The following is a 57,671-nucleotide window of genomic DNA, read 5'->3' as shown; positions in this document are numbered from 1 at the left end:
AGCAACCGTGTAGCTTAACCATAAAGGATACGAGCGCAGAACAGTCCCCAACTGACCGAAGGCTGCCCAAATGCGAACCCCTCGTTGAGGGGAGGGAGCTTTAGGCAGGAAAAAAAGAACGATCAGGAAGGTGATTGCGTACAAAACACCTAGCATTCGAAATACCATATTCCATCCTATTTGTTCGCTGATGATAATACTAAATACCTGTCCAGCAATACCTGCCACTAGAAAACCAGTGCTGATAAAGCCGATAGCCGTTACCCGTTTTTCGGTTGGAAACATATCTACGGCGTATGCGAGAGCAACAGGGGAAAAGGTGGCTGCCGCCAAACCCTGAAGCAAGCGCAACACAACTAATACAGAATACTGATTGGTTAAGCTGAGGGATAACGAAAGGATCGTCAATGCGAGCAGTCCGGCAACGATAACCTGCTTGCGTCCAAAGCGATCAGACAATCCTCCATAAATAAGACATCCCGCCGCAAATCCTAAGGAAAAGATACTTCCCGGCAGAGCTGCTTCAGCAAGCGTTTTTCCAAATACTTTAGCAAAGAGAGGGACCAAAGGGATCGTTACATACAGGCTGGTCATCACGGCAACCGCTGACCAGCATAGGATTACAATCATCCATGCATAAGGGAGAGCAACATTTTCCTTCTGTATAACGCTATCATTAGTTCGTAATTTACTCATCAAGGGAACACTCCTTAATCATCAAATAAGTAACTCATTAAATATAAACAATTAAATATATTAGATAACCTAATTATATGTTTAAAAAAATTTATCTGCCCACCCCCAGTTTGTCTTCCATATGATGATGGATTTTTTCTATAATCCGCGAAAAAACGACCTGCTCCTCAGGCTCCAAAATACTCGCTAGAGAAGCACAGGAAGACCAAAATACAGGAAGCACTTGCTGTACAAGATGAGATCCCCCTTCTGTAATGCGCACATGAATTTTGCGTCGATCTGAGGAATTATGTTCTCTGATAATCCAGCCTCGTTGCTCTGTCCAGTCTAGGAGAGATGTAACAGATGCACGACGAATTCCCAGACGGTCGGCAATCATTGAAGGGCTCATCTGAGCCTGGGATTGGTGTAGTGTCAACAGCAACAATAAATCTAGCTTACTCTCTGTCAGGCCATAAGCAGCTAGATCCAAATCTATTGCGTCGAGCGTATTATCACCCGTCCATAGCAAGAAGAGGCCAATACGGGCGAGTTGTCGATTCGTTTCTGCAAGAGCAGTTTGATCCATTAGCTCCAGATAAGGTTCTGGACCCAGACGGGGAAGAGGTTGCTGGACGGTGTCCCGCATACTTTGTTTTGGTGGCATACATTCACTCTTTTCATATAATTAGGTTATCTAACTATATATCAATATAGCGTATTGAAATGCATAAAACAATATCTAAAAATAAATACGGCTACATTCAATGCAGAAGCAGGGTTAAAACTCGACAGAATGAACCAAACTGTGAATAGGTTACCAAAATGCGCCAATAGATAAGTGAAGGAGGCGTTCCTATGTTCCGCAAGCAGGAAAGAACGCTCATTATTGTATGTATAGTAATTGCGGCCATTATGCTATATGCCGTAATTAAAAGCATAGCTCGCTTGACTCCTTAGTTGGTAATCCAGAGTGATCCGCGATGTTTAAAATGTGAAATGAAGGAGTGAAACCCATTTGTCTTCACTGGACCCTGTATTACTAAGCCGGATGCTGACCGGAATTACCCTGTTTGTTCATATCGTATTTGCATCTATCGGCGTCGGCGTACCCTTAATGATTGCACTAGCAGAATGGCGCGGGCTGCGAACTGGTGATCCGCATTATACCCTGCTGGCCCGACGGTGGGCGCGAGGGTTTGTCATTACCGTTGCCGTGGGTGTCGTTACAGGTACCGCCATTGGTTTGCAGCTCAGCTTGCTTTGGCCCACCTTTATGCGGGTGGCTGGACAAGCGATTGCACTGCCTCTGTTTTTGGAGACGTTTGCTTTTTTCATCGAAGCTATATTCCTGGGCATCTATTTGTATACTTGGGATCGGTTTAAAAGCAAATATTTTCACCTGATGCTGCTCATCCCGGTAGCGATTGCCTCATCTGCATCAGCGGTTTTTATTACGACTGTGAACTCGTTCATGAACCAACCTCAAGGCTTTACACTCAAAAATGGAGTCATGACAAATATTCATCCCATCGAGGCCATGCTAAATCCGGCTACGCCGACCAAAGTTTCTCATGTACTGGCTTCCTCGTATACATTGAGCGCTGGGGTGCTGATGGGACTGGCTGCTTACAGTATGCTGCGGGGACGTAATCACGCTTATTTTAAAAAGGCGCTGAAGCTCACTGCCACCTGTACCATTGTGTTTGCCATCAGTACAGTGATGATTGGAGATGCATCCGGTAAATTTCTGGCCAAATATCAGCCGGAGAAGCTGGCCGCCGCCGAATGGCATTTTGATACGATGACGCACGCGCCCTTCGTATATGGCGGATACATGGATAAGAACGGTGAAATCAAATATGCCCTGAAAGTGCCTTATGCACTTAGTGTGTTGGCCGGGAACCTGCCCAGTACGGAGGTCAAGGGATTAAATGATTATCCCGTAGATGAGCGTCCGCCCCTGTCTATCCATTATATGTTTGACCTCAAAATCACCACAGGGGTGCTGATTCTCGTCATTCCGCTGTTGTATCTGATCCGCAAGCGTTTGCCAGGTCGCAAACCATACCCCAGATGGCTGCTGTTGGCGCTCATTCTGGTGGGGCCGATGGCGATGGTAGCTATTGAGCTCGGATGGATGTTCGCGGAGGTCGGTAGACAGCCGTGGATTTTACGCGGATATATGAAGGTGTCCGAAGCAGCAACCACTTCTACGAGTGTTGGGTGGATGCTGGTGTTGTTTGTTATTTTGTATCTGGTGTTGTGCTTCTCGGCCATTAAGGTACTCAGCAAGCTATTTCGCAATAAGGATGCGGTGGAAGAGATAAGACAGCTCGGCCTGGAAGGGGCTGATGGTAAGTGAGCTATGAAATTGTAGGCATCGCCATTTTGTGGACGTTCCTGTTCGGATATTTGCTTATAGCATCTATTGATTTTGGTGCAGGGTTTTTCAGCTTTTACAGTGTGTTAACAGGCCACCAGAACAAAATCCACAATATTATTCAACGGTATCTATCCCCGGTGTGGGAGGTAACAAACGTATTTCTCATCTTTTTTGTGGTGGGATTAAACGGGTTCTTCCCGGATGCGGCATATTACTATGGTACGGCGTTACTCGTTCCCGGCAGTATTGCGATTGTACTTCTCGCCATCCGGGGAGTGTATTATGCATACAATACGTATGGGCATTCCGGCACCAATAATATCGTCTACATGGCGTTGTACGGTGCGACAGGGTTACTGATTCCGGCGGCACTGTCGACGGTCCTCGCTATATCGGAAGGCGGCATTATTGTGGAGAACAGTACAGGTGTGCACCTGCAATGGGGGCAGCTATTAAGCAATCCCTACACGTGGGCGGTTATTTTTCTGGCGTTGGTAAGCGTACTGTATATCTCGGCGATGTTTTTGGCCTATTATGCCAAAAGGGCAGGAGACAAGGTCGCTTTTGAAATCGTACGAGGATATGCACTGCTTTGGAGCGGTCCAACGATTGTTGCGAGTCTGCTCGCATTTTTTCAGATTAACAAACAAAATCCAGATCATTTTACCAATATGCTGAACATAGCCTGGATGTTTGTCGCATCCTTCATATGCTTTGCGGGAGCAGTTTATCTGGTATGGCAGCGGCGGCATCTAGGGGTTTCGTTCATATTGGTGATGCTGCAATTTGCATTTGCCTGGTATGGCTACGGCCGCTCGCATCTCCCGTATGTTCTGTATCCCTACATTAATGTCTACGACAGCTTTACAAATTCTACGATGGCGTATGCGTTGATTACGGCGTTTGTTGCGGGTCTGCTGGTGCTGATCCCTTCGCTGATCCTGATATTAAGATTGTTTCTGTTCGATGCAAAATATGTGCGCGGACATGAAGGGAAGAAAGGATGAGTTAGAGTGGCTGCTTTCGAGCATTTTACGATTATGTATGAGTCACCTATCATTATCGTCGTGGCGATTGTGTTTTTGTTTATTTATTCGGCACGCTTTAAAAATCCACAAGACTGACAACAACAGGTGGAACAGGCCTTCCTGATTGATCCGGGAGGTCTGTTTTTGCTGTATTATCGCAGAATTTCCTTTACAGACGTGATTGAATTATACTTTACATAGATCAGGATATTGCATCATTTTATGTTCACACTCGAATGACAATATATAGTTAAATTGAACCGCTGCGTTTTTTGGAGAACGGGTTCATCAGGGAGGGAGCTGCATCATGCCCAAAGTTCGTTTTAACAATATGGATCATGTAAATACCGATAAAACCATCAAGCAATTCAGACAATGGCGGCAAGAGCGACGCAGCAAAATAAAGGATTATACGTTCGTTGTGCCAAACCATCCCCCGGAGCTGGAGTTTCTGCATAGCAATCGGGAGATGGCGACAGCCACCTGGGTGGGGCATTCCACCTTTTTCATCCAGTATCTTGGGCTGAATATCGTCACCGATCCGGTGTGGGCAGAGCGTATGGCTTTTGATAAAAGGTTGGCCCCGCCCGGCATTCGCATCCAGGATGTACCACCACTAGACATCATTCTGCTGTCTCATTCACACTATGATCATTTACATTTAGAATCCTTACGGAAATTATATCGTGCAAATACGCTGATGCTTGTACCCACAGGGTTAAAGGCGAAAATGATCCGCAAAGGTTTTCGTAACTGTCATGAGCTGCAATGGTGGGAGCATTTTACGGTAGGAGGGGTACGATTTACATTTGTTCCAGCCCAGCATTGGACACGACGCACGCCGTTTGATACGAACACTTCGCATTGGGGTGGATACGTTCTGCAAAGTGAACAGCAGGTGATTGGCTCTGCCACGTCCGTCACGGAATCTCATCCTCATTCGAATACAGATTCAGAGCATACACCGACGTTGTATTTTGTGGGAGACACTGGATATTTTCGTGGGTTTAAGGAGATTGGCGAGCGCTTTGCCATTGACCTGACCTTTATGCCGATTGGCGCGTATGAACCGGAATGGTTCATGACCTCGCAGCACGTGACACCGGAGGAGGCATTGCAAGGGTTTGTAGATTGCGGCGCAGATCAGATGATTCCGATGCACTACGGAGCCTTCAAACTAGCGGATGATACGCCAAGAGAGGCGCTGGATCGTCTCGAAGCGGAGCGTGAGCGTATGGGTATTGCAAAGGAACGCATTCATGTTCTAGGGCACGGAGAGACGCTGAAAATTGGACGTCGCTGCTCAACTACAATCTGAGAGATTCGACATCATCCTTATATAAGAGGATTTTGCAAAATCCTGATAAACAAAGCGGCTCGGCGGACAATTAACTTTGCCTGCCGAGCCGCCTTTTTTGGTTTTTAGCTATAATGCAGGGTTAAACGGCTTTGGAATCACTTGCCAAAGAGGAATCGCTGTTGGCGATGGGATGACGAACGATTTTAACTTCATAGAACGTGATTTTATTTTCAATAATATAGTCCGGAATTTGACGATGGCTATGGGATTCGCGGAAAGCTTCGCTTTTCGTCCAGCCTTGGAAGTTCTCTTTTTCTTTCCATCGTGTACTGATCGTTACTTCCTCATAATCCTCCGTGTTTTCAGTCAGCAGCACTTCCAGACCGAGAAAGCCTTCCATTTTTTCAACTTTTCCTTCTTTGTTAAATCTTTCGATGAGTAGATGTGCATTGCCCGGTGTGATTTTAGATGTATTTGTTACGATAACCATATTAAATTCCTCCTGAATGATGTGGTATGGTCGGTATAATAACCGGATAGCCATCCTCAAATTTGATGGTAGCGTTCATTTCATAAATGTCGCGAAGAAAAGCAGACGTCAAAATCTCATGGGGTTCGCCGACAACGGCGATTCGTCCCTTTTTAAGCGCAATCATATGATGACAATAGGCCGCAGCTTGCTGCAAATCATGTAGTACCATAACAATCGTCAAGCCGGACTCGTGATTGATACGCCGCAGCATATCCATAACTTCAAATTGGTGGGCGATATCCAGAAAAGTGGTCGGTTCATCGAGCAAAAGAATACCCGTTTGTTGGGCCAAGGCCATTGCAATTCGCGCTTTTTGTTGTTCACCTCCCGATAGAGTATGGAACATCCGATCCGCATAGGGCTGGATACCCGTGATCTTCATGACATGGTCCACGATTTGCTGGTCCTGTCCGGTATAGCGTACCTTCAAGCCCTTGGCATGAGGAGATCTTCCGTAAGCGACCAGCTCGCGGACCGTCAATAACGGCAGCATATCCTTCATTTGCGGTAGCATTGTAATCGTCTGGGCAAAATCACGCCGCTTGTATTCCTGCACGGGCTTGCCCAATACGGAAACCTGACCCTGATCCTGCTTGAGCAACCGGGTCATAATCCGCAAAAGCGTGGATTTGCCTGAACCGTTCGGCCCGACGATCGCGGTGAGCTGACCAGCAGGCAAGGTGATATTCACATCGACCAGCTTGAAATACCCACGTTGTAAGGAGATATGCTCACCCTGAATGGCTGTCATCCGAAATTCCCCCGTTTCTTGAGTAAGATTAAGAAGAACGGTGCCCCAATGACGGCCAGCAAAATACCTACAGGCAGTTCAATCGGGTCAAACCAGGATCGCGCCACCGTATCTGCGAGAACAACCAGCGTTCCGCCGCCCACAATGGAAAGGGGAAGGAGGAAACGATAATCTTCCCCGATTAGCAGCCGTATGACATGGGGAACGACCAGTCCTACAAAGCCGATCAACCCGGCTACACTGACTGCTGTACCGGCCAGCAGGGCAGAAAGCAGGATAATGAGCATACGTTGAAGCTCTACTCGCTGGCCCAGCAGCTGTGCTGAATCGTCGCCCAGTAGCAGTAAATTAGCAGGTTTAATCGCAAAGAAAGAGGCGATTAATCCAATGATGGCGTAAGGCGCCATGAACTCCAGATGATGCCAGCTTCTTCCGTTTAATCCGCCGGATAGCCAAGGAAGAACGGCCTGTACGCGGTCGCTGAACATGACCATTACGCCGTTGGTGAGTGCGCCCAGCAGCGCATTGATCGCAACGCCAGCCAGCACAATTTTGACAGGCGACGCCCCTCGGTCCCAAGCCAGCAGATAAATGACGATTGCGCTCAGAAAGGCTCCCAAAAAGGCGGTTATCGGAAGAAGGTAACTGAGCTGGGGAAGCATCACCATCGTAATGACGGCGGCAAGTCCACCTCCAGCCGATACACCAATAATGCCAGGGTCAGCCAATGGATTTTTCATGACACCTTGAAGAAGTGCTCCGGAAGCTGCAAGACAAGCTCCTACCAGTAAACCTACTAATACTCTGGGTAGCCGGAGATCCATCAGGATCGTGCGATATGTAGATTCATCATTATGTAGCAAAACATGATTGATTTCTTGAAGTGGAATCGACACCGAACCGTAGGCCAGACCGTACACAGAGACGGCCAGCAGTAGAATCGGAAGGGTAATCCAGGCGATGGTGCGTCTTCTGGCGCGCTGTAGTTTGTTCATTGCCATCGCCTATTTCGCCGGATACAGCTTTTGATGCATCAAATCCAGCGCTTTAGTGACCCGTGTGCCCGGATTCGTACCGAACAGATCTGAAGGTAAAACCTCGACCTGATTGTTTTTGACTGCTCGGATTCCGTTCCAAGCTGCATTTTCCTGCATTTCCTTTATAAATGCAGCTTTAACATCTTCTGTATTGCCATGAGTCATGATGAAGATGTAGTCAGGGTCAGCCTGTATGATGCGTTCTGTGTTCAGCTGCGCATATTGTGGGAAATTTTGCAGGCCCGGAAAATCAGCGGCGATGTTAGAGCCACCCGCAGCTTCCAGAATGTTTCCACTCAGTGAATTCGGTAGTGCCGCCATGTACGTAGCCGGGGCTCCGTAGACGAGCAATACCTTCGGTTTGGAGGCAGAAGCGGTTTCCTTTTGTAGCTTGGTTACTTGTTGGTCAATTTGCTGGTTCAGCTTTACGGCCCCGGCTTGCTTTTGTAGTAATTGTCCGAACAGTGTAATTTGTGTCTGGATATCCTGAACTGAATTGGCACTAGTCAGCAGCAGCTGTGAACCTACTCCTTCAATGGCTGGAATGTCTTTTTCATTCATAGGATAATTGCCTAGCACGACATCCGGTTTGAGCATCGTAATTTTCTCCAAATCTACTTCATGAGTGGAGCCTATTTGCTGAACGTTCTCAGCAGCAGGTACGACGACAGGTCCATTGGAGTTGGGTCTTCCTACGGCTGTCCCGCCCAATGCGTATATAATATCCAGATCGCCATTGCTGAGCGCAACGATATGTTGAGGAACCTTTTGAAACGCCAACGTCCGTTTTGAAAAATCAGTAACTTGGATGGCTGCACTGCTTGTCGTGCCAGAAGTGGCAGATACGGAGGCACTGGTTGGTTTATGATCTGTGGTCGGGGCACCATTACTACATCCGGTAACTGCCAATAAAAGCACTGCGGACGACCACAACATATAAGATTTCATGTTATTCCTCCTGCAATTTTCGAGTTAAACAATAATGATAATCATTTTCAATTATATATAAGAGAATGATAATGAATATCACTGGGCAATGTCAATTGAAAAAACAAAATTTTTAAATAAATTTTGAACTAAAAATAAAAGGGATATATTCGAATTAAAGAAGAAGGAACTACAAATTTTTCTTAAAAAATAGCATATATCAAGGGATTGCGTACACGCAAATACATATTGACATTTTCGAAAAGTGTAAGATATATTGGTGATGGGTTTACTTTATTTTGCGAAATTATGGAATAGAGAGGTGGGGAGACAAGCTCGAAAAGAGCTATTTTTTTAAATTACCAATTGAGAATGATAATCAATTAGTTTATTCTCGTGGGGAGGGACTGCTGTCAAAATGAAGAAGGGGTATTCTGCAATTATTGCTGTGTTTCTGCTGGTGAGTGTGCTGAGCTTTTGGCCAACTTCGTCATCTGTAGGAGCCGCTGCGGCTTCTCCAAAATTGGCGGATGGTACATACACGCTCAAATACAATATCCTCAAGGCAGAAAATGATTCGGTGTCCATGGCTAATGATTATTTTGAAAAACCAGCTAAGTTGTATGTGAAAAAAGGTCAAATGACCATGCAAATTAAGCTGAATCATAGCGAATGGACAACTGGGTTTAAAGTAGATTACAAAGGCAAAATCATCGATACCAAGGTCATCCATAAGGATGCCAAAACCGATACCCGCACCGTACAATTTCCAATTACGAGTGTGAACAGCCCGTTAATTTCTAAAATCCATGTTACTGTCCCTGCGTATAACTACGATCATGACTATACGATCCGCTTCGCTTTTGATTCCAAAAGTGTCAAAAAAGTAGCAGCCGTCCAGTCAGCAAAATCAACTAAATCTTCCAAGAAGTAAATTCAAGCCATCTCTATCGTTCATAAAATCAACACAAATTCAAGCATAAAAAATGGAGGAGTGTGTGTAGATATGAATATGGTAATGAATCGCTTTGAGCAATTTTCTTTTAAGAAGGTATTCGTAGCATTGATCATGACAGCGCTTGTTTTTGCACTTGTTGCTCCATTCTCAGCTAAAGCGGCAGCAGCCGACGGCACGTACAACGTAGACTACACCGTTCTGAAGGATCAAACCAATGAGACTTCTCGATTGGATAGCTACCTGACGAAGCCTGCTCAGGTTACGGTAGCTAACGGCAAAAATGTCGTTCGTCTGACTGTGAAAAGCAGCAATCTGATTACAACGTTCAAAGTAGAGCAAAATGGCGTACTGCAAGATGCGACTGTAGTGAGCACAGATACTGCTAGCAACACTCGTGTAGTGGAATTCGAGGTTGCTGATCTGAATGCAAAAGTGAATGCTTACGCTGAAATCACAATCCCAGTAATCGGCTACACAGGCAAGTATGATGTACAACTGCAATTCGACGAAATATAATCCAAAAATAAAACGTAAAGGAGATTAAGAACATGAACATGATTATGAATCGTATGGAAAAATTGTCTTTGAAAAAAGTAATGCTTACTGTACTGATGGCAGCGCTTGTTTTTGTGGTACTGGCTCCATTTTCTGCCAATAAGGCGAATGCGGCTTTGCCTAATGGAACGTATCAATTGCCTTATACCGTTTATAAAGATGGAACCACTCAGCCATCTTACATGGATACAAATGGTTATGTGAAAAAACCAGCCACACTGATTGTTACGAATGGTCAATATAAAGTGAGAGTAGCTATTACCAAGAGTGCATGGGTTACTGAATTCAAAACTCAACAAAACGGTCAGTATGTGAATGCGACTGTGGTAAGCACATCAGGGGATACAAGAATAGTCGAATTCCCTGTAACTAGCCCGTCTCAAAAATTGAACGTTAAACTGCATGTAAGTGTGCCTGCAGAATACACTGGTGGTATTCCGTACGATCACGACTATGTTGTTCAATTCCAATTCGACGACAGCGATATCTAAGGCTTCTTTTTGAAAATATAATTTTGAATTGAATACTCATTTGGAGCTTACTTTCAATGCCCCAAATGAGTATATTTTAAGTAGGGGGATACATCACCTTGAAAAGCCGATTTAACAAATACATTACGACATTCGCTGCTATTCTAATGTTGTTTTCTTTATTTTCACCATACGTAGGAGCAACCCCTGAAGTTGATTCCACTTCCCAAAATTTGCCCGATTCAAGCACTACAGTCACTAGTGCTACTTATGCTACTTATGAGATGCCGGTAGAAGTACCTAGCACATATGCTGAGCCTACCAATGCTGTAACTACCACAGATGCGACCTATGCAGATGGAGAATACCTGATTGATTACAAACCTTTAAGAAAGACAGTCAGCGGTAACACCAGAGATTCGAGTTTCAAAACAAACTATACCTATCCTGGAGATTTGATCATTAAGGATGGAAAATACCATTTTTCATTTAAGTTTGCGGAAACTCAAGGGCTATCGAAATTTTTAGTAGAACAAAACGGGGAAACAGTTCCCGCAAAAATAGAGGTGGATTCTGGGAAAGCTTCCGGGACTGTAAGCTTCGATGTTTATGATTTTCATCAAAATGTAAATACGGAGTTTGGATTTAATAGCAGTTCTCCGTGGTATGTAGATACCGATCCAGATCGTTCAGTGAAGGAATGGATTGAGTTTGATCCTTCCAGCTTGAGACTTAAAAACTCAACGGAGAATCCAACGGTTCCACCTGTAACACCACCGGTGACGCCTCCTAATGCAGGAGAAAAACTTTCTGATTTGGACTTTACCCTTTTGAAAGATGGAACCAATGAAAAGTCTATGATGGATGGGTATACGGAGAAACCAGGCTCACTAATTGAGCGTGGAGGTAAACAATATGCCCAGTTCACATTAAAGAACAGCAAACAGATTGATGGTTTTAAGGTAGAGCAAAATGGGGTGTTAACCGACACTTCTGTTGTAAGTGAAGATCAAACTGCGAATACACGAGTGATCGAGTTTGAAGTGAAAGAACTGCCTGCCAAGCTCAACGCATGGGTGAGCATCAACTGGCCTGAGCTGGGCTACGTGCATACTTATAATGTAGATCTTCAGATGTCTTCTGCACCCGCCCCATCAGATTTGGCGGATGGAACGTATTCTATTAATTTTAATACCCTGCACGCCACAAAAGATCAGCCATCAGCCATGGCACAGTATCTGTTGTCTCCGGCAACTTTGACGGTAGCGAAGGGACAAAAAGAAGTTTCCTTCACCATTAAAGACAGCACTACAGTGACGGAATTCAAAACTGAACAAAATGGAACGTTGACGGATGCAGATATTGTAAGTGTGGACAAGACCGCCAATACACGTATTGTGAAATTCAAAGTAGCGGATTTGGACGCGATTTTGAATGCGCAGGTACATGTGAGCACGACCTATCCAGGTGGGGTTTATGAGATGGACCATAAACTTCGTCTTCAGTTCGATAAAAACAGTATCTCGGGAACGGACAACGGTTCAACTCCAGTAACGTCAAATCTGGACTTCACGCTGTTAAAAGACGGTTCAAGTGAAAAGTCTATGATGGATGGATATACAGAAAAACCGGGTACTCTGGTTGAACGTAAAGGCAAGAAATATGTACAGTTCACTTTGAAAAACAGCAAACAAATTGACGGCTTTAAAGTAGAACAAAATGGAGTATTGACCAACACGACCGTAGTAAGTGAAGATCAAACGGCGAATACACGTGTTATCGAATTTGAGGTTAAGGAAGTGCCTGCCAAACTGAATGCATGGGTAAGCATCAACTGGCCTGAGCTGAACTATGTAGAAACCTATGATGTCGATCTTCAATTAGGAGCGGTAACAACCCCGGTTGATCCTGGGACGCCAGGCACACCAGGCACGCCCGGAAAGAATTTAGCTGATGGAACGTATTCAATCAACTTCGATGCGCTGCACGCAATCAAAGATCAAAAATCGGCCATGGCGCAATATTTATTGTCTCCGGCCACACTGACGGTATCAAAAGGCAAGTATGAAGCCTCCTTTACCATCAAAGACAGCACCACCGTGACAGAGTTTAAAACAGAACAAAGCGGGACACTTACGGATGCAGATATCGTTAGTGAGGACAGGAATGCTAATACACGTGTTGTGAAATTCAAAGTGGCGGATTTGGACGCTATTCTGAATGCACAGGTACATGTGAGCACGACCTATCCAGGTGGGGTTTATGAGATGGATCATAAGCTTCGTCTGCAATTTGACCGCAGCAGCATTACAGCTAAAGGACCGGATAACGGAACCACAACCCCAGTTGAAAATGGCAGATACAGCATTGATTTCTCCGTACTCAAAAACGGAAGCAATGAAATATCTGTGATGGATGGATATATGCAAAAGCCAGCCACACTGTTAAAACAGTCTGGTAAAAATATCATTCAGATCAAAATGGACAAGAGCAGCTGGATCAAAACGTTCAAAGTAAATGGTGCAGAGGCTCAGGTTGTCGATCAATCGAGCTCCGCAAATACAAGAACAGTACAATTTGAAGTGCCAAATCTGTCGGATAAAGTGACAGTGAACACGCATGTCATCGTACCTGGATTGGATTTGAGTGGCATCCCATATGATCACGTGTATGATGTGCAGTTCCAATTCGAGCCTGCTACCATTCGAAGCTTTGTTGAGCCTACCTCTTCAGGGGCGGCTGATCCCATGATTAAACTGGATTTTGACAAGCTTGCCAATGGTAAATATGCTTTGAAATTCAGTATTGTTTTGTCAGATGGCTCAACAGCAGCAGATTCACAGGCTCAACGCTTCATCACTGACGAACCGGCGCAATTGGTCGTGGAAGGCGACAAACGGTTTGTAGGTCTGAAGCTGCAAAACAGCAATGAAGTGAAGGCGCTGCGTATTTGGGACAACGCAAGCGGGGACTACCGAGATGCAGAAGTGACCCAGGAAGATGCAGCAAGCAATACGAAGCACGTTCGTTTTAGCGTAAGTGACTTTAAGAACAATGTAAAAGGCCAACTGGTTGTCTACGAAGCTCCTAAAGTGGCAAGTAGCGCTCCGATGGTTTTCAAGGCGGAGGATCGAGTAGAAAAGGTATATGATTTTGAATTTAAATTCGATACCAGTAATGTATCTTATCACAACGAAACCAAAGCAGACGAAGTAGAACAGGGGAAAAATAACTTGGCCGATGGAGAGTACACTGCGAACTTCCGTGTGCTGGCGAACGGAACGGATAAGGATTCTCTAGTAGCTCCTTTTGTACAGAGTCTAGCGAAGTTGATTGTGAAAAACGGTAAGGTTCAGGCTCATGTAACCGTTACGAACAACCAGGCTTTGAAGCTATTCCAAACGGATTTTGAAGGCCGTTATGCCAATCCGACGATTATGGGTTCGGACACTAAAGGTGACACGCACACGATTGCGTTCGAAGTACCTGATCTGGATAAGAAGTTAAGTGTGTACACACAGGTATATCTGCCTGAGAAATACATTCTAAATGAGAAATTCGGCGGACAGATTCAATTTGACCGTGCATCGCTTAAAGGTGAGGGAGTCAATACAGCTACAACCGTAACCCCTACTGAACCGATAGTAGCTTCTACGGACAAGGCAGCAGAAACAACTGCATCTGTAGCTGAAACCAAACCAGTAGTTGAGCAACCGGTTCAAATGGCTTCCGAGAAGCAATACACGATTAATTACAACGTATTTAAAGACAAAACGAGTGAAGCTTCCGTTATGGACGGTTATCTCGACAAGCCAGCCACACTGATTGAAAAGGGAGGCAAGCGCTATATCCAAGTAACTTTGAAAAATAGCTCTTGGATGCCAACTTTACAAGTGGAGCAAAACGGTACCCTGAAAGATGTAGAAGTGATCTCGACATCCGGCGATACACGTGTCGTTCAATTCGAGGTAGGGGACTTGTCCCAGAAAATCAGTGCTTACACACACGTTATTGTGCCTGGCTTGGTTCTTGGCGGAGTGCCGTATGATCACTGGTATACAGTTCAGTTCCAATTTGATGAAGCAAGCCTGAAAGCGAAGTAGCCTCAGGTTGTGACCTCAATGAAGCCCGAATAACAGCAAAGTTTGTATGCAAGCAAGTCTTGGTGCCTCGGCGTCAAGACTTGTCAGCATTTACATACCCGAGGAATTTGCAAAAATCCAATAAGCGACTTCTAGTGAACAATATGTAGATCAAACAGTCTAGTTCGTCTATATATTGCACTTTGGAGCGACTGGAGTCGAATTTTGCTAAATCCTGATACCCGAAAAGTTAGGGTTCCTAATGCAGTTCTATATTTTGAATTGAGGTGACTGGATTTTCATGAAACGATATATAGCATGGGCTCAAGGAAGATCGTTTTGTTTGTATATGTTAATCGGCATCGTGATCTTGTTGCTGGCCGGATGTTCGGGAGGAGGACAGGCTGGACAGAATCAGAGCGATGGTTCGAAATCAGCGGCAACATCTGATGCAACCGGAAAGTCGTCTGACGGTAAAGCTCAAGCTCCTCGTATTGTGGCGACTACGGTAGCCATTGCGGAAATCACGGATGCGCTGGGCCTGGATTTGGCAGGTAAGCCGACAAGCACGAAAGTGCTGCCTGACCGTTACAAGGATGTGCCTGATGTGGGTAATCCGATGAGTCCCGACATGGAAAAAGTGATGTCACTGAAGCCGACGGATGTACTGTCGGTGACGACACTGAAATATGATCTGGAGCCTAAATTTAAAGATTTGAACATCAATGCCGAATTTTTGAATTTTGAAAGTCTCGCGAATATGCAAAAAGAAATTCAAAAGCTGGGAGACACGTTTGGCAAAGCCGAAAAGGCTAAAGAGATTAATGGAGCGTTGGATGCCAAAGTAACTGAGATTCAACAAAAGATCAAAGGGAAGAAATCTCCTAAAGTATTGATTTTGCTGGGAGTACCGGGAAGCTATCTGGTGGCTACCGAGCATTCCTATATTGGGGATCTGGTTAAAATTGCAGGCGGAACAAATGTGGTTCAGGGCGAGAAGGTGGAGTTCATTGCCCACAATACCGAAGCCTTGCAGCAATCCAACCCTGATATCATTTTGCGCGCTGCACACGGGATGCCGGATGAAGTAGTGAAAATGTTCGATGAAGAGTTCAAAACCAACGATATCTGGAAGCATTTCAACGCTGTGAAAAATGGGCATGTCTATGATCTGCCTGAACCGTTGTTTGGCACAACAGGGAATCTAGCGGCAAACTCGGCGCTAGATGAGCTGATGAAAATGCTGTATCCTTCGAATTAAAGGAGGCTGATGACATGTCCAAAAAAGGTTGGAGTCTTATTGTTGTAATGGTCTTGCTCGTCGGCGTCATGTTATATTCAGCGATGACAGGTAGTCTCAAGGTGGATTTGAGTCAGTTGGTCACCGGATTGTGGACAGGTACAGATGATCAGGTGAATGTGGTCAAGGACCTGAGACTACCGAGAATTATCGTAGCCGTTATGGCAGGTGCAGCACTTGCAGTGGCGGGTGTCTTGCTGCAAGCTGTTATGAAAAACCCGCTGGCAGATGCCGGAGTTATCGGCATTTCTTCGGGAGCAGCATTGATCTCGCTGATTGCGGTGACGGTCTTTCCAATGCTTTATTTCTGGATGCCGTTCTTTTCATTTATTGGCGGTGCGATAGCTTGTTTAATGGTTTATGGATTTTCATGGAGATCCGGCTTGCATCCGATTCGTCTCATTCTGATCGGGGTAGCTGTGAATGCCATTTTTTCTGGTTTAGGTCAGTCATTTAATTATCGAGGCAGTTATGCGGTCACCAGCATTAACCAGGTTACTACTTCAACCTTGTCTATGAAAAAATGGATAGATGTCGAGGTTATTGTGACCTATGGCGGGATTGGACTAATTTTGGCCATGCTCGTGTTCTCTTGGTGCAATTTCTTGTCCCTTCAAGATAAAACAGCTAAAAATCTGGGATTCAATGTAACGCGCGCACGACTTTTGATTTCTGTGATTGCAGTGCTGCTTGCAGCAACGGCTACAGCCATCGCAGGAGTGATTGCCTTTATCGGCCTGCTCGTTCCGCATTGTGCCCGCTACCTAGTTGGCTCGGATCATAAGTGGTTGATTCCATTTTCAGCCTTATGCGGTGGCTTGTTGCTGCTGCTCGCGGATACTCTGGGGCGGACGGTGCTTGCTCCCAATGAAATCCCGGCTTCTATTATTATGGCCGTCATTGGCGGGCCGTTCCTGATATTCCTGATCAGAAAGGCGGATCGCACCTATGGACATTAAGGATATAACCTTCTCATATGATCGGAAAACAGATCGTCTGCACGCTATTCATGCTGTTATTGAGTCGGGACGGATTACGACCATTATTGGTCCCAACGGATGCGGCAAATCGACGCTGCTCAGCGTGATGTCCAACAATGCTGTTCCCCGCTTGGGCCAGGTGATTCTGGACGGCAAAGAAATAGCCCACTACAAGCCCAAGGAGCTGGCCCGTCAATTGGCGGTAGTCCATCAGCAGAACGAGGCACCTTCCGACCTGACTGTAGAAAAGCTCGTAAGCTTCGGCAGGTTGCCGCATAAGAACATGTTCACAGCGAGGCGTGACGAGGATGAGGAGGCGATTGAGTGGGCGATAGCCTGTACTAACCTGAACGAACGTAGAACTCGCACGTTGGATCAACTCTCAGGAGGAGAACGGCAGCGTGTATGGATTGCAATGGCCTTGGCACAGCGGACGCCCATTTTATTTTTGGATGAGCCGACCACCTATTTGGATATGTACTACCAGCTTGAAATTTTAGAGCTCATTCGGCAGTTAAACCAGGAACATGGACTGACAATCGTGATGGTGCTGCATGATATCAATCATGCTATTCGGTATAGCGATGTAATGATTGCCATGAAGGAAGGGCGTATTATAGCGAACGGCCCACCTACAGAGGTCGTTACATCTGAACTGATCCAGGCAGTTTATGATGTGGAGGTCGTAATCAAACAGGATGATGAAGCGGGCATGTATCTCATTCCGATAGGAGTCGGGGCTTCCTGACATTTACAAGCATACGGAACATTATTGCTGCGACTGAATAACGCGTTTGTCCTCACGGCATTTCAACGAATTTAAAACATGAAAATGGCTCTGGTCCATGTGTTTTGTCAGGTGACAACCGTGGAGACAGAAGCATTTTTTATTTTATTTATAAGATATTGGATGAGATTCAGGGACGGTTATGCTTATACTACGGTTCGAATCCGATCTTTTGTGTGTTATACTATTGCCGTCGGTAATTTTGTGTTTAGCACTTTACTAATGATAAGGATGGTATGCTTATATGATCAGTACAAGCGGCGTAACGCTTCGTTATGGGAAACGCCCACTTTTTGAAGACGTAAATATCAAATTTACTCCTGGGAACTGCTACGGCCTGATTGGGGCGAATGGCGCGGGCAAATCCACTTTTTTGAAAATTCTTTCCGGTGAAATCGAAGCCAATTCAGGCGAGGTTCACATGACACCGGGCGAACGGATGGCAGTGCTCAAGCAGAACCATTATGAATACGATGAATTCCCGGTTCTGGAAACCGTTATTATGGGTCATACGCGTCTGTATGAAATCATGAAGGAAAAAGATGCGCTGTATGCCAAAACAGAATTTACTGAAGCAGACGGCCTGCGTGCCGGTGAATTGGAAGGCGAATTTGCGGAGCTGAACGGTTGGGATGCTGAGCCGGATGCAGCTTCCTTGCTGATCGGTCTTGGTATTCCTCGCGACCTGCATGACAAGAACATGTCTGAGCTGAGTGGTAATGACAAGGTACGTGTTCTCCTGGCTCAAGCGTTGTTTGGTCGTCCGAACAATTTGCTGCTTGATGAGCCTACCAACCATTTGGACCTCGAATCCATTCAATGGCTGGAAAATTTCTTGATGGACTATGAAGGCACCGTCATCGTCGTATCCCATGATCGTCACTTCCTGAACAAGGTATGTACGCATATTGCGGATATCGATTTTGGCAAAATCCAGATGTACGTCGGCAACTACGACTTCTGGTATGAGTCCAGCCAGCTTGCGCTTGCCTTGACGCGTGATGCCAACAAGAAAAAGGAAGAGAAGATCAAGGAACTGCAAGCCTTTATTCAGCGCTTTTCCGCGAATGCTTCCAAGTCCAAACAAGCTACTTCACGTAAAAAACAACTGGATAAAATTACGCTGGACGACATCCGTCCATCGAACCGTAAATATCCTTTCCTGAACTTCAAACCTGAACGCGAAGCAGGCAAACAACTCTTGACAGTAGACCGCCTCAGTAAAACCGTTGAAGGCGAGCAAGTGCTGAATGAGTTCAGTCTGGTTGTGAACAAAGGCGATAAAATCGCGTTTGTTGGGCCGAACGGTTTGCCTAAATCGACGCTCTTCCAAGTATTGATGAACGAGATCGAAGCAGACAGCGGAGAATTTTCTTGGGGGATTACAACTAGCCAAGCTTATTTCCCGAAAGATAATTCCACCTATTTTGAAGGTGTGGACATGAATCTTGTGGAATGGCTCCGTCAATATTCCAAGGATCAGGACGAAACGTTCCTGCGTGGCTTCTTGGGACGTATGCTTTTCTCTGGTGAAGAAGCACTTAAGAAAGCAAGTGTACTGTCCGGGGGCGAAAAGGTTCGCTGTATGCTGGCGAAAATGATGCTGAACGGTGCCAATGTGCTGTTGCTGGAAGAACCGACCAACCACTTGGATTTGGAGTCCATTACAGCGCTGAACAATGGTCTGATTGATTTTGACGGTACTATATTGTTCACATCTCATGACCATCAGTTTATTCAAACGATTGCGAACCGCATTGTGGAAATTACACCAAACGGCGTAATCGACCGTACGATGAGCTATGATGAATACTTGGAAAATGAAGAAATCGCGAAATTGCGTGAACGTATGTATCCGGTAGAAATCGGCTAAAATTCCAACCGGCTATCTTCAACAACTAGATAAACGAAAGAGGAGCTCCTTTAGGCCATTGAGATGGCAGGGAGACTCCTCTTTTTCGTTTTTGTGCCATGCCCATAGCTTACTTGGCTCTGGCCGTGAGGTAAGATAGACCTCGCCAGACCTTTGGTACCCTATAAAGGCTATGAGGTGGCTTATGATCCGCCTGTACGACGGCGTTGGTTGTTCGGCTTCTTCGTATTTTGGCTTTTAAGTGTTTTGGTGGAACCGCCTTGAAAGCCGCCCTGCTGTGAAGCGCCGGACTGCTGTTTTTTTTGTGCCAGCTTTTCCCGAATGGCATCTGCGAGATTAACTTTACGTGGTTCATTGGCATCGCTCATGAATAAATTCCTCCTGTTGCCGCCAGATTCATGTCAATCATGTTGGATTGAAGAAAAACGCGGCTGTGTCCTCATTTTATACGTTTTTAAAAGAAGGGACAAGGGCAACAATGATAACACCCATCTGGGGTGGGGCGGGAGAGAAAACGTCTGTTTTTTGTGTGAAGGAAAAAATGTTTTGTGTAACCTACAGGAATGGGGCCTGGCAATACTTTTTCGTTGTTCCTACAGCGATGCAGAGCGGAAAGACTGTTTCTCTAGACCCACACAAAGTTCGTCTGCTATCCTGAAAATAACAGTTACCCAAAGGTGAATTGTTATTTTCAGGATAGCTACGCTGCTTGTTTGAAAAGTTAATGTTGAGGGTTCAAGGCAGCGATGCTGCTATTTTTATTTTTGGGCCCGGTGAGGTCGTTCTGCTGGGAACTATATATTTGAAGGAGTGTCCTACGTTGTGGTAAATGTCTATGATGAAATCCGAAAAGGTGAGCGTGGGGCGTGGGTAAGCATTGCTGCTTATCTCTTGCTGTCCGCCTTTAAGCTGATTAGCGGGTATATATTTGCTTCTAGCGCATTGCGGGCGGATGGCTTCAATAATGTTACCGATATTGTAGTGTCGGTTGCTGTACTGGTTGGACTGAGAATTTCCCAAAAGCCACCGGACTCTGACCATGCCTATGGACATTTTCGGGCAGAAACGATCGCGGCGCTGCTGGCGTCCTTTATTATGGCTGTCGTCGGTTTGCAGGTGCTTATTGATGGGATCGGCAGCATTTTCAAGGGCGGAAAGCAAATACCGGATATCACCTCCGCGGGTGTAGCTGTGATTTGTGCCGTGATTATGCTGGGAGTGTACTTGTACAATAACAGGCTGGCACGGCAAATTAACAATAGGGCTTTGCTGGCAGCGGCCAAGGATAATCTATCGGATGCACTTGTCAGTGTTGGGGCAGCAGTTGGCATTATCGGCGCACAGTTCGGGCTACCCTGGCTGGATACTGTAGCTGCGATCGCGGTAGGATGTATCATTTGCAAAACAGCGTGGGATATTTTTAAGGATTCCACACACAGCTTGACCGATGGATTTGATGAGCAAGAACTGTCTGACTTACGAAGTACGATTGCCCGTATACCTGGAGTAGAGGGGATTCGGGACGTTAAGGCACGTGTACACGGCAATCATGCACTAGTGGATGTGGTCATTGAGGTGAATCCGCAACTCAGCCTGATTGAAGGGCATCGGATCAGCGACCGGATTGAGGAGCGCCTACAAGAGGTTCATAATACGATGCATGTCCATGTCCATGTAGAACCCAAATTATAGATTAATTATTAAATAGTTAGTATTAAAAGTGACTTTAGACCTATATGTAAAAGGCGTATACGCTTCCTTTTGTGACGTTTGGATTATATCTCTCTTCCTGCTGCTTTTACTATAATGAAGGCATGTCCGGCTATATTCGTCGGAATTGGATATGCTCTTCAAATTCGTAAAAACAGCCAGGAGGTGCAACATTGAGAAGACGCGTGATGGGAATGCTCATGACGTCAGCCGCGCTGTTGACAGCAATTCATGTGGCGCCGGGTCAGGTTGACGCAGCGGCATCAACAGCATCCACGGGACAGAAGGCGGTTATTCAGGCGGCTGTAAAGCTTAGATCCGGTCCTTCGACTACAGGGGATGTAGTCAGCTTTATGAAGCAGGGAGAGGCCGTAACGGTATTGGAGAAAACCAACAGCTATTGGTATAAGATCAAGACTTCTGATGGAGTAACCGGATACACTAGCAGCTCCGACAAGTACATAAAAGTTGGCGCTACCAGCGTCGCTGCTGCTGTCACCCCGTCTACCACTCGTAAATCGGAAGCCACAGAGTCAGTTAAAAATGTTTCAGCTAAAGAGGCTGTGGCCTCAGTGAATAGTTCTGCCGGTCAAACGAAAGCTACGATTCAAACGTCCGTTCGTTTGCGGGCGGAGGCATCCACTTCTTCCGAGGTTTTGGGTTATTTGAATGCAGGGGATGTCGTTACGATTACCGATCCAAGTAATGCCTATTGGTTCAAGGTTACCAATGCTGGTGGTACGGTGGGTTACGTCAGCTCGTCTCCACAGTATATTCGTATTGGTGAGGGCGTTGTTGTGCAGCAGCCTGTGTCTGCTCCGGTGACAACCACTCCTGATACTACTGCAATACCTGTGACAGCATCTCCTGCGTCAACTATGAACATATTTTCCGGTGATGCAACGGCTGCAATAGAGCAGGTTATTAACACGGGGATGACTTATCTCGGAACTCCATATGAATATGGTTCGGATCGTAGCAGTACGGCTACTTTTGATTGCTCGGCATTTACCCGTCAAATTTTCCGTCAGGCTGTAGGTATCCAGCTTCCGGCAGATTCTCGTTCACAGGGTGAGTGGATCAAGCAAAACAGTCAGCCGAATACGGACATGACTACGCTGAAGCGTGGCGATTTGCTCTTCTTTACAAATTATAATGCATCTTCCGGGGCGTACACGTCCTTGGATAACTCCTCCCAAACGATTACACACGTAGCTGTATATTTGGGAGACAACAAGCTTCTCCATACGTTTTCTGTAGCGGGTGGCGGTGTAAAAGTTACGGATTTCAGCAAGCCTTGGCAGGACCGTTTCCTGTTTGGGGGCAGCGTGATTCAATAAAAACGCCGCTAACTGTTAAAAAGCTGCATCAAAAAAGGATGTTCCACAGCCCTGTTGACCAGGGTGGGAACATCCTTTTTTTATAGACATTTAGAATATTGCTTTTGTGCAGCTAGCATCCGATAACTATGAAACCCGTTTTCTTCTGGTGAAGAGTGAAATGACGAACAACACCAGAAATATCACAAATAATATTTTAGCGATTGTAGCAGCTACGGACACGACGATACCAAAAAAACCTAAGATACCGGCGATCACAGCAAAAATTAAGAATAAAGCGGACCATTTTAGCATGTTCTGTATCCTCCTTTAATTGTATATAATGTGGCATACTCACGCCCCGATAGAGCATGGTTGCAGATGATGGAGACTTCTATAGAATATTCGTGTCTGTGCCATCGTTATACGTTGTTTTAAACGGTGTGAGAGTCCGTGAATCATAACGTTTGGAGCGGAGAAGAAGCCAGCCTGGACGTTGTTTCGTGTCTGAATCTAAAGGGTAACTATGCAGTAATCATAAACATCATCGTGAAAGACGAAAGAGAGGTTACGCTATGTTAACACAGGTCAGCATTTTTATTATTGCTATCGCATTTGCAGTTCTCGTTATTTTCCTCATTAAAACGTTGAAAGCAGCACAAGGCTCTTTGGATAAGGTGACTCAAACCTTGCAGGATGTACAAAAAACGATTGATGAACTGAGTTATGAAGTAAAACAAACGGTTCGACATGCGAATGACATCACCGCAGATGTTGATCATAAATTGAAGCAAGTGGAGCCAGTGATGGAATCGGTTAGAAATTTGGGGGAGGTACTCAGCGAAGTGACGTTGGCTGCCAAGCAGGCTTCAACAGCGTTAATGACACGGTTTCAGAAATCGCATAGCGCTGCGAGTAATACTTCCAGAACGGATAACGCGATCAAGGCAACGACATCGAATAGACCTTTGACCGCAACGGAGCGGACGGTTCAGAGCTACAATGCGACTTATGAGGAGCCTGCGGCCAAGCCAGGTAAAAACTGGTTGGGTTATGTAGACATCGCTGCTGGGGTGTGGCAGAAAATGCGTCAGTAGCATAGTGGCTGAACCGTAAACTACAGGAAATTCATTGAAAGGGTGAGATTTATGATGAAGACGTTATTACTAGCTGCTGGTTTGCTCACTCCCTTTTCCGGACAGGATACGGTTCAGCAAACCGTTTCCCCGCAAATAGCGGGACATGTGGTTAGGACTGTGCAGACGATACCCGCTCCACATGCTGTACCAGCAGATTTTCATACCTTAAATGGCATATCTTTGGATGATACACGTGCTGATGTATTGAAAAAGCTGGGCAAGCCACAGCGAGTCAAAAAGGATAAGTTGCTGCTTTCTACAGAATACCAATATCCAGATGTTGTGGTAGGTATGCGTGAGGACGTCGTTTCTTATGTGCATGTAGATCCTGCTGCCGGTCGAATCAAGGTGAATGATAAGTGGCTGCCGCTGCAACGGAAAACGCTCGATCAGGCGCTGGGTGGCTCGCAATTCACGGCGGAAGACGGAGAGGTATATGTACGCGGACAACGTGCAATCAAAGTGTTTATGGATGAGACGTCTGATAAACCTAAGTATGTTGAGTTTTTTGATGAAACGGAATGGTAATTGATTTTTTTTTAAGGCATGACATAACATGGAAGTTTCAAATGGATATGTGAAGTGTAATAGTCAGAGAAGTCAATCCTTAAAGGAGCGTGAGAAACATGAATCAGACCAATCATAAATCTTATGCCAAAGTGGTAGATAACGGTGTACAAGCCGTTGAAGCAGTAAATGAGTTGCGTAACACAGGCTATCGTTATGAGGATGTGTTCGTGCTCGCTCATGATCAGGATCGGACAGATCGTATTGCCGATACGGTGGATGCCAAGGAAATCGGGATTAAGGAAGAGGGCGTTTTCGATTCATTAGCCAACTTGTTCCGTTCCCGCGGCGATGAGCTTCGCGCTAAAATTACTTCCTTGGGATTTACAGATACGGAAGCTGACTTTTATGAAAAAGAACTGGATCAGGGGAAAGTGCTGGTCATTGCTAAAAAAGCGTGATATCGCTGTTCACTATAAGAGCAGCGTGACATTAGATTCGAAAAAGAGGAAGTTGACCGCAGCACAAGTGTTTCGCGGGTCCTCCAAAAACATAGATAAGGAATGGGGTTCAGCCTCATTCCTTATCTATGTTTTTGGAATGCCTTCTTACGGAAACACTACTACTAATCAACAAGGGTGTTGCCGTTTAAGTAGGTATAGTATAATACATGAGTTACAGATAAGGAGAAGCCAATGAGAATTCTAATTGTTGACGATAACCCGACGAATATCATTATTATTCGTGAGATACTAAAAAAAGAAAATTATCGGGATGTGATCTCTGCTAACTCGGCCGCAGAAATGTTAGAGCATCTGGGAATAGGCGATCGTACCATTAGTCTCAGGCCCCGTCCTTCAGATATTGATCTGGTGCTGCTGGATATGATGATGCCTGAAATGGACGGCATTGAAGCTTGCAGTATTGTGCAGGAATATGAGCATTTAAAAGATATCCCGATTATTATGGTAACGGCTGTAGGTGATTCTAAAAAATTGGCTGAAGCTCTGGATGTGGGAGCCGTCGATTACGTCACGAAGCCGATCAACAAGGTAGAGCTAATGGCGCGAATCCGATCTGCCTTGCGTCTCAAATTGGAGAAGGACTGGCATAAGGATCGGGATCAGCGAATTCAGGATGAGTTGAAGCTGGCCGCGATGGTGCAGCAAGCGGTACTTAGTCCTGCCATTCAGGACCCGGTGCTGCAAGTAAATGCGCTCTATCAGCCTTCCTTTGAACTGGCAGGGGATTTATATTCTTGGTATCCGTTAGGGGAGGGGCGATATGCCATCACTTTGCTGGATATGATGGGACATGGCATTTCTTCTTCGCTGTTCTGCATGTTCATTGCATCTGTACTTAAGGACACGGTGACCACGTATGTGGAGCCTGAGAAGGTCATACAAGAGCTGAATCGTCGTTTTAATCAACTGGATCTGGGCAAACAGCTGGTACAGTATTATTTTACGGCGATTTATATGGTGATTGATACCCGTGCACGGCGAATTGACTATGTAAATGCGGGACATCCTCCCGGTTTGCTGTTCAACCAGGATGGTAGCATTACCAAATTTGACCGTGCATGCAGCCCGGTTGGTTTATTTGATAAGATTGATGCAGAAATGCACACGATTCATTATGAAGGAACAGGGCATATCGCTTTGTATACGGATGGCTTGCTGGAGGCGGTGGAAGGTGAATATGAGGAGCAGTTGGAGTATCTGACTGAGTGTCTGCGTAAATATGAGCAATGGAATGAAGAAGCGATGCTGGATGCTTTTTTTCGTAAAGAGGCGCCACAAGATCGTGATGATGATAAATGCCTGATCTGGATTTCGTTGAAAGAGGGAGAGAGCTTGCATGAAAATCAGAAATAAACTGCTGATTGGCTTTGGATCGCTTATGGCGATCCTCCTTGTGCTGACACTAATCAGCTATGACCGGATGGGGAGCCTGAATGAGCAGTTGAATCAGGTTTATCAGGATCGATATATGAAAGTCCGGAAAACAACAGCTATTCGCGGGCAGGTGAACGATATGGCCAAAGTGATGGCCAATCTGATCTTGAATCCAGGTTCCTCCGTTAGTGAGGCCAAACGCGAGCTGGACGATATTTCGGCTACTGGAACGAAAGTGCTGGCTAGTCTGCAAACGAATTCCGGCACCAGTGAAGAGCAACAGCAGGTTGATCGGGTAGCCGTCGCGTGGAATGAATTTTTAAGTTACGAACAAAGACTGGTCTCTTTGTTGGGGCAAGATCGTATTGATGAGGCTAACGCTTTCCGCAATAGTACTGGTTTGCCTGCCCAAGAGGAGGCGATGGATAGTATTAATGCCCTTGCCGTTTTTCAGGATCGGGAAATTGATAGCGACATGAAGCAAGCCAATTTGGCGTATGAAGAATCTGTGCAGATTACCACAATTCTGATGGCCGCCGGCCTGATCATGGGCTTACTGGTTATTTTGTGGGTGCTCCCAAGTATTGCCAAAGGTCTAAATGTCGTGAATCTCATGATTAATGGTTTTGGCAAGGGAAAGTACAGGGCCATCAGCCGAATGAGTGTTGCCTCCAAAGATGAAATCGGTGAGGTCGCTCGTGTATTTCAACAAATGGCCGGAGACTTGGAAGAAAAGCGGAAATTTGAACATTCCGTCCTTCAAACGCAGAAGGACCAAACTTGGCTTAATGCCAATACTGCTCGAGTGACTGAGTTGTTCCGTGGCGTAAATTCACTGGAGCAGGTTGCTCAGATGTTCATTAGTGAGTTTACGCCCATCTTGGGAGGCAGTTATGGAGCCATCTATTTGCAAGGAAAAGATGTAGAAGACAACCGATTTAAGTTATACGGCTCCTATGCAAAGGTGACTGGCGAAAATTCGATTAGAGACGTTATCCAGGTAGGCGAAGGGTTGCTCGGACAATGTGTTTTGGATCGTAAGCCGATCTTGATTACAGAGGCTCCTGACGGATATTTGTCCATAGGCTCTGCCTTAGGAGAAAGTAAGCCAGTGGGAATTATGATTTTCCCTATTTTGTTCGAAGATGAGTGCATCGGTGCTATAGAAATAGCGTCACTGGATCGCTTCAGTGATCTGGAAACGAAGCTGTTTGCTCAATTAGTAGAGAGCATGGGGATTATTCTGAACAATATCAAGGGACGGATGCGTGTAGAGCAATTGCTGCGCGAGTCCCAGGCACTTACTGAGGAATTGCAATGCCAGTCCGAGGAGCTACAAACTCAGCAAGAGGAACTCAAGCGCTCCAACGAAAATTTGGAGGAGCAAACAGAGGAACTCAAGCGTTCAGAGGAATTGTTACAGCGTCAACAAGAAGAATTGGAGCATTTTAATACTGAACTGATTGCCAAAACCAGAGCGCTAGAAGAACAGGTACGAGAAGTGGAAGAAAAGAACGACGAGATTGAACATGCACGAGCTCAGTTGGAACAACAGGCCATGCAGCTAGGAATCACAAGCAAATACAAATCCGAGTTTTTGGCCAATATGTCTCATGAGCTGCGTACTCCGCTAAATAGCTTGCTCATTCTTTCTCAGCTCTTGTCTGAGAACAAGGAGGGCAATCTCAAGCCGAAGCAGGTGGAATATGCACAAACCATTTATATGTCAGGCGCGGATTTGCTGAAAATGATTGATGAAATTCTGGATTTATCCAAAGTGGACGCTGGAAAAATGGATATTAACCATGAAGCGGTCCACTTGAAGGAACTGGAACTGTTTGTGGAGCAGAATTTTGCTCCGGTCGCAGCCCAACGTGGGCTTCAACTGCATACCGAGATCGAAGAGAACTTGCCAGATGCCATTATCAGTGACGGTTATCGTCTCAAACAAATTTTACGTAATTTGTTGTCCAATGCATTCAAGTTCACCACGGAAGGATCTATTCGTTTCAGTGTATCTCGGGCAAATGGAGAACAGCTTCCGGGTCTGCTAAATCCACGAAGATCCTATCTGGCTCTATCTGTGCATGATACGGGCATTGGGATTGCTTCCGATAAAACGGATCTGATCTTCGAAGCCTTCCAGCAGGTAGACGGTACAACCAGCCGGAAATATGGGGGGACAGGACTAGGTCTGTCAATCAGCCGCGAGCTTTCCAGATTGTTGGGCGGTGTGATTACGGTGGAATCCGAGCAGGGACAGGGCAGTTGCTTCACACTGTATTTGCCGGAACAAACGCCTACGGCTGAGGATATGGATTCTCATTCGAGAGAGGAATTTAACGGTACGGATGTGAATTCGAATTTTGAGAATGTTGCAGCCTCGGCAGAAACGGACCTTCCCATGATTATGCCTGCTAAACAGTTGCCATTATATCAGATACCTTCGAAAAACAAAGCGGAGGACATTATACATCCAGGGGACGACCGAAACGAGATTACCTCGCAGGATAAAGTGCTGCTGATTATTGAGGATGATATTAATTTTGCTAATATTTTGTACGATATGGCTCGTAGCCGGGGCTTTAAGGCACTGATCGCTCTCCAAGGAGACGATGGGCTCAACATGGCTCAGTCTTATTTGCCGGACGCTATTATATTAGATATTCAATTACCTGTGATGGATGGCTGGTCCATTTTAGGCGAGCTAAAAGGAAATTCATCGACACGTCATATTCCAGTGCATGTTATTTCAGTCATAGATGATGTGAAGCAGGGCCTAATGATGGGCGCGATTGCCTATCTCAAAAAGCCTTCCTCGAAGGAAAGTCTGGATAAAGCATTTTCACATATAAAATCGTATACAGACCAAATGGTCAAACGTCTTCTTGTGGTTGAAGATGACGATAATCAGCGTAAATCCATTATTGAGCTGATCGATCATGATGATGTTGCCATTACGGCGGTATCGACAGGTCAGGAAGCACTGAATGAGCTGGCCACTCAGCGGTATGACTGCATGGTACTGGATCTGATGCTGAGCGACATGACTGGTTTTGAGCTGCTGGATCGTATTCGAGAGAACGAGCAGCTAGCTGATCTGCCGATCATTATTTATACAGGCAAAGATCTGGATAACAAAGAAGAAACGCAACTTCGCAAATATGCAGAGTCTATTATTATTAAAGATGTTAAATCGCCGGAACGGCTTTTGGACGAAACAACGCTGTTCTTGCATCGTGTAGAGGCGAATCTTCCGGAGGACAAACGCAAAATTTTGCAAAAGCTATACAACAAGGAAGAGCTGTTTGAAGGTAAAAAAATATTGTTGGTAGACGATGATATTCGCAATGTATTTGCTCTGTCCAGTGTGCTGGAAAGCTATCGTATGGATGTTACCTTTGCGGAAAATGGAAGAGAAGCACTGGAACTGCTGGAACAGACACCTGATTTTGATCTGGTGCTGATGGATATGATGATGCCGGAAATGGATGGATATGAAGCGATGCGACGTATCCGGCTAATGCCACAATTCGAGAAGATGCCTATTATTGCCCTGACAGCCAAGGCCATGAAGGATGATCGTTCCAAGTGTATTGAGGCAGGCGCTTCCGATTATGTGAAAAAACCGATTCAAACCGAACAACTTTTATCATTAATGCGGGTGTGGTTGTATTCGTAACCCAAAAAAATGGGTAATATAAATCGACACATGATGGGAGCGGCACAGGCAAAACCTATTTAGGAATTGGAGAGAGATTATGACATCTAAGGATATGGCGGATAATGCTGCTAATGAAGTGAAATCGAATGATGCTGAGCGGGAATTGATTGAGATTGAGCTGTTGCTGGAAGGTATACATCGGCTGTACGGCTACGATTTCCGTAACTACGCTCTGCCTTCGATTAAGCGGCGTGTTTATTATCATGCGCAGTCCGAGAATGTAAGCACGATATCAGGACTTCAGGAGAAGGTGCTGCATGATCGCAGCGCCTTCGATAGGCTGGTTCAGAGCCTTTCCATTCCGGTGACCGAGATGTTCCGTGACCCGGAGCTGTTTCTGAATTTCAGACAGAAAATCATTCCTATTTTGCGAACGTATCCGTATATTCGAATATGGCATGCAGGTTGCTCCACGGGTGAGGAAGTATATTCTATGGCGATCTTGCTGCATGAGGAAGGCTTATATGATAAGGCCCGCATTTATGCGACGGATATGAATAACCTGTCTTTACAGCAGGCGAAGGAAGGCGTATACGGGATCGACCGAATGAAGCTGTATACCAAAAATTATTTGGAGTCCGGGGGCACACAATCGTTCTCTGAATATTATACAGCCAAGTATGATTCAGTGATGTTTCATCCTTTTTTACGGAAAAATATTATTTTTGCGGAGCACAACTTAGCGACAGACCGGTCCTTTAACGAGTTCAATGTTATTTTTTGCCGGAATGTCATGATCTATTTTAACGACGAACTTCGCAACCATGTACATGGGTTGTTTTATGATAGCTTGAGTCATTTTGGCGTGTTGGTGCTTGGGGCCAAGGAATCCATACATTTTACCGATTATAGTGATTCCTACGAGCCGCTGGACCGGATAGAAAAAATATACCGGAAGATTAAATAGAGATGCTTAGGAGGATTCCATGGGGCTTCATGAACCGATTCATATATTGCTGGTAGATGACAGACCTGAGAACCTGCTCGCTCTTGAGGCGGTGCTGGAGAGTGAACAATATAATCTGGTAAAGGCCACATCCGGGGAAGAAGCGCTGCGATGTCTATTAAAAGATGAATTTGCACTCGTAGTCCTGGATGTGCAGATGCCGGGTATGGATGGTATTGAGACCGCAAAGCTAATCAAGGCCAGAGAGAAAACGAAGGATATTCCGATTATCTTCATTTCAGCTAACAGCAAGGAAGCGGAGCATTTATTTGCGGGATATTCAGCGGGCGGTATTGATTATATGGTTAAGCCGTTCATCCCTCAAATTCTCAAGTCCAAAATTGAAGGTTTCGTGCAAATGTATCTGACAAACAAGCGTTTGAAGACACAGTCCCATCTGCTCCATCAGAAGACCCAGCAGCTGGAGAAGATGAACAGCGAACTGATTGCCGCCAAGGAGGCAGCGGAGATTGCTGCCAATGCCAAAACGGAATTTCTGGCGATGATGAGCCATGAGATCCGCACACCTATGAACGGCGTCATTGGAATGATTGATTTGCTGATGGAGACGGAGCTGCAAAGCGACCAACAGGAATATGCCGATATCATCCGTCGTAGTGCAGACGCACTGGTAGCAGTCATTAATGATATTCTGGACTTCACTAAGCTGGAGTCAGGCAAAATGGAGGTAGAGGAATATCCTTTTGATCTGGTTTCCTGTATCAAGGAAGTTTTCAGCCTATTTACGGTAGAAGTGAACCGAAAGAACTTGGAACTGGTTTATTTTCTCGATGAACAGATGCCTCCTGTGTTATATGGAGATATGGGAAGATTGCGTCAAGTACTGATTAACCTGATATCCAATGCTGTCAAATTTACAGACCGGGGCGGGGTGTATGTCTTCGCATCTGTCAAAGAGCAAAGCGATAATGGACTTACCGTTGAGTTTTCTGTGAAGGATACAGGCATTGGTATTGATCCGGCTAAGGTTGGAAGGTTGTTTCAGCCCTTTTCCCAACTGGATTCTTCAATGACACGTAAATATGGTGGAACCGGGTTAGGACTCGCCATTTGTAAAACCTTAGTGAATATGATGGGCGGAGATATCCGTGTAGATACGAGCGGAGAACAGGGCGTGACGTTTCATTTCACAATGAAGCTTGGCTTTGCTCAGGAAAATGAACTGGAGGGAGAGTCCAGCCACGATTGGGAAATTCCACATCAGGAATCTCCAAGTCGTAGACCTGTACTGGTCGTTGATGATCATCCGATTAACCAGAAGCTGATGGTTAATATACTGGATAAGCTCGGACTGGCTTCAGATGTGGCAGCAGATGGACAGCAGGCGCTTGATATGGTCACGGCTAATCAGGACTATGACTATATCTTTATGGACTTGCAGATGCCTGTGATGGACGGTCTGGAGTGCACAGGGAGAGTGCGTGAACAATTGGCGGGAAGATCGCAACCTGCCATTATCGCCATGACGGCTAATGTGATGGAGGGTATTCAGCCTCGATGTATTGAAGCGGGGATGAACGATTATATTAGTAAGCCCGTTAAAATCAGCAGTGTAAAACAGGCATTGCTACGGCATTCTCCGGACCATTTTCCAATGCAACCGGGTAAAGATCAGATCAATGAAGCTTAGATGGTGGCATTTGGTAGTGTTTAAAAAGTTATACCGTGATTCAAACGCTCGTATAATGGGTTAGTATGTAGGGAAATCTTTTTTTGGGAGAGTAGGCCTATGAATACAAATAAAAATGAGAAGTTTAATGCAATTACGGAAACAACCGATGGCGTAAATACCGTTTATCTGAGTGGAGAGTTGGATCTTTCGGTAGCACCTGATTTTCGTCTGGTGATGGAGCCTTTGGTGGGGGAATCCAGCCAAGATTTGATTATTAACTTGAGAGACCTTAAATACATTGACAGCACAGGTATTGGAATCTTGTTATCCATTTTAAAAGCAAGGCATGGGATGGAGTCTCGCTTTGCTGTTCAAGAGGTACCGCCTCAAATTCAAAAGCTATTTGATATGACTGGTATTGCCAAATTCTTTGTCCCCCAGGAGAATTCCCAATAGGAAAGGAAAGAAAAAGAAATGAACGCTCAAATTCAAAAAGTAGTTCTTAATTTGCCGGCAACTGCTGACTTTGTTGATATTGTAAGATTAAATTTATACGGTATTGCCGCGAAAATGGGATTCTCTTATGAGGATATTGAAGACATGAAAGTGGCTGTATCGGAAGCCTGTAATAACTCTGTCCTTTATGCATATGGTCATGAGGGGGGAGTCGTGGAAGTGACATTCGAATTTGATGAAGTTTCGCTGTCCATTCGTGTCAAAGATGAAGGGGAGAGCTTTGAACGCGTGGAGGACCCGTCCCGTATCGCATCCTTGCATGACAAGGAGTTGAATGATGCACAGATAGGCGGATTAGGCTTTTATCTCATGCAGGCGCTTATGGACGATGTCCATATCTTGAATGAGACAGGAAAAGGCACCGAAGTGGTGCTGGTAAAGCGCTTGACCAGAAGTGAGGAAAGAGTATGAATGAAAAGGTAACTCCCCCGGAGTCGATGGATGAAGCCGTTGGTCTAATCTGGGAGTACCAGCAAACCAAGGATAACGAGATTGCTACCGTGCTGATCCGCAAGTATGAGCCGATGGTCAAGATGGCTGCCGGGAAAATCTCCCGTAACCGTCCGGACTTATACGAGGATTTATATCAGACCGGTCAGATGGCTTTGATACGTCTGCTTCAGCAATACGATATCAGCTTGGGTATCCCATTTGAACCGTACGCTATGAAAAGTATGCTGGGACATATGAAAAATTATTTGCGCGACAAATCCTGGTACATCCAGGTTCCTCGCCGCATTAAGGAAAAGGGTGCGCTTGTTCAACATGCTATTGATGAACTGACCGTTAAGTTGGAACGCTCACCCAATGTGGACGAGATTGCGACCTATTTGGATCTAACCGTGGAAGAAACGATCGAGGTGCTTGCTGGTCGTGAGTGCTATCACTATGTTTCACTGGACTCGCCTTTATCCCAGGAAGAGAGTGCAGCTACGTTAGGCGAGCTCATTAGCTCGGATGCTAACGATTATGACACTGTGGAAAAACGAATGGATTTGCAGCAGGCTTTAAGCCAACTGAAGGAGCAGGAACAGAAGGTGCTTCTTCTGGCATTTCAGGACGGTCAATCTCAACGTGCGATTGCCCAGACGTTGGGCGTATCACAGATGAGCGTTTCCCGTATTCAGAAGCGGGCTACGGAAAAGCTGAAGCAGATTATGTCTAATTCCTCTATTTCATGAGAAAAACGCGGAATTCTTGGTTTAACATATTTGATGTCACATCGTAAGGACACGTTATTCCGATTTGGGGAAACGTGTCCTTTTTATAAAGCGAAAAAGGTTGGGAGGAAGGTTGGAATCCATGACAGCATTTGAACAGATTTCTTCCTTTCGTGGAGGATGGGAATGGTGGGACATCAGTGCTGGGAATTGGCAAGATTCGGTCATACAGCACTTGAAGGAGAAGCTCCCAGAAGCCGCAGAATGGCTGGACAAGGTAGAGGACATTCCATCCAGCTTTATATCTGTGCGCTTTCCAGATGGCAATCAGCCCTTAATGTACGGGTCGCTGATCTACTCCGTTCAAGAGGAAATCGATAGTCAACGCAATTGCAACAAGTTTTATTTTCTGGTTCTAAACCAGAAGTTGGTGACGTTAAATTTGGATCAAAATACCCGTGAAATTATGCACACCGCGGAACGCCAAAAAATGCTGGAACAGTGTGAGGATGCAGCTGACGGCATGTTTGTATTGGCGAGAGCCGTGCTTCATTATTTTCATACAGGTATGGATAAGTTCGAGATCAACCTGAGAAGACTGGAAGAGGACATGGAGAAAAGAAATGCCCGTACACTGATGGATTCTATATTGAATGCACGTTTCGAGCTGTTGTATTGGAGCAATATGTTCATTCCTTTTTCAGAGCTGGTAACGGCTTCTCGGGAGGCATATTTGGATAAACTGGAGGAGAATCGCTTTTTTAAGCAGTTACTTTACCGTGTGACTCGGATGGAAGGACTTTTCCTGCATTATGAAAAGGAAATCGACACCCTGATCTCTATTGACGAGGCCATTTCCGCTTTTAGGGGCAATGAGATTACGAAGACGCTCACCATTGTGACCGCCGTTTTTACACCTGCCACTGTAGTGGGGGCCATTTGGGGCATGAACTTTGAAAATCTGCCTTGGATTAAAACAGGCTGGGGTTTTACCGCCGTGATTATTGCCACATTGCTAAGTATGGCGGGAATGTACGGCTGGCTGATGATGAAGGGGTGGACAGGTGACTTATTGAAAACTAACAAGCGCAACAAATTGTAGCGGCTGATTACGGCTGTTATAATTTACAAATAAAAAACGATCCATCGTAACAGGAGGCTCTTTGGGGAGTCTATATCGGTTACGATGGATCGTTTTTAAATGAGATAGGGACAATTACTTAGTACCTTGGCTCATTTTGATATATCCTAATAATTCGGCGATGAAATCTCCGATGACCGGAAGATTTAACTGTACCAGGAAACTGAGCAACCAAGCGAGCAAGGCGAGTATGACCACTGTACCCAGCGTAAGGCCGAGACCACGTGCAATCCCTGCAGTCAGATTGCTCATAATTCTTCTTTTCGTGCTGGAGTAGTTCTCTATAATATCTTTGAATTCTGCTTTTTCCAATGTATCTGCGATTTGATCTAGGCGTTTGTTAAGCCGCTTGACCTCATGGCGAAGTTCAAAAGGATGCTCATTTACATCAAAGTCTCTCTCCGGATCATGTGTTTTAACATGATGATGAGTAGAAGAGGTCTGCTTGGATGAAATCTCATCTGGCTGATCTTGAGCCTGGAGGGGGTGAAAGGTTCTCTTGTTGTTCCGAGCAAGATCATCTCCATAGGAGTTTGGTTTGTTCATTGTCATCCCAGCCTTTCTATCATTTAAAAACAGCCAGCTTCTTGCATGCTGGCTGTTCAGTGTTTGGATATTATTTTGGTTGTAATCGGAATGTGTTCCTATTAGGAATTTGCATTTAATTGTTTTTGAGTGTCCTTGGCTGCTTGAGCGGTTGCATCCATAACTTCTTTATCCGCTTTGGCCGCTTCATTAGCGACATCGGCAGAAGCTTTGGTTACGCTGGATACGATGTTGTCTTTACTCTCGGATACCGTTTTGGCTACATCTGCTGTTTTAGTGGAAACGGTTTTGGCCAAATCTGTCGCTTTGCTGCTAACTACAGATGCGACATCCTTCGTTTTATCGGAGACAACAGTCATTTTTTCGGACAGATCACTACGTAAATCGCGACCCGGCTTTGGAGCGAACAGCAGGGCTGCCGCAGCACCAATCAAACCTCCAATGAATAAACCCTTTGCAAAACCTGAAGTGCTTGCCATATTTTGATTGTCAATGTTACTCATGATATATCACTCCTTTTATAGAATAAAAATATATATAAATGTTAGGTAGCCCTTCTCAATAGCCTGGACACAAGTCCGAGCAAGAATACGAACAATGCGGTTCCAAGTATGGCTGGAATGACTGCAAAATCTCCGATGACCGGGCCCCAGTCTCCCAACAGCATGACACCTAGCCAAGCTCCTACAAATCCAGCAATCATAGAGCCTGCAATGCCGCCAGGCATTTCATGTCCAGCTAGTGCATCGCCAATCAATCCGATAATAATGGCCATTACAATACTTAGTACAATTCCCCACACAAGGATCGCCTCCCTTATCCTAAGTTCACAAACGATAACGTTTTTGATAAATGCTGAGCTTCGATATTGCTGTGCCTTGCTTACTTCGTATATAAACGTCATGACCCGGAGTGAAACAAAAAGCCGAATCGGACGTTATGGGCGGGGGGGAGAAGAAAGTTGCATTTTCGCTCGCCAATAGATCATAGGAACGGTAAACGCCAGCCAAATGATGCCTGCAATATAACCACCCACAATATCTGTAGGAAAGTGAACTCCTAAATATATACGGCTTAGTCCAATCAATATAATGAGCAGTGCACCAAGAACGCACGGGAGGAAGAGCGAACGCTCACGAATCTTTCGTTCTATAGCCCAGATGGCAAATATCATGCCGTAAAATCCCATGGAAATCATCGCATGACCGCTGGGAAAACTGTAGCCCCCGGCTTCAACCAAATGTTGAAGTGACGGGCGTTCCCGTTGCAGAATTTCTTTAATGAGCGTATTCAGCACCCACATCGCCGTAAAGCTGCTTAGGATCGCAAAGGAATAAGCTTTTGAACGAAGAAAGACCCAGCATAAGGTAGCAGCACCGAGGGCGATAATTAACGACATGCTGAATGAACCGAAAGACGTAATGAATATAGCGATGGTTAGCAATTGGTCATGAGTAGCTGCTGTGTCTGGAAAAATAGCATCCTGTATACGCTCATCCCAATATAGAAAAGGAGCCGTGCCAATCCATTGCACAGAGTAGGCGATGAGAAGCATCACAGCGATCATGATAATAGATGCATACAGACTACGACGCAAATAGCTTGGTAGGAACCGGGATGGTTGGGGTTTATGGGATAGCATATGTAATAAATCTCCTCCTTATGGCTGTAATAGATTTAATTTTTCGTACTATTAACTTAACTAATAATGAACTTAAGAGCAAAACTCGACGGAGACGACAGGCTGATTGAGGCATTTAAGCCCGGGGTAAAGGGATCGTATCACAGTGTTTGTAATGCCAGGGCCGAAAGTGGAATAATCATCACGAAGCAAGGCTGCTTTACGGAACTGTAATCCATGGAGGTGTTAAGGATGATTAAAATAGTGACATCGGCAGAAAGACATACCTCAAATAAAGGATGGATTCATAGTGAGTTTAGCTTTTCATTTGCCGATTATGAAGATCCGAGCAATGCCCATTTTGGTTGTATGCTAGCCCATAATGATAACAAACTTGAACCGCAGCAAGGCTTCAAAAGACATCCGCATCACGATTTGGAAATCGTCACTTATGTAATTGAAGGCCAATTGCATCATAGCGACAGCTTGGGACATGAGCAGGATTTAAAAAGCGGCTCGATTCAGGTTCTGAGTGCAGGCATCGGGATTGAACATGAAGAGCGAAATACTGGGGATGAAAGATCGGTTCGCTTTTTGCAAATGTGGTTTTTACCCGAGAGCCCTGGCATTCAGCCTTCTTATCAGGTGCAAAGATTCAAGCACAGTGAACGCCTAAATCGGCTTCAGCCTGTTGTGTCTGGTTCAGAAGTGGAGGGAACGTTATCCATCGCGCAGGATATAAATCTGTATCTGAGCAGATTGGAAAAAGACCAGCAGCTTGAATATCCGCAGCAAGAGGAGCGCCGCACCCACATTTATGTAGTTAGCGGTCATGTGGAAGTTACGTGCCAGGATGGAGATTTTCAGTTAGGGCCTGGTGATGCTGCACGAATTCAAAAAAGTTGTGCATTAAAGATACTAGCTACAGGTAATGAGGATATATCTGAACTGGTGTTAGCAGATTTACCTTGAAGCATCCTTGAGTGAAGAAGTGTATGAAAATGCGTATATGCAATCGAAAAATAAAGCTCGTATCCCCGTTGCGCGTCTGTTGAAGCGAGCGGAGGTACGAGCTTTATTTACGGTGACAGGGCCACTGGCATGAAGGCTGTTGCTCATGATGATAGGTTGTAATACAGCTAAGCTGTATTCCTATAGGCTGATTCAGGAGGACTTACGCAATCTACCCAGTTCAGAAACAATAGCTTCAACCTCGGAAATGCTCAGGTTAGGCTTGTTTATCACCATATCATAGACATCATGGATGTCCTCGTATTGCTCCAGCGAGAAAGCGGAAGCTTGCATAGCAGCACCACTCGCCATACGGAGCTTGGTTTTAATGCCCTCAATCATATACTCAATGTTGGCATGAGACGGTACAGACAAATCCATCGTTAATTTTCCATCCTTTCATAACAGGGGAAGTTGCCTGTATTGTATCATGTTTTTGTTGTAGAATGTACTGAAAGCCAGATTACCAATATACAACCGAATCAAGGAGGATGGGCAAAGTTGTCTTTGTATAATCGAGCTTCCGCACCCGGACGCTCGTCCTTAGAACATAATGTAAAGAAAACAGATCGAGATGGACTCGCGCCGTTTTTCCGAGAAATTCATCATCAGCATGCTATAGATAAGTTGACTTTTGTTTGTATCGGTACAGATCGCTCGTCGGGTGATTCACTGGGGCCACTGGTAGGCACCATGCTCAAGGAGCAAGGTTTTCCGCACGTGATTGGGACAATGTCGGAGCCCTGTGATGCGGATCATCTGGTTCCATACTTGGAGTGCATTCCCCAAGATCATCATGTGATCGCCATAGATGCTTGCCTTGGACAGCACGGCTCAACGGGAATGTTTCTTATTGCGTGTGAACCGCTAACTCCTGCGCGATCGGTAGGGCTGTCTCTGCCGTCTGTGGGTCATTATAGTGTTGCAGCGATTGTGAATGAGCGCAGTCCCAAACCCTATTGGACACTCCAAATGACTTCGCTTCACTTGGTCATGACAATGGCTGCGCATATTGCTAATGCGGCGGCTTGTGAATTTGGCTTAAAAACAGCTTCGCAAGATTTTCCAGAGGGTTACCGTTTCAGATATTGATCGTCTGCTTAATAATATACATCAGCATGTTCTACTCACTAATATATTCAGATCCAATAGATTATATACAGAGAAGGAAGGGTTCCACATGGAAAAGGTATTATGCGAAGGAACGACGATCTGCTATGCCGAACAGGGAAAAGGAGATCCGATCATTCTATTGCACGGATTTTGCGGAAGCTCCTCCTATTGGGATGAGGTTGTTCCCTTGCTGTCCCCAAGCTATCGTTGTATTGTTCCAGACTTGCGTGGACACGGACGCAGCGATGCTCCACTAGGAGCCTATACGATTGATCAAATGGCAGATGATATGCTTAAACTTCAAGAACAATTGGACATCCCTCAGGCTGCCTGGTTTGGTCACTCCCTAGGAGGCTATTTAGCCCTTTCGGCAGTGCAGAGACATGCAGAGCGCCTTACAGCCTTTGGACTGATTCATTCCACAGCTTATGCAGATACGGACGAAGGTAAAGAAAAGCGTAACAAGGCTGTATCTACCATCCAAACGGAGGGGATTACCAACTTTGTAGATGGACTCGTACCGGGACTGTTTGCTCCTGATCATGTGGAGTCGATGTCCAGCCAATTACTTAAAGTCAAAGAAATTGGCTACAAAACACCTCCGCAAGGAGCTGTAGGAGCATCATTGGCTATGCGCGAGCGTCCTGACCGACGGGATGTGTTGTCGGCTTCTGCCTTGCCAGCTCTTTTAGTAGCGGGGGAGCAGGATCAGGCGGTTCCTCCAGCGCGGACGTTTACAACAGATCGGGCCGGAGTAACTCAGGTTACCCTGCCGGAAGCAGGTCACATGAGCCTGTTTGAGGCACCGGAGCTATTAGCTAATGCTATCTTGGCGTTTTTGGAGCAAAACTTGAAAAAGTAGACTAAGGTAAGCCCAAAAACCGGAACCCTTTGATGTGATCGTCAGAAGGTTCCGGTTTCTTGTATGCAAATTGTTTTTAGATGTGGTCACTATACATTCAGTTTATTTGAATTTTGCTGACTTGTTGTATCATATCGGTTAATGTGCAGAATACCTAAGTCATATTATTTTTGTTCAAGGCAAACGCCGTCGGCAAACCATCAATACTCTCTAAACTTTTCTCGTATGCATACTTTTTAAGTACTTCTTCGCCCATCTGAATCGCCACGTCCTTCAGCTTTTCCCGTTCGCTCGTGTAAGTCATGAAGGGAACTGCAAAACCACATGAATCCTGCACCATATGAACATCAACTACTATGATTTGTCTTGCTCCAGGAAGTGGATTAAAGAGAGGATACAGCTCATTCCAACGCTTTGTATTGGGCAACACGACTGTGCCAGTACCATAGAGTCTTAATACACTGGGCTCGCCTTCAAATGCACAGAACATGATGGTTACCCGTCCGTTCTCTATAATGTGCGCACTTGTTTCGTTGCCACTTCCCGACAAGTCGAGATAGGCTACCTCCTGATCTGACAAAATACGAAAGGAATCATATCCCTTGGGGGAAATATTCACATGCCCCGTCTCGGATATCGGTGCTGATCCTACAAAGAAAATATGCTGTCGCTGTATGAACTCTTTATATTCCGGTAGTATCGCACTGAATTTTTTTCCCATACTTAAACGTCCTCCCCTGTAAAATATCAATGCATAATTTTGTTTCGAATGAAAATAAATATTTTATTTTATTATATGAATCAATAAATAATAAAGATTATTTTTGTTTCGCATGAAACAAAAATAACACGAGACTAACGGAGAATCAATATCAAATTTTCAAATACTCTATTTCGTTAGTCCATGATCGGCTACAAAACACTGTACTAACGGAATGTTACGTGCCATACGTGATTTCTGAGTGTCGAATCTTTGATGCTATAAAGTATTTGTAATTGTGTTAAATGAAATTGCGGCATGGCGGTGGCATTTGGCTTTTAGACAAGGATGTCATACAATCAGAAGACAGAAGTTTCTGGTTGTCTAGGCATCGGGATGAAAGGAAGGGAACGGCTTGCTTAGAAAAGACTATTTGCTCAGTATGATGGAAGAATTGACATCCGCAGTAGCATCGGTGCTCGGTCTTAGGCGCGAAAATAAACACATCGAAGCGCTGAAACAGCTAGATGACCTGCTCAACAAGCAGTTTCGTCTTCGTTCAGATCTGCTCAGACGATTGCCGCCGGAACAAATTATTGAGCTTTTCCGATTGGGCCCTGGAATTGAAGCGGATAAGCTTCAGCAGGTGGCTCGCATTTTGGAGGAAGAAGCCGCGATTTACCTGGAAACCAGCAGAACAGACGAAGGTATACGAATCTTGATGAAATCTCTTCATTTATATTTGTACAGCGATACGAATGGCGCGACTCGTGATCTGCAGGTCCTGCCTGAACGAATAGCGTGTATCGTGAAGCTGGTGCGCGAATATGAGCTCCCCCCTGAAACCAGCAAGCTGCTGGCTGTTCATTACGAGCGAGAAAACAGGTTGGACGAAGCCGCCGATGTCTGGTTTGGATTGGCATGGGAGCAGCCAGAGCTGCTAGCGGAAGCGGAGACGTTTTATAGTCAATTACTGGATAAGACCAATGCAGAGCTGGAGCTGGGTGGAATTTCACGCCAGGAAGTCACCGAGGGTTTGACCGAGATCACCCAATTACATGAAAGAAAGTGAGATGTACCTTTTGGATTCACTGCGCGAACTTATATACCAATTGACCACGGGAGGATCCCTCATAACAGCGACGCTGAGTCAGCTTCGCAAACGGGAGGATGCTTCTTTTACTAAAGTACAAATTAAACCTGTAGAATTGAAAAACAAACTGCATTACCAGTTTGCTTTTCATTACAGCAACAAAGTCATTCATGAAAATCTGACCCCTGACGAAGCTAACGAGCGTATGACTGCCTTGTTTGAGGACACGTTCCGCCAAGGACTTTTATGCGCCAAGGATGCAGACTACCAAGTGCTGATCAGTAAAAAATATAAAGTATCCATTCTGACAAAGTCACCGAGCAAAAGTAAAGCCGACCTGTCTCATAATCGCAAAAAGCAATATGTGCTCGAAGAAGGGGAACGAATTCCTTTCCTGATTGAGCTGGGGATTATGAATGAGGATGGTAAGGTACTGGCCCGCAAGTATGATAAGTTTCGTCAAATTAACCGGTTTCTCGAAATGGTGCAGGATGTATTACCTAGCCTTCCGGTAGGCCGCCCATTGACGATTGTGGATTTTGGCTGTGGCAAATCGTATTTGACCTTTGCGTTGTATCACTATTTGGCTGTACAGCAAAAGCGACCATTGCAGATCGTTGGTTTGGACTTGAAGGCAGATGTCATTGAAGCCTGTAATGTTCTGGCTCAAAAGCTGCAATATCGACAGTTGGAGTTTCTGGTCGGTGATATCGCAGACTATAACGAACTGGAACAGGTGGATATGGTTGTTACCTTGCACGCTTGTGATACTGCAACAGATGCGGCGCTGGAAAAGGCTGTTCGCTGGGGTGCTTCCGTCATTTTGTCGGTTCCGTGTTGCCAGCATGAGCTGTTTAACCAACTGGAAAATCCGGTATTGGAGCCGTTGCTTTCCCACGGCATTTTAAAGGAGCGTTTTTCTGCACTGGCAACGGATGGAATCCGGGCCAAACTGCTGGATATGATGGGATATCGGACACAGCTATTGGAATTTATCGACATGGAGCATACACCTAAAAATATTCTGATTCGTGCCGTCAAAGGGCAAGCGGGAGAACAATCCGTTCTGTGGCGTGAATACACAGCATTTCGGGATTTTATTCATGCTGATCCTTATTTGGAACGCGCTTGTGCGGACTTGCTTCCCGAAGGAGCGGGGAAAAAGCAGACACATAGCTAGGAATATAGTAAAAGTGGAGCCACTGCGGGGTGGCTCCACTTTTTTGTAGTTCACAGTTCATGATTGCAGTACACAAACATCTATCCGCCATAGGCATTTCTAAAAGCGGTGCACAAGACATCGCGATCCACCTTCCACAATGCCGCGAGCTCCTCGCTGACATCTTCATCCCACCAGTCGCACAGTAGTTTGCGATTACTATGGTTTTCCGCAATCCAGATAAGGTGTCCGACGACCTTGCGGCAGTATAGTTCTTCGCCCTGCTTGACCAGATCAGGAGCAATGTGAACAGGCAGACGTTTGCAGGTTCGATACAACTCTTTGGTACATGCGCGGCGGATACCACGAGCCGTGGGTAATCGGGATTGTGAATTGTCATGTTTGGGGAATTTGCCGGGAGGCATATTGTACCCCCTCCTCTCTCTCACAACTTATGCGGGCAGAGGATCCGGGGTCACTGACTTCCCTTTTTGGACGAAGTGGCGACTTGTTCTGCCGCTGTGATACACTAAATGAAAATAGAGAAACAGGCAGGGAGTGGGAAGAGAGATGGACCAAATATCTAGTATCATTAATTATTTGTTTGAGATCATTCGTAGTCTTGGGTATTTTGGTATTATGCTAGGCTTGATGGTGGAGGTCATTCCAAGTGAAATAGTCCTCGCTTATGGCGGTTTTTTAGTGTCCTCGGGTCATATTAATTTTTTTGGCGCAGTCGTGTTTGGAACGATTGGCGGGGTGCTGGCCCAGTTGTTCATTTACTGGATTGGACGCTATGGCGGCAGACCCGTTTTAGATAAGTATGGGAAATACATACTCATCAAAAAAAGTCATGTTGACCACGCTGAAGCCTGGTTCAATAAATATGGCACAGGGGTCATTTTTACAGCTCGCTTTATCCCTGTTGTTCGTCACGCGATCTCAATCCCTGCCGGGTTGGCTCGAATGAACGTATGGCGCTTTATTATTTTGACAACGCTGGCGATTATACCTTGGTCTGTTTTGTTTATATATTTAGGTATGCTGTTGGGAGACAAGTGGGAACAAATTGACGAAGTGGCAGCACCTTACATCAAACCGATTTTGCTGGTTGCTCTTGCGCTCTTGATCATTTATTTTGTTATCAAATGGATTGTAGCCAAAAACAAAAAAGGAAGTGTATAACATGAGCCGTACTAACGTATCGCAATATTTCGGAAAGGGCTTGAGTCCTGAACAATTTATGGAGGGCATGGAAAAGAACAAAGAAGCCTTCCGCTCTGGATACGATCAGTTTGTGTGGAGCAGCGAAGAGGATCGGGAGTTTTTTGAAAGCCTGAACCATCGTGATGATCTGCGTGTGCTTATATTGGCTGCCGACTGGTGTGGGGATGTAGTACGCAATGTGCCAGTTGTGTTCCGCGCGTTGGAGAATAGCGGGATTCCAACCGAAGTATTGATTCTGGAAAATCATCAGGCGCTGATGGACGACTTCCTGACAATGGGCGGACGTGCTGTGCCGATTGTGATTTTTGCGGATACGGGAGGTCATGTACTTGGCCACTGGGGACCACGCCCTGCACATGTTCAACAAATTATGATCGCATTCAAACGTGAAAATCCAGATCGGGAAGCCGATGATTATCAAGAAAAAATCGCAGTTGCTCGTAAAGAAATGGCTGGAAAATATGGGGAGGGAACCGAGGTCCATCCTGTAATTGTTCAGGAATTACGCGAGCTGATCTCGGGATTTTAACTTATGACATTATCTATTCGCAGTTTTAATCTCGGCCCGCTCCAGACGAATGCTTATTTGCTTCAAGGAGATGATCCGAAGCGCGCTGTTATTATTGATCCAGGGATGAATCCGGGTCCTTTGCTGAGAGCCATTGAGCCACTGACGATTGAAGCTATCCTGCTGACGCATGCCCATTTTGACCATATCGGAGGAGTAGAGGAGATTCGCAATGCCAAAGACTGCCCGGTTTATCTGCACGCCTTGGAGCAAGACTGGCTTACATCTCCTAAGCTGAATGGCTCCTTGATGTGGCCAGAGGCATCCCCTCCGATCTCGACGGAACCAGCCGAATATGACTTGGCAGAAGGTCAACAATTGAACCTGATCGGTCACACGTTCCGGGTTTTCCATACACCGGGCCATTCACCCGGAAGTGTCAGCTTTTTATGCGGCAAAGATCTTTTTTCCGGGGATGTGCTATTTCGTCAGGGCGTTGGACGCACGGATCTGGCGGGCGGCCGCGAACGGGATCTATACGATTCTATTCAGAACAAATTGTTTCCACTCGGAGATGACGTTACAGTCTATTCCGGTCACGGTCCCAAAACGTCCATCGGTTATGAGAAAGCTAACAATCCGTATATCCGGTAAATGTGATGAATGTTCAGTAGGGGCAAAATCAAAGGTGTGACAGGTTTTGCCCCATTTCGACAACAAATTATAAATTATGTATAGACAAAGGTTTTTATTTTTGTTAACATAAATTTATTGAAGTTACATACTAAACTCGCGAAGCACGCAAGCTGTGGATGAATCCCGGTTTGCGTTCTTTTTTTTGCCCATTAAGAGGATAAAGAGGCATGAGGCCGTCAGATCACAAGGGGGAGCAAGAATGAAAAGAAAACATATATATGGGGTACAACGTGAGATTGGAGGTAGTTTCCGGGTTCCCAATATAATAGATATTGAAGATTCTGTGGCAGATTCCAAGCCGAAGATCATAACTTGGAAAAAGGTGAAACGACGGGGCGGAATCCCTACACAAAACTGGCATGTGAGGCTGAATGAACACAGGTTGGGACGTGGAGACGGTCGATTATGAAGATACATAGATGATATAGACAAGCTACTTTTTTTTTAGTAGACTTAGCAGATAAGTTCAGACAAACGGGGGGGCTAACGATGCATCATTTAGGAGCTAGAATTATGATCGTCGCGGATGCTTTTGAGCAGAATCTTCCTGTGGGCGAACATGGTTATATCATTGCTTACGACCGTAATGCGGACAATGCTTTTGACTATGTCATTCGCGTACCGAAGGTGAACCGCAATTTTTTTGTACCATCCGGAGACATCGAGCTGGAAGAGAGTATTCTCAAGCTGGAAGCCGAGCGGATTGAGCGTGAAGCGCTGATAGATTACGCCCTTGCTACCCATAATGAGCAACTGTTCATGCATGTGATGAACGGTGGTATTGATTCGGTAGAGACTGAGGAAGAAGAAACCGCGGCGGAGTTGTTGTCACAGGCTGATTTTATCAGACAAGTCAATTTGCGTGCTTGGATATAGAAGTCGGCTACGGTCGATTCTTTTTAAGAATATATAAAGGGCACAATCTTAGCTCCTATAGTTTTCACGAAAGAGCACCGAAAGGTGCTTTTTTTATATTCTTTTAGCAACATTTACCTCATCGAAGTGCAGTTTGCTTCTGTACCGCGTCAAAGATTGAATTGTAAAGGGTTCTATCCTATAATTAAAAACGTTATTTCAAAGTTCGGTGCAGCATTTTTTAATATCAGGATTTTGCAAAATTCGATTTCAGTCGCTTATTGGATTTTTTGCAAAATCCTCATATACATGAGGAGGGTTTTGTATGAACATTTCCACGGAAGATGTCCGTCACGTAGCCAAGCTGTCCAGGTTGAATCTGACCGCGGCTGAGGAAGAAACGATGACAGGACAATTAAACGCCATTCTCCATTATGCGGAGAAGCTGAATGAGCTGGATACGGAGCAGGTAAAGCCGACCACTCATGTGCTGCACGTCAGCAATGTCATGCGAGACGACGAAGTTCGCGAAAGTTTGACACATGAGCAAGTGATGCGCAATGCACCTGAAGAAGAAGACGGACAGTTTAAGGTTCCTGCTGTTCTGGAATAGATCTCATATTTGAAAGGAGGATGCAAATTGAGCTTGTTCAATAACACATTGCCCGAGATACATAACAAGCTGCATCAAAAGGAAATTTCCGTGAGTGATCTGGTAGGACACGCTCTGGAGACAATTGGTGCGCGGGAAGACAAGATCAGAGCTTATATTACCGTTGACGAGGAACAGGCCCGTGCATCCGCACGTCAGCTGGATGATCAACTGATTTCCGGAGAGGAAAGAGGGTTGTTGTTTGGCCTGCCAGTTGGCATTAAGGATAATATTGTGACAGAAGGGCTGCGTACAACATGTGGCAGTCAGTTTTTGAAAAATTTTGATCCCGTTTACGATGCCACAGTTGTTAGCAAGTTACGCGCAGCGCAAACCGTGACACTCGGTAAAATGAACATGGACGAATTCGCCATGGGCGGCTCTAACGAGAACTCCAGCTTTTTCCCTGCACGTAACCCTTGGGATTTAGAACGTGTTCCCGGTGGTTCCAGTGGCGGCTCGGCTGCGGCTGTTGCAGCAGGTGAGGCTTATTTCACGCTCGGCTCGGATACAGGGGGTTCCATTCGCCAGCCCGCTTCTTACTGCGGAGTAGTTGGCCTGAAACCAACCTATGGTCTAGTATCCCGTTTTGGACTGGTGGCTTTTGCCTCCTCTTTAGACCAAATTGGACCCATTACTAAAAATGTTCAGGATTCGGCCTATGTCCTACAAGCCATTGCAGGTTATGACCAGAAGGACTCCACTTCTGCAAAGGTAGACATTCCTGATTATTTGAACGCTTTAACCGGGGATGTAAAAGGACTACGTATCGCTGTGCCTAAAGAGTATCTTGGTGAGGGCGTCGATCCTCAGGTCAAGGAAAAGGTGCTGGATGCACTGAAAACGCTGGAAGGACTGGGTGCTGTTTGGGAAGAAGTATCTCTCCCTCACACAGAATATGCGGTAGCTACTTATTACCTGCTGGCTTCATCCGAAGCGTCATCCAATCTGGCACGTTTTGACGGCGTGCGCTATGGTGTACGTTCTGACAATCCAGACAACCTGCTTGATCTATACCATCAGTCCCGTACGCAGGGTTTTGGTCCTGAGGTGAAGCGTCGGATTATGCTAGGTACCTATGCGCTCAGCTCTGGGTACTACGATGCTTATTATTTGAAAGCTCAAAAAGTGCGCACACTGATTAAACAGGATTTTGATCGTGTATTTGAACAATATGATGTGATTATCGGACCTACTGCACCGACAACTGCTTTCAAAATCGGCTCGCAAGTGGACGATCCATTAACAATGTATTTGAACGATATTTTGACGATTCCGGTGAGCTTGGCTGGTGTGCCAGCCATTAGCATTCCGTGTGGTCTAGCGGATGGAATGCCAGTCGGACTACAAATCATCGGAAAAGCCTTTGACGAGTCTTCCGTGCTACGCGTAGCTCATGCTTTTGAACAAAATACCGAATTTCACAAGCAGCGTCCGCAGCTGTAATTTGCCAAAAAGGAGGGAACCTATTCATGTCTACAACTACATCCAAGTATGAGACGGTCATCGGACTTGAAGTACACGTGGAATTGCATACGAAGTCTAAAATATTCTGTGGATGCTCGACATCCTTCGGAGCACCACCCAACTCTCATACATGTCCGGTCTGTCTCGGTCATCCAGGGGTATTGCCGGTATTGAACCGTCAGGCCGTTGATTATGCAATGAAAGCAGCAATGGCGCTGAATTGCACCATTGCTGATGTGAGCAAGTTTGACCGCAAGAACTATTTTTACCCCGATTCACCTAAGGCCTACCAAATCTCACAATACGATCAACCCATTGGCGAAAATGGCTGGATTGATATTGAAGTGAATGGTGAGACAAAGCGTATCGGTATTACTCGACTGCATCTGGAAGAGGACGCAGGGAAATTAACACATGTTGATGGTGGCTACGCATCTTTGGTCGATTTTAATCGGGTCGGCACACCATTGGTCGAGATCGTTTCGGAACCGGAAATATCTTCGCCGGAAGAAGCCAAGGCCTATCTGGAAAAAATACGTGCCATTATGCAGTATTGTGACGTATCCGATGTGAAGATGGAGGAAGGATCACTTCGCTGCGACGCGAATATCAGTCTTCGTCCGCATGGACAAAAAGAGCTAGGAACTAAAGCGGAACTGAAAAACATGAACTCCTTCCGTGGCGTACAGCGCGGACTGGAATATGAGCAGTTCAGGCAGGAGCAGACGCTGGACGAAGGCGGAACAATTGTACAGGAGACACGTCGTTGGGATGAAGCACAAGGTAAAACTTTATCCATGCGTGGTAAAGAACAGGCCCATGACTATCGTTATTTCCCAGACCCGGATCTCGTTACTCTTCATATAGACGAGGAATGGAAAGAGCGCATCCGTGCTTCGATTCCTGAATTGCCTGACCAGCGTAAAGCACGCTACACTTCCGAATATGGATTACCTGAGTATGATGCCCAGGTGATTACGTCCTCCAAGCCATTGGCCGATTTGTTCGAGGATAGCCTTCAATTCACCAAGGATGCCAAAGCAGTATCCAACTGGATTATGGGGGATCTACTCGGTTATTTGAACAGTGCCGGTATTGAACTGTCGCAGGTTAAATTGACCGGTCGGGGCTTGGGTGAAATGATCGGACTGCTGGAGAAGGGAACGATCAATAGCAAAATCGCTAAAACGGTCTTCAAGGAAATGCTGGAAAGTGATAAACTGCCACAGCAAATTGTCGAAGAAAAAGGGCTTGTACAAATCAGTGATGAGGGTGCGATTCTTACAATTGTCGAACAAGTTGTAGCAGCTAACCCGCAATCGGTCGAGGATTACAAAGCTGGCAAGCAAAAGGCCATCGGCTTCCTAGTCGGTCAAGTGATGAAGGAGAGCAAGGGGAAGGCAAACCCTGGCCTTGCTAATAAGTTGCTGACGGAAGTGCTGAACCGCTAATGGCATAGATTTGACAGGGGCTTGTCTTTTAGGGACAGGCCCCTTTTGCATAGCCGCTAAGAATGGTTGGCGCGAACAAGCTTTAGAACCTGATGGCATTTTATGAGTTTCCTTAGGAGGGAAAACAGCATGGTTACCCTATGTTCATTGGAAGATGATGATATCGTCAGTCAGATATGGCGTCTACAGCATGTTGCCTATAGGCTGGAAGCTGAGCTGATTGGGTTTGATGAAATTCCTCCACTGATGGATACATTGGATACGCTGAGAAGCTGTGGAGAGTCTTTTTATGGGTGGCTGGAGGACGGTGAATTGCTAGGAGCACTGGCTGTGCAGTCCGAATCGCCCGATTCGCTTACCCTTACACGTATGATGGTTCACCCAGATCATTTTCGTAAAGGCATTGCAGATTCTTTAATGAAGCATGTTTTGAATGAATATCAAAATATCCCGTTGTTTATCGTCTCTACAGGAACTCTAAATACTCCTGCGGTGGCGTTATATCGAAAACATGGCTTTCGTCCCGTATCTGCGGCTGAGGTCGCTCCAGGCGTGGAATTAACTACCTACCATCTGCATAAGGTGGAATAGCATTGAGGTATCAAATTGACATTAAAAATGCACATAAGCCCACAAACCGCGCACCCGGAGTGGGAAGCACGACATAACCGGGAGGAGAGACTCGAATGAATAATCCGTGGATTATAGACGATTCACATATCATTTTACGGCTTTTACTGTCCATGCTTCTCGGTGGATTCATTGGGTTTGAACGCGAGCGTTCCAATCACGCAGCTGGTTTGAGGACTCATATTATGGTCAGCCTTGGTTCGACGCTGATTATGCTACTCTCCATTTACGGCTTTGCCGATTTTATTAAAGAAGCTAATGTACGCATAGATCCCGCTCGTTTGGCTACCGCTGTGATCACTGGCGTAGGCTTTTTGGGTGCAGGAACGATTATGTTCACAGGTAAATCCATTACCGGACTAACGACTGCGGCTTCCATTTGGGTCGTGGCTGCTATTGGCCTTGGGGTTGGAGCAGGGTTTTATTTCCCATCTATAGCGGCGACAGTGCTCGTATTTTTAAATTTATGGGTGTTTAACAAAGTTGAACTTCGGTATATGCGTGGACGCAAGCGCCATCTTATTACATTGTACGGATTGGCCTCTCACGGATTGCTGGATCAGATTTCGACTTATTTAGAGCAAGAAAAAGTGGAAATACGTAAAATAATGATTAAAGAACATGAAAATGTCCCATTTCACGAATTACATCCAGATCGGCAGAGTATGGAGGTTTCCCTAGAGGTGCTGGCCCGTCATGATTTTAATCCTGTACGTATTGCAGCAGATTTACGACAATGGGAAGATATAGCTGCAGTCTCTGTTGAGTAATAGGGTACCTTTTTTTAACAGTTACTCTTAAATCTGATTGGGGTACTATGTAAGCATTGAAATGTTTTTCAGCGGAACCACGTATGGGATTCAAAGGGGAGGATGGCATGAACTCGGAACAACCGTTACCGTCTGGAGAGGCTGGACAGCTACAAGCATCGGAACAGCGGGAACAGCCCAGACAGGGGAAGCGTCTAAAATACGCTAAATTTCGCAAAGTGATTGCCATTATCATGGCGGCATTGTTACCCGGACTAGGACATCTTTTTTTAGGACTGTTTATCAGGGGGCTTAGTTTTATTGTATTGCTCCTGCTAGATATTTTTGCGATGCTGTATGTTTCCTCTGACGGCTTAAGGATCAACATTCCATTACTTATTTTGCTTGGATTGTTCATACCTGTTTTATATTTTTATAATGTATATGATGTCTTACAGTCTGCAGATTATATGGTTCGCTATCGACGTAAGCCCGATCGTTATGTACGAATGGATGCTAGAGGCCAGCAAAGTAGTCCTTTTTATACGTGGGAGAGAGGCTTTGCTTTTGCTGTGCTGATGGTGGCAGGCGGTGGGCTTATGATTTTGTTTCGCATGAAACCTCGCTGGTTGAGCAATTTCTTTGAGGATTATGGATTCCTTACGCTGGCTATTTTATTAATGATGATCGGTTTATTCCTTTTTCTAAGGGAAGCCCTTCTGACCTTTAAGCGTAAAAAGTTGAAAGAAAGAGGGTGAAGCTGGCGTGCACCGTAAAATAAGAGTCGGGCGCTACACCTCTTCGCTTCTGTTGATGGCTGTAGGCATTTTGCTTATTGTAGATGTGTTTCAAAATACTGAATATATGCTTCAACTCCTCGTTTGGTGGCCCGTAATCTTCGTGCTTTGGGGACTGGAGTATCTGATTTTTTTTGCTGTGTACTATCGGAAAGAAGGCAAGTCTGACAATGGAAGGCGATTCAGACCTGACCTAAAGGGGATTCTGTCCGCTTTGGTAGTGGCAGCCTCGATTTTTATCGTGACACAGCAAAATCATTATATGTATCTGTGGAACCGGGTCAGTCTCAATCTGACGTCAGCCTCTATGGATTTTAGCCAGGCTAAAGAGAATCGGTATGATATGGGTGGTGTGCTGGTACCTGTATCTATGCAGACGTCCGATTTAATAGTTGATTCGGTTAATGGTGATGTAACACTGATCAGACGACCTGTGTCCAATATAGAGGTACGAGGGACTCTATGGGTGGATCAAGCGCCTGCTGCCGAAGCGGACAAGATTGCTCAAGCTTCTTCACTGACTTCTACCGACGGCAAGACTATCCAGATTCGTCCGGAGGCACAGTCATACGGAGCATCAAGCAAACGTCAGCCTCGTGTGAACATGCTGATCACCGTGCCGGAGGACCGACGGTTCAATATGCAGATTAGAACCTCCAACGGGAATATTACCTTGAATGGAGTTGATGCTATTGACAGCATTAGACTCGAGAGCGGTAATGGAAATCTCACCGTTAATGACGCTATCGGCAATGTCAAGGGAGGCACGCTGAACGGTCAGGTTAAATTGCATCGGATTTCTGGAGATGTGGATGTGCGCACGAACCGAGGCGACATGCAGGCAGGCGATATTGAGGGAGCTGTCACACTACATACCATGGTAGGTGACATTCAGCTTGCTCGTTCGGAAGGAGATATCACTGTTGATACTCAGAATGGGGACATGAATGTGTTGAATTCTACAGCCAAGCTGAATGCTAATTCGCTTAATGGCTCTATCAAAGTGCATAGCGAACAGGTGGGCGGAGATTGGAAAATATACAGTGCTGTCGGTGATATCGTATTGGATCTTCCGTCGAATGGAGATTTTCAGTTAGAGGGTTCAAGCAGTTATGGTAATCTTCAATCCGATTTTCCATTTAAAATAGACAGTAAAAGTATTTCAGGCCAAAACGGGACAGGCAAGTATGCGATCAACGTGGAGGGCAACAGTAATTTAACCATTAAAAAGTTACTGATGCCGTCGTTACCCGACTTGGAAGATTCCGGGGGTACGACTGCGCCCGATACATCTGAAATCTCTCCGGCTGAACCTAGAGCTCCCGAGACAGATACCTCTATAGGAACATCCGGCGACAATACGGCGCGTTGACAAGAAACTTGAGTAGACCGTACAATGTGAGTAGGTTTAGAAGTAAGTTGTAAATAGATGCGTGGTAATTGATAGGATCGTAAGTAAGGGATAAGGCGGTGGACATATATGGCAGCACGCGTCCAGCATGCTTTGGAACTTCTAAAGAAGACAGGTGTACGCATAACACCCCAGCGTCATGCCATATTAAACTATTTGATGGAAACCATGGGGCATCCGACTGCAGATGAAATATATCGAGCGCTTGAGTCCAAGTTTCCAAGTATGAGTGTGGCTACGGTTTATAATAACTTAAAGATGTTTATAGAAGCGGGTATGGTACATGAGTTGACCTATGGAGATAACGCCAGTCGTTATGATGCCAATATTTCGGAGCACTATCACATCATTTGCGAAAAATGCGGAAAAATTGAAGATTTCAGTTATCCCTATTTGGCTGATGTGGAACGTCATGCTGCGTTGGAAACAGGCTTCGAAGTGCATGGACATCGTATGGAGTTACACGGAGTATGCAAAACTTGTAGTAACAAACAAACGTAACGAAACAAGGAATAGAGTTTTTTTGTACGGTATGTATATATTGTAATGGATTGGAAACGTGAGCAATTCTCCGTAAGCGGGGATTTACCGCGTTTTTTTGTTTAAATCACTTTACTTTTGTTTCAAGTAATCTGTTGAGGTTACAAAATACGGAATTCAAAGTTCATACAATGGAGGTTCAATATTGGCCAGAAATCATTCCAGACGCCGCCGTAAACGTTCACGATTCAAAGGAGCGGCAAGCCTACTATTATTTGCAGCGATTATATGCGCAATTACTGTCGTATGGTTTGGTAATCCCCTTCATGAGAAACCCGATTGGCAGGGCAGTGTCCGTCCTATTTTTATGCAGGGCAAGTTGACTGGGTATGAAGCTCAAAGCTCCGGCAAGAACATGCTGATGCCGCTTAAATTGGTGCAAATTCAAATTGATCCTTCGGTTCGCTATGAGGATGACAGCCAAACCGTCATTATGGCGACGAGACAAAGCTTGCTCTATATGAAGGTTTCGAAGGCACAAGGGGAATTGAATGGTAAAACATATGCGCTGAGCGCAGCCCCTCAGGTGATCAGTGGAGAGGTATATATCCCGATAGAAGCTGTACGTGAAGTATACGGCGTTTCTATACACGAAGACTCTGTAACGGGTGCCGTTATCTTGATGAAGGCCGGCGAGAAGGTCAGGCTGGGTAATGTGGAAAAGAAGGATGGGCAACAGGATGCTAGAATTGCCTTACGTAAAGAAGCCTCTAGCCTATCTTTTATTTTGACAGATGTACCTCAGCGGACGAAAGTACGTATCTGGTCCCAACAGGGTGATTGGTATTTTGTGCAGTTAGACAATGGCTATGCAGGATACATTAAATCAGACCATATCGCTGAAGGAGAAGAGCTTGTGATTCCTTCGGTTAAGGACGATTTGTCCATATCGGAGAAGCATTGGGAGGGTAGGCCAGTGAATCTCGCTTGGGAAGCCGTCTATAATCGCAAGCCTGATCCTTCCAAGTTTGATCCTATGCCTGGAGTAAATGTGGTGAGCCCTACGTGGTTCAGTGTCGTCGATCATGAGGGCACTGTAGAAAGCAAAGCGGATCCTGCTTATGTCAGCTGGGCACATCGCAAGGGTATGGAGGTTTGGGGGTTGTTGAGCAACAGTTTTAATCCCGAACTAACAACAGAAGCTTTGTCTACCTTTGAACGTCGAAAGTCGATTGTAGATCAGATGATTTCACTTGCTCAACAAAATGATCTGGACGGTATTAATATCGACTTTGAAAATGTTCATACAAAGGATGGTCCCAATGTCACCCAATTTTTGCGTGAACTTAAACCGATGGCTCGGGAACATGATTTGATACTGTCCATTGATGTTACGCCTAAATCTCAAAGTGAGATGTGGTCTGTTTTTTTGGATCGAAAAGCATTGGGGACTATAACAGATTATCTCATGGTAATGGCGTATGATGAGCATTGGGCGGCTAGTCCAAAAGCTGGTTCCGTCGCCTCGTTACCATGGACGGAAGCGTCAATTAAGCGAATTATTCGGGAAGATGAAGTGCCGTCTCAAAAAGTGGTTTTAGGTATTCCGTTATATACTCGCGTGTGGTCCGAGACTCCCAAAGAAGGGAAGATTAAGGTCACCTCCAAATCACTTGGTATGGAGTCAGCAGCCAATATCATAGCCCAATTTAAGTTGAATCCCAAGTTTAGAGCTTCCGAAGGCCAGAATTATGTCGAGTATACAGAAGACGGCGTAGTCAAAAAGATTTGGCTGGAGGATCAGGTATCTCTGAAGGCAAGAGTAGAACTTGCCAAATCGCTGAAGCTCGGAGGAATTGGTGTGTGGAATCGAAGCTTTGCAGATAAAGACGCTTGGATAACACTGAAAAAAATAAGTGAATAAGATAAAAAAATTTACAATTGAAGAAGGAAGTTTCTTATTTATGTAGAAATGATCACATGTATCCAAATATCCAATTTGCGGTCATAGCCGCCTTGCAGGTATGGAGGGAGAAGTGCAGCTAACCAAATTAAACCTGATATATGATGAATTGTTGCAGGAGGATTCGATAGGTATTATTTCGTACAGAAAACCGGGAGAGTATTTTCACGGTTCGATGTTGTATGACTTTGATGAACTCATTCTAATTATTGGAGAAGGCACCAAGCCAGTCCGTTCTATTCAACACTTATTTATGAATGGTTTAAGATGCCAAGTGTTGTACGCAACGCTCAGTTGTCTGAAGGAATGGATTATCGCTGGTGAACAAGCCAACATTATAGATTATGTGCTAGAAGGGCGTATTGTCTGGGAAAGGGATGACAGGGTTCGCTTTTTAAGACAGGAAATTGTTGATTTTAACGATCCACTGCGGGAGCAGAAGCGATTTCATGAGTTCTCCCGCTTTCTGGTCAATTACGTTCATGGTAAAAGAGCGGTGCGAGAAGGGCGGATCATTGACGCTTATCAAAGTGTTCTGAAAGCATTGGATCATTGGGCATCTATTGAACTCATTGAACGGGGGATTTATCCAAAGGTTCACTTATGGGTTCAGGTACAGCCTCTGGATCGAACAATTGACAAACTGTATAACGAACTCACATTAAGTACGGAAACCTTGGAACAACGGGTTGAACTAGTACTGCTTGCTTGTGAATTTTCAGTTATGTCAAAAATGGAGGAGTGCTCCTCTCCGCTATTCCGTATATTAGGCAGCAGACGGGAACCTTGGTCTATAAATGAACTTATTAACCATCCTGAGCTAAAGAATCTCCAATTGGATCTTACCGTCGTGCTCCGTAAACTGGTATATCGTTCACTTATTAGAGAAACAGCTGCCGGGGATTTTAGGGATCGCGGGCAAAATCGTGAACTGCGTTACTCCCTTATTTGATGTACAGGGGTTGATTTGTCAGGAAGAAAGGTTGTTAAACCGACTTTTCTTCCTTTTTTTGCACATGATCTAGTATTTATAAATAGTTAAAAAATATAAATTATTAATTTAGGTTGACGAGTATATAAAATATGTGATAAGTTATAACTCGCCCCATTAAGCAGCATGAATAGTTTTGAACTGTTTAAAGCAGGATAAACGTGTTGCATCAAGCGGAAAAAATAAGTTTTCAAAAAAAAGCTTGACGAAAAATGAGGTTATGTGTTACATTATTTAAGTCGCCGCTGAGACGCGGTGGTGAAACAAAGTAAGATGTTATGTAGGTTTGATCTTTGAAAACTGAACAACGAGTGAGTAAAACGATTTTGTTCGCAAAATCAAACAAGAGATATTT

60 protein-coding genes (1 of these 60 running past the window's edge) are annotated in these 57,671 nt (G+C 45.3%); 45 read left to right on the top strand and 15 right to left on the bottom strand.

Annotated features, from left to right (window positions below):
• Window positions 1-696 carry the 5' portion of an MFS transporter gene (locus G9G53_RS17970; protein WP_165149430.1) on the bottom strand. It extends 537 nt beyond the left edge of the window, so 696 of the gene's 1,233 nt are visible here — the first part of the coding sequence; its start codon is at window positions 694-696; the stop codon falls past the left edge of the window.
• A 91-nt stretch (window positions 697-787) separates the two neighbouring features.
• Window positions 788-1,342, bottom strand: coding sequence for a MarR family winged helix-turn-helix transcriptional regulator (locus tag G9G53_RS17965; protein ID WP_165149428.1), 555 nt, complete (start codon window positions 1,340-1,342; stop codon window positions 788-790).
• A gap of 351 nt (window positions 1,343-1,693) precedes the next feature.
• On the opposite strand from G9G53_RS17965, the gene G9G53_RS17960 reads away from it, so the two are divergent.
• The 4 genes from G9G53_RS17960 to G9G53_RS17950 all read left to right on the top strand — a co-directional run bounded on the left by G9G53_RS17960 (window position 1,694) and on the right by G9G53_RS17950 (window position 5,407).
• Window positions 1,694-3,040: a cytochrome ubiquinol oxidase subunit I gene (locus tag G9G53_RS17960; protein WP_069012158.1), complete on the top strand. Its 1,347-nt coding sequence runs from the start codon at window positions 1,694-1,696 to the stop codon at window positions 3,038-3,040.
• Entirely contained in the window at window positions 3,037-4,068 is a 1,032-nt protein-coding gene (locus tag G9G53_RS17955) for a cytochrome d ubiquinol oxidase subunit II (RefSeq protein ID WP_029519198.1), read from the top strand. Before G9G53_RS17960 ends, G9G53_RS17955 begins: the two co-directional genes overlap by 4 nt.
• Window positions 4,069-4,074: 6 nt before the next feature.
• The gene (gene cydS, locus G9G53_RS26925) at window positions 4,075-4,185 is read left to right on the top strand and encodes a cytochrome bd oxidase small subunit CydS (protein ID WP_007432143.1); all 111 of its coding nucleotides are present in this window, start codon (window positions 4,075-4,077) and stop codon (window positions 4,183-4,185) included.
• A 211-nt stretch (window positions 4,186-4,396) separates the two neighbouring features.
• Window positions 4,397-5,407: an MBL fold metallo-hydrolase gene (locus G9G53_RS17950; protein ID WP_165149426.1), complete on the top strand. Its 1,011-nt coding sequence runs from the start codon at window positions 4,397-4,399 to the stop codon at window positions 5,405-5,407.
• Between the two features lie 121 nt (window positions 5,408-5,528).
• On the opposite strand, the gene isdG is transcribed toward G9G53_RS17950, so the two are convergent.
• Genes isdG through G9G53_RS17930 form a run of 4 tightly spaced genes read right to left on the bottom strand, consistent with a single transcriptional unit; the run spans window position 5,529 to window position 8,657 of the window.
• Complete coding sequence (gene isdG, locus G9G53_RS17945) at window positions 5,529-5,879, bottom strand: heme oxygenase (protein ID WP_165149424.1); 351 nt, start codon at window positions 5,877-5,879, stop codon at window positions 5,529-5,531.
• Between the two features lies 1 nt (window position 5,880).
• The gene (locus tag G9G53_RS17940; protein ID WP_069012157.1) at window positions 5,881-6,672 is read right to left on the bottom strand and encodes an ABC transporter ATP-binding protein; all 792 of its coding nucleotides are present in this window, start codon (window positions 6,670-6,672) and stop codon (window positions 5,881-5,883) included.
• Window positions 6,669-7,667, bottom strand: a complete 999-nt coding sequence (locus G9G53_RS17935) for a FecCD family ABC transporter permease (RefSeq protein ID WP_176715747.1) — start codon at window positions 7,665-7,667, stop codon at window positions 6,669-6,671. The genes G9G53_RS17940 and G9G53_RS17935 overlap by 4 nt, the downstream gene beginning before the upstream one ends.
• Window positions 7,668-7,676: 9 nt before the next feature.
• Entirely contained in the window at window positions 7,677-8,657 is a 981-nt protein-coding gene (locus tag G9G53_RS17930; protein ID WP_069012155.1) for an ABC transporter substrate-binding protein, read from the bottom strand.
• Between the two features lie 397 nt (window positions 8,658-9,054).
• Between G9G53_RS17930 and isdC the strand changes: the two genes are divergently transcribed.
• The 8 genes from isdC (at window position 9,055) to G9G53_RS17890 (ending at window position 19,641) form a co-directional block, all read left to right on the top strand.
• Entirely contained in the window at window positions 9,055-9,570 is a 516-nt protein-coding gene (isdC, locus tag G9G53_RS17925) for a heme uptake protein IsdC (RefSeq protein ID WP_069012154.1), read from the top strand.
• Between the two features lie 72 nt (window positions 9,571-9,642).
• The gene (locus tag G9G53_RS17920) at window positions 9,643-10,110 is read left to right on the top strand and encodes an NEAT domain-containing protein (RefSeq protein WP_029519187.1); all 468 of its coding nucleotides are present in this window, start codon (window positions 9,643-9,645) and stop codon (window positions 10,108-10,110) included.
• Window positions 10,111-10,142: 32 nt separating this feature from the next.
• Window positions 10,143-10,640, top strand: coding sequence for an NEAT domain-containing protein (locus G9G53_RS17915; RefSeq protein ID WP_039273678.1), 498 nt, complete (start codon window positions 10,143-10,145; stop codon window positions 10,638-10,640).
• 98 nt (window positions 10,641-10,738) lie between these two features.
• Entirely contained in the window at window positions 10,739-14,722 is a 3,984-nt protein-coding gene (locus G9G53_RS17910) for an NEAT domain-containing protein (RefSeq protein ID WP_165149422.1), read from the top strand.
• 280 nt (window positions 14,723-15,002) lie between these two features.
• Window positions 15,003-15,962 (top strand): heme ABC transporter substrate-binding protein IsdE, encoded by a 960-nt coding sequence (gene isdE / locus G9G53_RS17905; protein ID WP_165149420.1) that lies wholly within the window; start codon window positions 15,003-15,005, stop codon window positions 15,960-15,962.
• Window positions 15,963-15,976: 14 nt separating this feature from the next.
• The gene (locus G9G53_RS17900) at window positions 15,977-16,960 is read left to right on the top strand and encodes a FecCD family ABC transporter permease (RefSeq protein WP_069011983.1); all 984 of its coding nucleotides are present in this window, start codon (window positions 15,977-15,979) and stop codon (window positions 16,958-16,960) included.
• The gene (locus tag G9G53_RS17895; protein ID WP_069011985.1) at window positions 16,950-17,729 is read left to right on the top strand and encodes an ABC transporter ATP-binding protein; all 780 of its coding nucleotides are present in this window, start codon (window positions 16,950-16,952) and stop codon (window positions 17,727-17,729) included. The genes G9G53_RS17900 and G9G53_RS17895 overlap by 11 nt, the downstream gene beginning before the upstream one ends.
• Window positions 17,730-18,012: 283 nt before the next feature.
• Complete coding sequence (locus G9G53_RS17890; RefSeq protein ID WP_013311942.1) at window positions 18,013-19,641, top strand: ABC-F family ATP-binding cassette domain-containing protein; 1,629 nt, start codon at window positions 18,013-18,015, stop codon at window positions 19,639-19,641.
• A 182-nt stretch (window positions 19,642-19,823) separates the two neighbouring features.
• On the opposite strand, the gene G9G53_RS17885 is transcribed toward G9G53_RS17890, so the two are convergent.
• Window positions 19,824-20,009: a hypothetical protein gene (locus tag G9G53_RS17885; protein WP_029517162.1), complete on the bottom strand. Its 186-nt coding sequence runs from the start codon at window positions 20,007-20,009 to the stop codon at window positions 19,824-19,826.
• Window positions 20,010-20,463: 454 nt separating this feature from the next.
• Between G9G53_RS17885 and G9G53_RS17880 the strand changes: the two genes are divergently transcribed.
• Together G9G53_RS17880 and G9G53_RS17875 are read left to right on the top strand one after the other, a co-directional pair.
• A complete protein-coding gene (locus G9G53_RS17880; RefSeq protein ID WP_165149407.1) occupies window positions 20,464-21,333 on the top strand; it encodes a cation diffusion facilitator family transporter in 870 nt (289 codons plus the stop codon).
• A gap of 191 nt (window positions 21,334-21,524) precedes the next feature.
• Window positions 21,525-22,691, top strand: a complete 1,167-nt coding sequence (locus G9G53_RS17875) for a C40 family peptidase (protein WP_165149405.1) — start codon at window positions 21,525-21,527, stop codon at window positions 22,689-22,691.
• A 126-nt stretch (window positions 22,692-22,817) separates the two neighbouring features.
• Here the strand turns inward: G9G53_RS17875 and G9G53_RS17870 are convergent, their stop codons facing one another.
• Complete coding sequence (locus tag G9G53_RS17870; protein ID WP_029517166.1) at window positions 22,818-22,985, bottom strand: DUF1328 domain-containing protein; 168 nt, start codon at window positions 22,983-22,985, stop codon at window positions 22,818-22,820.
• 260 nt (window positions 22,986-23,245) lie between these two features.
• Here G9G53_RS17870 and G9G53_RS17865 point away from each other — a divergent pair, with 260 nt between their 5' ends.
• From G9G53_RS17865 to G9G53_RS17815, 11 genes are all read left to right on the top strand, one after another.
• The gene (locus tag G9G53_RS17865; protein WP_029517167.1) at window positions 23,246-23,767 is read left to right on the top strand and encodes a DUF948 domain-containing protein; all 522 of its coding nucleotides are present in this window, start codon (window positions 23,246-23,248) and stop codon (window positions 23,765-23,767) included.
• A gap of 51 nt (window positions 23,768-23,818) precedes the next feature.
• Entirely contained in the window at window positions 23,819-24,337 is a 519-nt protein-coding gene (locus G9G53_RS17860) for a hypothetical protein (RefSeq protein ID WP_029517168.1), read from the top strand.
• Window positions 24,338-24,435: 98 nt separating this feature from the next.
• Window positions 24,436-24,777, top strand: coding sequence for a general stress protein (locus G9G53_RS17855; RefSeq protein WP_023990277.1), 342 nt, complete (start codon window positions 24,436-24,438; stop codon window positions 24,775-24,777).
• A gap of 234 nt (window positions 24,778-25,011) precedes the next feature.
• Window positions 25,012-26,193, top strand: a complete 1,182-nt coding sequence (locus G9G53_RS17850) for a PP2C family protein-serine/threonine phosphatase (RefSeq protein WP_165149403.1) — start codon at window positions 25,012-25,014, stop codon at window positions 26,191-26,193.
• Complete coding sequence (locus G9G53_RS17845; protein ID WP_029517170.1) at window positions 26,177-29,896, top strand: response regulator; 3,720 nt, start codon at window positions 26,177-26,179, stop codon at window positions 29,894-29,896. The genes G9G53_RS17850 and G9G53_RS17845 overlap by 17 nt, the downstream gene beginning before the upstream one ends.
• Before the next feature lie 79 nt (window positions 29,897-29,975).
• Window positions 29,976-30,845, top strand: a complete 870-nt coding sequence (locus tag G9G53_RS17840; protein WP_029517171.1) for a CheR family methyltransferase — start codon at window positions 29,976-29,978, stop codon at window positions 30,843-30,845.
• A 19-nt stretch (window positions 30,846-30,864) separates the two neighbouring features.
• Entirely contained in the window at window positions 30,865-32,535 is a 1,671-nt protein-coding gene (locus G9G53_RS17835) for a response regulator (RefSeq protein ID WP_029517172.1), read from the top strand.
• A gap of 99 nt (window positions 32,536-32,634) precedes the next feature.
• Window positions 32,635-32,973 carry an STAS domain-containing protein gene (locus G9G53_RS17830; RefSeq protein ID WP_023990272.1) on the top strand — a complete coding sequence of 113 codons (339 nt, stop codon included), beginning with the start codon at window positions 32,635-32,637 and terminating at the stop codon, window positions 32,971-32,973.
• A gap of 18 nt (window positions 32,974-32,991) precedes the next feature.
• Window positions 32,992-33,444, top strand: a complete 453-nt coding sequence (gene rsbW / locus G9G53_RS17825; RefSeq protein WP_013311930.1) for an anti-sigma B factor RsbW — start codon at window positions 32,992-32,994, stop codon at window positions 33,442-33,444.
• Window positions 33,441-34,214, top strand: a complete 774-nt coding sequence (locus tag G9G53_RS17820) for a sigma-70 family RNA polymerase sigma factor (RefSeq protein ID WP_013311929.1) — start codon at window positions 33,441-33,443, stop codon at window positions 34,212-34,214. The genes rsbW and G9G53_RS17820 overlap by 4 nt, the downstream gene beginning before the upstream one ends.
• Before the next feature lie 121 nt (window positions 34,215-34,335).
• Window positions 34,336-35,295 (top strand): magnesium transporter CorA family protein, encoded by a 960-nt coding sequence (locus G9G53_RS17815; protein WP_029517173.1) that lies wholly within the window; start codon window positions 34,336-34,338, stop codon window positions 35,293-35,295.
• 114 nt (window positions 35,296-35,409) lie between these two features.
• Here G9G53_RS17815 and G9G53_RS17810 read toward each other — a convergent pair whose 3' ends face one another.
• The 4 genes from G9G53_RS17810 to G9G53_RS17795 all read right to left on the bottom strand — a co-directional run bounded on the left by G9G53_RS17810 (window position 35,410) and on the right by G9G53_RS17795 (window position 37,522).
• Window positions 35,410-35,886, bottom strand: a complete 477-nt coding sequence (locus G9G53_RS17810) for a DUF5665 domain-containing protein (RefSeq protein WP_049816975.1) — start codon at window positions 35,884-35,886, stop codon at window positions 35,410-35,412.
• A gap of 95 nt (window positions 35,887-35,981) precedes the next feature.
• Window positions 35,982-36,383 (bottom strand): YtxH domain-containing protein, encoded by a 402-nt coding sequence (locus G9G53_RS17805; RefSeq protein ID WP_029517175.1) that lies wholly within the window; start codon window positions 36,381-36,383, stop codon window positions 35,982-35,984.
• 41 nt (window positions 36,384-36,424) lie between these two features.
• Window positions 36,425-36,682, bottom strand: coding sequence for a GlsB/YeaQ/YmgE family stress response membrane protein (locus G9G53_RS17800; RefSeq protein WP_013311925.1), 258 nt, complete (start codon window positions 36,680-36,682; stop codon window positions 36,425-36,427).
• Between the two features lie 135 nt (window positions 36,683-36,817).
• Window positions 36,818-37,522 (bottom strand): phosphatase PAP2 family protein, encoded by a 705-nt coding sequence (locus G9G53_RS17795; RefSeq protein ID WP_069011993.1) that lies wholly within the window; start codon window positions 37,520-37,522, stop codon window positions 36,818-36,820.
• A 231-nt stretch (window positions 37,523-37,753) separates the two neighbouring features.
• Between G9G53_RS17795 and G9G53_RS17790 the strand changes: the two genes are divergently transcribed.
• The gene (locus tag G9G53_RS17790; RefSeq protein ID WP_165149401.1) at window positions 37,754-38,473 is read left to right on the top strand and encodes a pirin family protein; all 720 of its coding nucleotides are present in this window, start codon (window positions 37,754-37,756) and stop codon (window positions 38,471-38,473) included.
• Window positions 38,474-38,665: 192 nt separating this feature from the next.
• Here G9G53_RS17790 and G9G53_RS17785 read toward each other — a convergent pair whose 3' ends face one another.
• The gene (locus tag G9G53_RS17785) at window positions 38,666-38,893 is read right to left on the bottom strand and encodes a DUF1128 domain-containing protein (RefSeq protein WP_029517178.1); all 228 of its coding nucleotides are present in this window, start codon (window positions 38,891-38,893) and stop codon (window positions 38,666-38,668) included.
• 120 nt (window positions 38,894-39,013) lie between these two features.
• Between G9G53_RS17785 and yyaC the strand changes: the two genes are divergently transcribed.
• Together yyaC and G9G53_RS17775 are read left to right on the top strand one after the other, a co-directional pair.
• Window positions 39,014-39,604 (top strand): spore protease YyaC, encoded by a 591-nt coding sequence (gene yyaC / locus G9G53_RS17780; RefSeq protein ID WP_039273804.1) that lies wholly within the window; start codon window positions 39,014-39,016, stop codon window positions 39,602-39,604.
• A gap of 88 nt (window positions 39,605-39,692) precedes the next feature.
• A complete protein-coding gene (locus G9G53_RS17775) occupies window positions 39,693-40,487 on the top strand; it encodes an alpha/beta fold hydrolase (RefSeq protein WP_165149399.1) in 795 nt (264 codons plus the stop codon).
• A 154-nt stretch (window positions 40,488-40,641) separates the two neighbouring features.
• Here the strand turns inward: G9G53_RS17775 and G9G53_RS17770 are convergent, their stop codons facing one another.
• Window positions 40,642-41,208 carry a pyridoxamine 5'-phosphate oxidase family protein gene (locus G9G53_RS17770; protein ID WP_069011999.1) on the bottom strand — a complete coding sequence of 189 codons (567 nt, stop codon included), beginning with the start codon at window positions 41,206-41,208 and terminating at the stop codon, window positions 40,642-40,644.
• A gap of 394 nt (window positions 41,209-41,602) precedes the next feature.
• Between G9G53_RS17770 and G9G53_RS17765 the strand changes: the two genes are divergently transcribed.
• Together G9G53_RS17765 and G9G53_RS17760 are read left to right on the top strand one after the other, a co-directional pair.
• Window positions 41,603-42,259 carry a DUF6483 family protein gene (locus tag G9G53_RS17765; RefSeq protein ID WP_069012001.1) on the top strand — a complete coding sequence of 219 codons (657 nt, stop codon included), beginning with the start codon at window positions 41,603-41,605 and terminating at the stop codon, window positions 42,257-42,259.
• A complete protein-coding gene (locus G9G53_RS17760) occupies window positions 42,246-43,460 on the top strand; it encodes a class I SAM-dependent methyltransferase (protein ID WP_029517183.1) in 1,215 nt (404 codons plus the stop codon). The genes G9G53_RS17765 and G9G53_RS17760 overlap by 14 nt, the downstream gene beginning before the upstream one ends.
• A gap of 80 nt (window positions 43,461-43,540) precedes the next feature.
• Here G9G53_RS17760 and G9G53_RS17755 read toward each other — a convergent pair whose 3' ends face one another.
• Entirely contained in the window at window positions 43,541-43,864 is a 324-nt protein-coding gene (locus G9G53_RS17755) for a hypothetical protein (protein WP_029517184.1), read from the bottom strand.
• 145 nt (window positions 43,865-44,009) lie between these two features.
• On the opposite strand from G9G53_RS17755, the gene G9G53_RS17750 reads away from it, so the two are divergent.
• The 15 genes from G9G53_RS17750 (at window position 44,010) to G9G53_RS17680 (ending at window position 57,277) form a co-directional block, all read left to right on the top strand.
• Complete coding sequence (locus tag G9G53_RS17750; RefSeq protein WP_029517185.1) at window positions 44,010-44,624, top strand: DedA family protein; 615 nt, start codon at window positions 44,010-44,012, stop codon at window positions 44,622-44,624.
• A 1-nt stretch (window position 44,625) separates the two neighbouring features.
• On the top strand, window positions 44,626-45,195 hold the full coding sequence (locus G9G53_RS17745) for a thioredoxin family protein (RefSeq protein ID WP_029517186.1): 570 nt from the start codon (window positions 44,626-44,628) through the stop codon (window positions 45,193-45,195).
• A 3-nt stretch (window positions 45,196-45,198) separates the two neighbouring features.
• Complete coding sequence (locus G9G53_RS17740; RefSeq protein WP_069012005.1) at window positions 45,199-45,828, top strand: MBL fold metallo-hydrolase; 630 nt, start codon at window positions 45,199-45,201, stop codon at window positions 45,826-45,828.
• A 241-nt stretch (window positions 45,829-46,069) separates the two neighbouring features.
• Complete coding sequence (locus tag G9G53_RS17735) at window positions 46,070-46,279, top strand: hypothetical protein (RefSeq protein ID WP_029517188.1); 210 nt, start codon at window positions 46,070-46,072, stop codon at window positions 46,277-46,279.
• An 80-nt stretch (window positions 46,280-46,359) separates the two neighbouring features.
• Window positions 46,360-46,746 (top strand): hypothetical protein, encoded by a 387-nt coding sequence (locus G9G53_RS17730; RefSeq protein ID WP_025675434.1) that lies wholly within the window; start codon window positions 46,360-46,362, stop codon window positions 46,744-46,746.
• 304 nt (window positions 46,747-47,050) lie between these two features.
• Complete coding sequence (gene gatC / locus G9G53_RS17725; protein WP_013311910.1) at window positions 47,051-47,338, top strand: Asp-tRNA(Asn)/Glu-tRNA(Gln) amidotransferase subunit GatC; 288 nt, start codon at window positions 47,051-47,053, stop codon at window positions 47,336-47,338.
• Between the two features lie 27 nt (window positions 47,339-47,365).
• Entirely contained in the window at window positions 47,366-48,823 is a 1,458-nt protein-coding gene (gene gatA / locus G9G53_RS17720) for an Asp-tRNA(Asn)/Glu-tRNA(Gln) amidotransferase subunit GatA (protein ID WP_023990257.1), read from the top strand.
• A gap of 26 nt (window positions 48,824-48,849) precedes the next feature.
• Window positions 48,850-50,295: an Asp-tRNA(Asn)/Glu-tRNA(Gln) amidotransferase subunit GatB gene (gene gatB, locus G9G53_RS17715; RefSeq protein WP_069012008.1), complete on the top strand. Its 1,446-nt coding sequence runs from the start codon at window positions 48,850-48,852 to the stop codon at window positions 50,293-50,295.
• A 129-nt stretch (window positions 50,296-50,424) separates the two neighbouring features.
• Window positions 50,425-50,886 (top strand): GNAT family N-acetyltransferase, encoded by a 462-nt coding sequence (locus G9G53_RS17710; protein WP_029517189.1) that lies wholly within the window; start codon window positions 50,425-50,427, stop codon window positions 50,884-50,886.
• A gap of 95 nt (window positions 50,887-50,981) precedes the next feature.
• A complete protein-coding gene (locus tag G9G53_RS17705; protein ID WP_029517190.1) occupies window positions 50,982-51,695 on the top strand; it encodes an MgtC/SapB family protein in 714 nt (237 codons plus the stop codon).
• Window positions 51,696-51,778: 83 nt separating this feature from the next.
• Window positions 51,779-52,432 (top strand): hypothetical protein, encoded by a 654-nt coding sequence (locus G9G53_RS17700; protein ID WP_069012013.1) that lies wholly within the window; start codon window positions 51,779-51,781, stop codon window positions 52,430-52,432.
• Window positions 52,433-52,439: 7 nt separating this feature from the next.
• Window positions 52,440-53,843: a DUF4097 family beta strand repeat-containing protein gene (locus tag G9G53_RS17695; RefSeq protein ID WP_165149397.1), complete on the top strand. Its 1,404-nt coding sequence runs from the start codon at window positions 52,440-52,442 to the stop codon at window positions 53,841-53,843.
• A gap of 108 nt (window positions 53,844-53,951) precedes the next feature.
• A complete protein-coding gene (locus G9G53_RS17690; protein WP_029517193.1) occupies window positions 53,952-54,383 on the top strand; it encodes a Fur family transcriptional regulator in 432 nt (143 codons plus the stop codon).
• Window positions 54,384-54,567: 184 nt separating this feature from the next.
• Window positions 54,568-56,286 carry a glycosyl hydrolase family 18 protein gene (locus tag G9G53_RS17685; protein ID WP_165149395.1) on the top strand — a complete coding sequence of 573 codons (1,719 nt, stop codon included), beginning with the start codon at window positions 54,568-54,570 and terminating at the stop codon, window positions 56,284-56,286.
• A 112-nt stretch (window positions 56,287-56,398) separates the two neighbouring features.
• On the top strand, window positions 56,399-57,277 hold the full coding sequence (locus G9G53_RS17680; protein WP_029517195.1) for a nucleotidyltransferase-like protein: 879 nt from the start codon (window positions 56,399-56,401) through the stop codon (window positions 57,275-57,277).
• Window positions 57,278-57,671 lie beyond the last annotated feature (394 nt).

It is taken from the genome of Paenibacillus sp. EKM206P (genome assembly GCF_011066155.1).
Taxonomy (GTDB): domain Bacteria; phylum Bacillota; class Bacilli; order Paenibacillales; family Paenibacillaceae; genus Paenibacillus; species Paenibacillus polymyxa_D.
This window is presented reverse-complemented; position numbering and strand designations above follow the sequence as displayed.

Bases quoted from the DNA above. Each gene is read 5' to 3' on its own strand.
- G9G53_RS17965 (WP_165149428.1), bottom strand. From the start codon at position 1,342: ATGCCACCAAAACAAAGTATGCGGGACACCGTCCAGCAACCTCTTCCC.
- G9G53_RS17950 (WP_165149426.1), top strand. From the start codon at position 4,397: ATGCCCAAAGTTCGTTTTAACAATATGGATCATGTAAATACCGATAAA.
- isdG (WP_165149424.1), bottom strand. From the start codon at position 5,879: ATGGTTATCGTAACAAATACATCTAAAATCACACCGGGCAATGCACAT.
- G9G53_RS17940 (WP_069012157.1), bottom strand. From the start codon at position 6,672: ATGACAGCCATTCAGGGTGAGCATATCTCCTTACAACGTGGGTATTTC.
- G9G53_RS17935 (WP_176715747.1), bottom strand. From the start codon at position 7,667: ATGAACAAACTACAGCGCGCCAGAAGACGCACCATCGCCTGGATTACC.
- G9G53_RS17930 (WP_069012155.1), bottom strand. From the start codon at position 8,657: ATGAAATCTTATATGTTGTGGTCGTCCGCAGTGCTTTTATTGGCAGTT.
- isdC (WP_069012154.1), top strand. From the start codon at position 9,055: ATGAAGAAGGGGTATTCTGCAATTATTGCTGTGTTTCTGCTGGTGAGT.
- G9G53_RS17920 (WP_029519187.1), top strand. From the start codon at position 9,643: ATGAATATGGTAATGAATCGCTTTGAGCAATTTTCTTTTAAGAAGGTA.
- G9G53_RS17915 (WP_039273678.1), top strand. From the start codon at position 10,143: ATGAACATGATTATGAATCGTATGGAAAAATTGTCTTTGAAAAAAGTA.
- isdE (WP_165149420.1), top strand. From the start codon at position 15,003: ATGAAACGATATATAGCATGGGCTCAAGGAAGATCGTTTTGTTTGTAT.
- G9G53_RS17900 (WP_069011983.1), top strand. From the start codon at position 15,977: ATGTCCAAAAAAGGTTGGAGTCTTATTGTTGTAATGGTCTTGCTCGTC.
- G9G53_RS17895 (WP_069011985.1), top strand. From the start codon at position 16,950: ATGGACATTAAGGATATAACCTTCTCATATGATCGGAAAACAGATCGT.
- G9G53_RS17890 (WP_013311942.1), top strand. From the start codon at position 18,013: ATGATCAGTACAAGCGGCGTAACGCTTCGTTATGGGAAACGCCCACTT.
- G9G53_RS17885 (WP_029517162.1), bottom strand. From the start codon at position 20,009: ATGAGCGATGCCAATGAACCACGTAAAGTTAATCTCGCAGATGCCATT.
- G9G53_RS17870 (WP_029517166.1), bottom strand. From the start codon at position 22,985: ATGCTAAAATGGTCCGCTTTATTCTTAATTTTTGCTGTGATCGCCGGT.
- G9G53_RS17865 (WP_029517167.1), top strand. From the start codon at position 23,246: ATGTTAACACAGGTCAGCATTTTTATTATTGCTATCGCATTTGCAGTT.
- G9G53_RS17860 (WP_029517168.1), top strand. From the start codon at position 23,819: ATGATGAAGACGTTATTACTAGCTGCTGGTTTGCTCACTCCCTTTTCC.
- G9G53_RS17855 (WP_023990277.1), top strand. From the start codon at position 24,436: ATGAATCAGACCAATCATAAATCTTATGCCAAAGTGGTAGATAACGGT.
- G9G53_RS17850 (WP_165149403.1), top strand. From the start codon at position 25,012: ATGAGAATTCTAATTGTTGACGATAACCCGACGAATATCATTATTATT.
- G9G53_RS17845 (WP_029517170.1), top strand. From the start codon at position 26,177: ATGAAAATCAGAAATAAACTGCTGATTGGCTTTGGATCGCTTATGGCG.
- G9G53_RS17840 (WP_029517171.1), top strand. From the start codon at position 29,976: ATGACATCTAAGGATATGGCGGATAATGCTGCTAATGAAGTGAAATCG.
- G9G53_RS17835 (WP_029517172.1), top strand. From the start codon at position 30,865: ATGGGGCTTCATGAACCGATTCATATATTGCTGGTAGATGACAGACCT.
- G9G53_RS17830 (WP_023990272.1), top strand. From the start codon at position 32,635: ATGAATACAAATAAAAATGAGAAGTTTAATGCAATTACGGAAACAACC.
- rsbW (WP_013311930.1), top strand. From the start codon at position 32,992: ATGAACGCTCAAATTCAAAAAGTAGTTCTTAATTTGCCGGCAACTGCT.
- G9G53_RS17820 (WP_013311929.1), top strand. From the start codon at position 33,441: ATGAATGAAAAGGTAACTCCCCCGGAGTCGATGGATGAAGCCGTTGGT.
- G9G53_RS17815 (WP_029517173.1), top strand. From the start codon at position 34,336: ATGACAGCATTTGAACAGATTTCTTCCTTTCGTGGAGGATGGGAATGG.
- G9G53_RS17810 (WP_049816975.1), bottom strand. From the start codon at position 35,886: ATGACAATGAACAAACCAAACTCCTATGGAGATGATCTTGCTCGGAAC.
- G9G53_RS17805 (WP_029517175.1), bottom strand. From the start codon at position 36,383: ATGAGTAACATTGACAATCAAAATATGGCAAGCACTTCAGGTTTTGCA.
- G9G53_RS17795 (WP_069011993.1), bottom strand. From the start codon at position 37,522: ATGCTATCCCATAAACCCCAACCATCCCGGTTCCTACCAAGCTATTTG.
- G9G53_RS17790 (WP_165149401.1), top strand. From the start codon at position 37,754: ATGATTAAAATAGTGACATCGGCAGAAAGACATACCTCAAATAAAGGA.
- G9G53_RS17785 (WP_029517178.1), bottom strand. From the start codon at position 38,893: ATGGATTTGTCTGTACCGTCTCATGCCAACATTGAGTATATGATTGAG.
- G9G53_RS17775 (WP_165149399.1), top strand. From the start codon at position 39,693: ATGGAAAAGGTATTATGCGAAGGAACGACGATCTGCTATGCCGAACAG.
- G9G53_RS17770 (WP_069011999.1), bottom strand. From the start codon at position 41,208: ATGGGAAAAAAATTCAGTGCGATACTACCGGAATATAAAGAGTTCATA.
- G9G53_RS17760 (WP_029517183.1), top strand. From the start codon at position 42,246: ATGAAAGAAAGTGAGATGTACCTTTTGGATTCACTGCGCGAACTTATA.
- G9G53_RS17755 (WP_029517184.1), bottom strand. From the start codon at position 43,864: ATGCCTCCCGGCAAATTCCCCAAACATGACAATTCACAATCCCGATTA.
- G9G53_RS17750 (WP_029517185.1), top strand. From the start codon at position 44,010: ATGGACCAAATATCTAGTATCATTAATTATTTGTTTGAGATCATTCGT.
- G9G53_RS17745 (WP_029517186.1), top strand. From the start codon at position 44,626: ATGAGCCGTACTAACGTATCGCAATATTTCGGAAAGGGCTTGAGTCCT.
- G9G53_RS17740 (WP_069012005.1), top strand. From the start codon at position 45,199: ATGACATTATCTATTCGCAGTTTTAATCTCGGCCCGCTCCAGACGAAT.
- G9G53_RS17735 (WP_029517188.1), top strand. From the start codon at position 46,070: ATGAAAAGAAAACATATATATGGGGTACAACGTGAGATTGGAGGTAGT.
- G9G53_RS17730 (WP_025675434.1), top strand. From the start codon at position 46,360: ATGCATCATTTAGGAGCTAGAATTATGATCGTCGCGGATGCTTTTGAG.
- gatC (WP_013311910.1), top strand. From the start codon at position 47,051: ATGAACATTTCCACGGAAGATGTCCGTCACGTAGCCAAGCTGTCCAGG.
- gatB (WP_069012008.1), top strand. From the start codon at position 48,850: ATGTCTACAACTACATCCAAGTATGAGACGGTCATCGGACTTGAAGTA.
- G9G53_RS17710 (WP_029517189.1), top strand. From the start codon at position 50,425: ATGGTTACCCTATGTTCATTGGAAGATGATGATATCGTCAGTCAGATA.
- G9G53_RS17705 (WP_029517190.1), top strand. From the start codon at position 50,982: ATGAATAATCCGTGGATTATAGACGATTCACATATCATTTTACGGCTT.
- G9G53_RS17700 (WP_069012013.1), top strand. From the start codon at position 51,779: ATGGGATTCAAAGGGGAGGATGGCATGAACTCGGAACAACCGTTACCG.
- G9G53_RS17690 (WP_029517193.1), top strand. From the start codon at position 53,952: ATGGCAGCACGCGTCCAGCATGCTTTGGAACTTCTAAAGAAGACAGGT.